The following is a 57,671-nucleotide window of genomic DNA, read 5'->3' on the forward strand; positions in this document are numbered from 1 at the left end:
TTCCGGTCAGTTCTTGTTGAAATTCAATAATTATTCTGCTGCTTCGCCTTCCGCGAATTCATGAATGAGTTCGCGAACATCGTCGCGCATATCATCGCGCGCAAGCGCGAATGACATGGTCGCCTTAAGAAAGCCGATCTTGTTGCCGCAATCAAAGCGACGGCCTTCAAAACGGTATCCATAGAACGGAACGTGACCGATCATGGCTGCCAGCGCGTCGGTAAGCTGGATTTCATTGCCAGCCCCGCGCGGGATGTTTTCGAGAACTTCGAAAATACCCGGATCAAGGATATAGCGCCCGATTGCCGACAAGGTTGACGGCGCATCTTCGGGTTTCGGTTTTTCAACCATGCCGCATGCACTGACCAGACGGCCATTGGTGCCTTCGACTTCCAGAACGCCATAGCGCTGGGTCTCTTCGCGCGGCACGTCCATTACGGCAACCATGTTGCCACCGGTCCGGCCATAACTTTCGACCATCTGTTTCATGCATGGCGTTTTGGCCTGGATAAGGTCATCTGCCAGAAGAACGACAAACGGCTCGTCCCCGACCAGAGACTTGGCACACAGAACCGCATGACCAAGACCAAGCGGATTACCCTGACGGGTATAGGTCACACGACCGTTTTCCGGGATCATGGCAAGTGCTGTTTCCAGCGCGTCGGTTTTTCCGCGTTCGGTCAGGATGGCTTCAAGTTCGGCGGAACGGTCAAAATGGTCTTCAATTGCCGTTTTGCCGCGACCGGTCACAAAGATGAATTCTTCAATGCCTGCGGCGATGGCCTCTTCAACAGCGTATTGGATAAGGGGCTTATCAACAACGGGCAGCATTTCCTTGGGCATGGCCTTGGTTGCTGGCAAAAAACGGGTTCCCATACCTGCAACCGGGAAAACAGCCTTCTTGATCTTTCTCGACATTCACAACTTCCCTTTTCAACCGCTGCACGCCCCTTCGTTCAGAAAGTGCAGGCAAATATGCTTCTGCCACATTTCAAGAACATCTATCAAGCGAGCGCACCAATAATTCACGCTAATCTTTACATAGCCGTAACAAAAGGCTTCGCGCGGTGTTGATTTGTGCAGCCAGATAGTCTGATCCCCCATGATCGGGGTGGACCGCCTTGATCTGGATCTTGTAAGCCCGATTAATTTCCGCGCGGGTGGCATTGGCCCCTACACCAAGGATTCGTCGAGCTTCATCTGCAGTCATGTCCGCCGTGCTGGCACTTTCGTTATTGCCCTGGCTTCTTTTGCCATTGTTGCGGTCGTTTCCCCTGAAATGCGCATCGTGATCGCCATGATCTCTCTGTGGCCATTCCCGCCAACCCGAACAATCGGGCCGACGATCAAAATAGGCTTCCAGAACCGTCCGGCTTTGGTCCGTTGCACGACAACAGTCAACAAAAAGCAACTGCAGGTCGTCAACCCCCAAGCTGTCTAAATCTTTTCCGGCAAAGGATCCGGTCAACACCGTTCCCTTCATTTGTCCGGTTTCAAGATCAAGCAGCATATGCAAAATTTCCGTGCGAATTTCAGATATTCCACCAACACCACCGGTATTGGCAGATCCTCCGCCCATCTGTCCCGGACGCGCCCGGCGCCGGTAATGGGCAAAGGCCCGACGAAACAATGGCCATAAAAAACCGAGTTTCATCATCCGCACCAAAAATGGCATTGTTACGGCCAAAGCTGCTGACATTGCGGCAATTTTACCGGTCAAAAGTAGCCAGATTGCAAGCAAGACCAGAAGCCCTACAATCAGGAACAGACCAATTTTGCGGACATCTTTCGGCTCGGCCTCAGCCAGCCAGCGGATCAGAAACCCGACAGCAACAAAGACCGCAATACCGATTAAAACCCACTGCATCAGGAACGTTTCCGCAATTGATGGCCAAGCATCAGGACATCATCAGACCCGGTTTTCTTCTGATACAAAGACAAACCGTCGTGCCCGCCGACCGCATAGCTTGCCACCGCGCCAAGCAATTTGCGAAGCTTTGCAGCAGAATGCGCATCAAACTGCATGAAGGCGCCACCCGTAATACGGGCAATTTCACCAAAGGCGAAACTGGCATCGCGGTCATTTCCTTCCTGGAACATGAAGGCCTTTACCCCCTTTAACGCCAGACGCCCGGCAATCGGCGCCAAATGGTCCGGGTTTTCTTCGATGCAGTCACCGACATAAATCAGGGCATTTATTTTGTGGGTGTCCGCTTCACGTTCGACATGGGCAAGAACACGCTCGATCTGGGTATGTCCGGCATGGCAGCTGACCTTTGAAATGTAGTTGCGCAGTGTGCCGGCATTGCGACACCACCCGCTTGCCTTGCATTCAGACAGACCGCGAAAGAACACAAGCTGAATATCAAGTGCGCCGATGCCATCCACCGCGTCAAACATTTCGGCCTGAATTTCCGCCGCCCGGTCCCAGCTTGGCTGGCGGCTAGCAGTTGCATCCATGGCAAAGATCAGTCGCCCCTGCGACGGACCCGATGCCGGTGCATGCACAGCAAGATCACGCGCATTCTTAAGGAAGTCATCGACTTCCCTGCTACTTGACGTGTCAGGGATAATATCTTTGCGGCTCACGGTGACCTGCCTGCTTTATATGTCGTTTGGACTGTGTCGGGTCCATCAAGATATAGGCCGCAGGCGGTCAGATCGGCAACTCTTCGCCCTCTGCCGGTTTGAAGCCGATCACTTCGAGCAACGATCGCACTTCCTGACGGGCAGCCATATGGGACATGCTCATCGGGATACCGACACCTTTTTCCCGCAGGTCCAGCAATGTTAGCCCCTTGAGAAACAGCTCGCGGTAAATGACACGTTCCCCGAAGCCCGGCGCCTGACGGAACCGGATGCGGTCGGCAAGCTTTTCGACAATTTCGGCGATATCGCGCTTGTTACGGGCATCAAGATGGGACAACCGGTTGCGCATGACGATCCAGTCAATGGTCCCGCCATCAATCGCCGCCCGGCGTTTGCGCGCATCCCACACCATTTCGGCATAGATGCTGGGCCCCTTGATCGCCAGACTGTCGGGATCAATCCGCGCAAGCATGTCCAGATCGATGAAGCTGTCATTGATCGGTGTAATCAATGTGTCGGCACAGGCATGGGCAAGACGCGACAGATAATTGTCACTGCCCGGGCAATCCATGACCACGAAATTGCAGCTCAGAACCATTTCGCCCAACGCGGTCGTAAAGCGTTCGCGTTCGTCAAGCTTGGCCTCGTTGGCATCAGGAAGTTCGCTGCGATAGATCGGGCGATGATCGGGCACCGGAAGCTTCAGACGCTTTTTCTCATTGAATGCCGTGCGGTTTTCGACATAACGCGTCAGGGTCCCCTGACGGGCATCGATATCAAGCGATCCGACCTTGAACCCCATCTTCATCAGGGAAACAATCAGATGCATCGCCGTGGTCGACTTGCCTGATCCCCCTTTTTCGTTCCCGATCACGATCACATGGGCGCGGTTGGACTGCGGTTGTTTGTCCGTCGCAGTCTGTTGGCCTGCGCTGTCCCCGTTGGCGCTGGTCTCTTGCACCGTCATGAATGTCTGCTCCGTTATTCAGGCTTATTGGTTGTGTCCCCAATGACCAATCACCCCAATGAGCCACTTTATCAGTAAAAATCAAGGTAAAAGAAACTCATCTCGACAATGTCGAACGACTGACCACTAGCCAATCCTTATGCACAAAGGTAAAGATAAGGGTAGCACAGCGCAAAAATGCGCCTGAAAACAAAATGAAAGGACGCGATGTGAGGTATCGGGCGGCGGTGTTTGGCGCCATATTTGCCAGCTTGGCGATTTCTGTGCCGCATGTGGCATCAGCCCAACAGGCCGGTGCATTTGAACAGATTCCCGCCGATCAAAGCCCCGTTAACTTTACAACACAGCTGGATGGCCAGACAGCCTTCCTGCGTCAGTATCGCGACAACAGCACGGTTTTTGTGGGTCGATGGTTCGCACCGCGCACCCCGAAGGAGCCGCAAACAGCCGCAAGCGACCTTTATCTCGAAACCGTTTACACGACATCCGCACCCGGTTTCCGGTTCAGCACCGCCATGGCACCGGACCGTCTGCTTGACATGTTTGACGCTCTAAAGGACCGCACCGCCATCAATGGCAAGGGCTTTGTCCAGGATACGCGCTATGGTCCGGTTGCACTGACGCCATTTGTCCGTCAGGGGTCACAATGCGTGGCCTTTGTCGGTCAGTGGGATCCGCAAACCCAGACACAGCGTGGCAGCCGTATTCTTGGCTATTACTGCACCCCCGGCCTTGTCCAGGCCCAGGCAGGCGTGGTTTCACCGCAAAATGCATTGCCGATGATCGACGCCCAGCAATTCGCCGCCGCGTTGTTTGGCAGACTGATGATCGAACTTCCGGAAAACTCGCCAGCCACTGCCGAAGTGGCCCCGTCCGTTGATGCCGATCAGCCGGCCGGAACCACGACACCGCCACCGACAGATGGCATCCGGATCACAACCAACTGGCAAGGCGTTCGGGGCACAGGCATGCTGCGTTTTGATCAGCCATCCGGCGAAGGCACCATGATCCTTGATGACGACCAGCGCCATTGCGAAGGTATCTGGCGCCACGAAGGCGGCGCATATCAGACCGGAACTTTGCCGTTCGGCAGCTGGTATGTTTACTGCAATGACAGCAGCTTTGCCCGCGGACATTACACCAGTGAAAGTGCGGCGACCGTTACCGGTGACGGACAGGACAACCAGGGACAGGCTGTTTATTTCCGTCAGGCAAACTGACCAGACACACATCATTCAAATTTCCGCCCCAACGAAACGACAGAATATGACCGCAGATATCCAAACAATCGTCATTGGCGCCGGCGTCGTCGGACTGGCTTGTGCCCGTTCTCTTGCCAATACCGGCCGTGAAGTTCTGATCATTGAACAGCATGATGCAATCGGCACGGAAACAAGTGCCCGCAACAGCGAAGTCATTCATGCCGGGATCTATTACCCGAAGGACAGCCTGAAAGCCAAACTGTGCATTTCCGGCAAGGAAATGCTGTATCGCTACTGCGCGGAAAATGGCATCGATCACAAACGCACAGGAAAACTGATCGTTGCCACCGCCAATGACCAGCTTGATGCGCTTGGTGCAATTGAAAAAAAGGCCCGTGAAAATGGCGTGATGGACCTTGTCTGGCTTAGTCAGGAAGAAGCCCTTGAACGTGAACCCGCCCTGAATTGCGTCGGTGCCCTTCACAGCCCGTCCACCGGCATCGTTGATTCGCATCAGCTGATGGTGACGTTGCTGGGCGAAGCGGAAAACAACGGTGCCACGCTAGCCCTCAATACAAAGGTCACATCGGTTGATCACGCAAACGGGCTTTACACGGTGACGACCCGTGATGCCGATGGCGAAGAAATGAGCCTGACCTGCGCCGAACTGGTGGTGGCGGGCGGATTGCACAGCCAGACGGTTGGTCGCAGCTTTGCCGGTTTGCCATCCGACACTGTTCCGCCACAACATTATGCGCGTGGATGCTACTTTACCCTGTCGGGCAAGGCCCCCTTTTCCACCCTGATCTATCCGGCACCTGAACAGGCCGGTCTTGGTATTCATCTGACACTTGATCTGGGTGGACAGGCGCGGTTTGGTCCGGATGTCACCTGGGTTGATCAGCCAAATTACGATGTCCCCGAGGAACGCCGGTCTGCCTTTGCCGAGGCCATCCGCAAATACTATCCTGATCTCAATGAAGATGCCCTTCAGACCGGTTATGCCGGGGTTCGCCCCAAAATTCAGGCCCCCGGCGAAGCCGCCCGCGACTTCATGATCGCCGATGAAAAGGTCCATGGTCTTAATGGACTTGTAATGCTCTATGGTATTGAATCACCCGGACTGACTGCGTCACTTGCGATCGGTGCCCGGGTAACCGACCTGATGACACAAAAAGGCGACCTCCAAGCGGCATCGTGAAGCCATTTTGGGTAACCAGCGACGGGTAAAGAATGGGAAAAGCACGCCAGAAAAATTCGGTTCGCACACAGGACAGGGCATTGCTGCCAGAGGGCCGGCATCCTTCATCCACCATGTCGCGACGCCGTTTTCTTGCAAGAAGCATGTTGGGACTTGGCAGCGCCTTGATCGCGTCAAGCCCGCTTGCCCTTCATGCCCAGCAACTTGAACCATTTACCATCGCGCCGAACAGTCTGAGTTCCGGCCGCGGATCCGGGATTGATACCGGAAAGCCGAAAGTCGAATTCACCGACGAGATGCGTGACTATGTGATTGCCATCAGTCGTTGGGCAAAAAGCTATCGCAGCGACTTTTCGATTGTCGCGATGAACGGGCTTGAGCTGACCGAATATCTGGAAACCACCCTGTTTGCCGCCCGCGGCACCGCAGAACCCGCACGCGATTATTTGCGCGCCCTTGACGGCATCCTGACCGAAGCACCGTTTTTCGGTTATGACAATTACGGCGAACCGACCGAGGACGAGGAAAGCAAATATATCCTCGGCTACCTTGAACGGCTGAAATATGAAGGCCTGAAATATCTGGTCGTTGATTATACCGACAAACTCGGTGATATGCAGACCGCACGCCAACGGCTTTCGGGGCTGGACGCCCTTTATTATGCTGCCCCGCCACCGGGCATGCAGCTTTCAAGTCTTGCGAAGGTCCCAAGTACACCGATCAATTCCAACCCGCATGTGGTCGACAATCTGCGTCAGGCCAAAAACTTTGCCATGGTTCTGGACAGCTCGCCATATGGCACCAAAGACGCCTATATCAATGCGCTGGCCCAGACCAATTACGACACGCTGATCATTGATCCGTTCCATCGGGGAACCATCCCGCTGACCTATGATGACATGAAGCGCCTGCGCTACAAAAAGACCGGCACACCGCGCACTATCATGGCCTATATCAATGTCGCGACGGCGGAAACATATCGCTATTACTGGCAAAGCAACTGGCGCGCCGGTTCTCCGGACTTTGTCGGCGAAGGCAACCTTCTGGCCCGCTGGGGTCAGGAACATCACGTCTATTACTGGAAACGTGAATGGCAAAGCCTGATTTATGGCAGCGAGAACAGTTATCTTGGCGGCATCATGAAGCTGGGCTTTGACGGCGCCCTGCTTGGGGGTCTTGATGAATACGCCTGGTGGCTTGATTACTGATCCCGTTCTACCGAAAAACGACCTTCACGCATAAATGATCGTATCGTCGTGCCTTCGCGACGACTGGCATTTGACGTCCTTGGCGGGCTTGGGCACTGTAGGGCATTGATAAAATATAATCTGCCTTGCAGAAACAGGAGGCCAACTTGTCCGAACCGATCATCCATTACTTTTTCGTCCAGTCGCCCTGGTCGTTTTTCGGTTTTCGCCGCGCCGTCGACATTGCCAAAAAACATGGTGTCGACATCATTCACAAGCCCTGCCGCGCGGCAGATGTCTGGGAACATGGTGGCGGCGTGCCCCTGGCAAAACGCCCGAAACCGCGTCAGGATTACCGCCTGGTAGAACTTAAACGCTGGTCGGAATTTCTTGATCTTCCCATCAATCTGCACCCCAAATTCTTCCCGGTCGACGAAACCTTGGCCGCGCGGACCATCATTGCAGTCCAGGAAGACGGCAAGGATGTCGCAGACCTGACCGAAACCCTGATGGGCGACATCTGGCTTCGTGAACGCGACGTTACCGATCCGGCTGTTATTCGCGATGCGCTTTCGGCAAGCGGGCTGTCACTGGAATATCTTGAGAATGCCGACCTTCCGGAAATTGCCCGGATTTACGATGACAATTGCCAGACCGCGCGCGATCGCAACATCTTTGGTGTTCCGACCTATTTCGTTGGCAATGAAATGTTCTGGGGACAGGACCGGCTTGATTTCGTTGACCGCGCCCTTGGCTAAGTCCCGGGCTTGATCGCCTGCGAAAACATCATCCACAAACGAACGGGGCGGGAAAATTTCCCGCCCCGTTCGTTTGGTTTTTGATCAGATCAGCAACCAGATTTCTTGTCCCCTCAGACAAGGCGTTTGACGTGATCGACAACAAATCCGTCAGACGACGGATAGGTGTTTTCGATCATGGCAAGGGCCTTCATCTCGTCGCAGGCTGCAACTTCACGGGTTTGCACATCCGCCCAGCGGTCGTCAAAGATATCGTGGGAACGGTTTTCCTTGACGCATTCGCGAACGGCCTGGTTGTGCAATTCAACTTCGAAAACGGTCTGGCGATGGTCTGTGAATGCAGACATTTCCGCCGATCTCCTTACTTTTTTGTCCGGCGGCGCCGCCCAGACGCCGTCGTGTCCTGAACCGGGAATCTCAACCACAAGATACCCAACCATCAGCTTACGTTTCGTGCCTTAACGAGCCGTAAATTGTCCGGTTAATTCGTATTTCACGGTTAATTGCTCCGGTTTCAAGTGCGATTTTGTCATAGCTGCATCTCCGTCAAACGCCCGGTCAGCGGTGATCAGCGCGCATAGCACGCAAAAAATCGAGACTGGAAAATTGATTGCCACAAATGCAGCTACAATACCGACCGGATCGCGTTTTTTGTGCGCGATTTCCGATCAAAAAGAATCATATTCCGCCCCCAAATGGGTCACTTCCGCGCGCCGACAACATGCTGCAGCGCACAGGTCGCGAAATAATATTTCAAAGCAAATGCGCAATGATCATAAAATTCCACGCCATCATCACGCCCCAACCGAAACGTTCTTTTTTGGCTGTTCGATGAATTTGAAATTGATCGGATCGGCAATGCATCAAACATAAAAGAATAAGCAGGCATCAGCCTGCACCAGAACAATGATGCTGCCAGGAGGCTGCAATAGGATGAACGTCTTTTCCGATACCGCATTTGATGGCCATGAACAGGTCGTGTTTGCCAGTGACGAAACCACTGGCCTGAAAACCATCATTGCCGTCCACAATACCAATCTTGGTCCGTCGCTTGGCGGTTGCCGCATGTGGCCCTATGCCAGCGAACAGGAAGCCATTCATGATGTGCTTCGCCTGTCGCGCGGCATGACGTACAAGTCAGCCCTTGCCAACCTTCCGCTTGGCGGCGGCAAATCCGTGATCATTGGCGACCCGCGCAGCCAGAAGACACCGGAACTGTTCCGCGCCATGGGCCGCGCTGTTGAACAGGTGGGCGGGCGTTATATCGTCGCCGAAGACGTCGGCACCAGCCCCGAAGACATGGAACAGATCGCAAGCCAGACCAAACATGTCGGCGGCATCAATGACGGCTCCGACCCGGCCCGCACCGGTGATCCATCCCCGTTCACGGCCTATGGCGTGTTCATTGGCTTGAAAGAAGCCGCGCGCTTCAAATTCGGCAGCGATGATCTGACCGGATTGCGGGTTGCCGTTCAGGGCCTTGGCCATGTCGGCTATCACCTGTGTCAGATGCTCCATGATGCGGGGGCCAAGCTGATTGTCGCAGACCTGAACAATAACAGCGTCACCGCCGCGGTTAATGCCTTTGGCGCCACCGCCGTTTCGGTCGACGATATCCTTGCCACCGAGGCCGATATTCTTGCGCCTTGTGCGCTGGGCGGGGTGATCAATGACAAGACCATCGAAAAATTGCGGGTCGGCATCATCGCCGGTGCCGCAAACAATCAGCTCGAACATGACCGCCATGGTGACATGTTGCGCGAAGCCGGCATTCTTTATGCTCCTGATTACGTCATCAATGCCGGCGGTGTGGTAGAAGTCCACTATTGCCGCGAAGGCAAGCCGGTGGCCGAAACCAACAAACATATCGAAGGCATTGCGATCACGGTGCGCGAAATCTTTGAACGCGCCAAACAGCAAAACCTGTCGACCGGCTTTGTCGCCGACCGCCTGGCTGAAGAACGTTTTGGTCTGACCCGCAGGGCGGCCTGATCCAGGTAGAACCGTCTGGATCAAACAGGACAAGCCAAAAAGGCGAAGCTGTATATGCTTCGCCTTTTTAATATAACGATTTGATCAGGCGACCTTACTCCGCCGCGATTGGTGCGACGTTCGCGGTTACGGCTGCTGCATCATCGCAATCACAATTGCCGCATGTTTTTGCCTGCAGCAATTCGGCGCGCATGTGACAGGCGCATTTGCCGCATTGTGGGGCACAGCCATGAAAACGGAAAACTTCTGCCGGACGCGAAGCACCGCCTTCTTCGGCGGCACGGCGGACGTCCTTTTCCCTTAGCGCGTTGCAGATGCAGACATACATAAGTGCGATTGCAATCAGTTATTAATTACGTGCACTCACATCTAAGGTAACTGCGAATAGTTTTCAAACACTTTCGCAAGTTTCAGCGACAAAAAAATTCCCCGCAGGGTTTAATCTCTGCGGGGAATTTTCGAAAAACTGTTTACTTACAGTAAGATCAGGCAACGCTTACGTGGCTGACCACGCGCGATACACCTTTGATCCGGCGCACGATCGAAAGCACCTTATTGAGCTCCTCATCGGTCTGCGCTTCGCCCATGATATAGACGACATTCTGCACGGCCTGCCAACGATAGTTGACGGAACTCACACCTTTTTCGGCCAATAACAATGCCTTAATCTGGCCTTCGATCCAGACGTCGGAAACGGACTGGGTGGCCGAATCCGCCGGCACGGCATTTTTGCCATACTGGTCTTCGGCACGGTGATAGGCATCGATGGTTTCCTGATCGGCAATCACCAGATGATCATAGACCGTCTTGATGCGGTTATCCTGTTTGACCAGCGACATCACATCGTAATATTTGCCCTTTGAATCAACCATGCCGGTGACCATGACATTCTGTTTCCAGATGTCGATATTCACATCCATCAGATAGGTGTGATCCACTTTGGAAAACTCGCCAAGGATGCCTGACTTGATCTGGGTATCAAGCCACTGGTCGTTACCCGTGCGGTCTTCAAGCGGCATTTGAAGCGGTCCACAAGCAGCAAGCGGCGCTGCCAAAACTGCACAGACCGAAAGCGTCTTCATCACACTGCGCCAGCCTCGGTTAACCTTGATCATCAATGTTCTCCTTTTCATGCCTGCCCGGCATGGGTTCAAAAATATCGGGCGATCCGAATGTGTCGCGATCCGTCATCCATTCTGAACAAACGCGACAAATCCTGATCTGTTCCTGTTTTAAAAGCCTGCTGCATCAAATCTGGTTCACCTTGTCCGGCTTCAGTCGGCCGGTTGTCCAGTGGTTCACACCACCGGTCCGGCCTTGTCCCTGCTGGCCTTCGTTTGATTTCAAACAGGGGCCGATATCGCGCAAAGTGGATCAGAATTAACGCAACGTGCTTTTGGCTCTTTCATCTATTGCAGTGAATTTTGACAAAAAAAAGCCCGCCGCAAATGCGCAGGGCCGCATAGTACATAAAATAAAATGAATGAAAGAAAAATGGACCGGAATTTTCATCCCGGTCCATGCATCTGCCACCATCGCAGGTGGATCAGTTTTCATCCATCGACATCAGCGACGCATTGCCACCAGCCGCCGTGGTATTGATGGTGATGGTCTTTTCCGTGGCAAAGCGATGCAGGAAGGCTTCATCAGGAAGCGCACCGTCATCTTCGGCACCGCTATCGGAAATCAGCGACAGGATCGCGCCATCGCGCTTTGCCAGAAGCTGTTTGAAGGCCGTAACCCGATCCAGCGGCGCGACACAGGACACACCGGCAATCGCCCCGTCATACATCGCGCCAAGGCCGGTATTGGTACCAACCGATTTGACCAGATTGTCAGGCAATCCGGCATCGATCACCAGAGCCGGAATATCGCCAAGCCACTTCTGATCACCGGCCAGAATAACCGCGTTACCAGCGGCGAGTGCGGCACCAAGATGGCGGATCACGCGGACGGGTTCGGCATTTTTGTCGACCTGCACCAGATAGACACCGCGACCAAGGCAATAAAGGTCGTTGGTTTCACCGGTCGGGCCGGGCATCCGTTTGGGTGCGACGAAACCGTTTTCGGAAACCGCTGCGAAATTGGCGATGTGATGCGCACCGGCGACAAGTTCGGCCTTGCCCGAAGCCGTCAGCTTTGCCGCAAGCTTTTCAAGAATGCGTACCCGTTCGTTGCCATCAACAGCCTGCCAGGTTTCCTGCGCACCCAGTATGGCGGCATATTCGTCAGACGGAATGACATCTTTGACGATAATCGGTGAACGGTCATCAAAACCGGCTTCCTGATCGGCATTCCCGGTGACGGCAATCGGCTTGGCAAAGCGTTCGACATAGTGCGGACCACCGGCCTTGGGCCCGGTTCCGGATTTGCCCTGCCCGCCGAACGGCTGAACACCGACCACCGCACCGATCATGTTGCGGTTCACATAGCAGTTGCCAACCCGCAATTTCTGCGAAATCTGACGCACGGTGCCATCAATACGGGAATGAATTCCCATGGTCAGGCCATAGCCCGATGCATTGATCTGATCGAGAACCTTGTCAAGATCACGCGCCTTGTATCGGATCACATGCACGACCGGACCAAAGACTTCGCGTTCAAGAACATCAAGCGACGGAATTTCAAAGCAATGCGGGGCAAAGAATGTGCCACCCTTGCATTCCGGCAGAACATCACAGGCATGAAGCAGCTTGGCTTCCTTTTTCATGCGTTCGGCATGCGCTTCAAGGGTCTTGCGGGATTTTTCGTCAATCACCGGACCGACATCGATATCAAGGAATTTCGGATCGCCGACCCGCAATTCCTTCATCGCGCCAACCAGCATGTGGCACAGCTTGTCTGCGATATCTTCCTGAACAAACAGGACACGCAGGGCCGAGCAACGCTGCCCTGCCGACTGGAAGCCGGAAATGATCGCGTCCTGCACCACCTGTTCGGGCAAGGCGGTCGAATCAACGATCATGGCATTCTGACCACCGGTTTCCGCAATCAGCGGCAATGGAACGCCCGGACGTTTGGCAAGCGCCTGGTTGATCACCTGTGCGGTTTCGGTCGACCCGGTAAAGGCCACACCGGCGATCCGCGGATCATTGATCAGTTGGTTACCAATAACGCGTCCCGGACCGGGAAGCAGATTGAACGCTGCACCGGGAATTCCGGCTTCAAGAATCAGCTCGGCGGCGCGGGCCGCAACCAGTGATGTCTGTTCGGCCGGCTTGGCAATAACGGCATTCCCCGCGGCAAGGGCCGCAGTCACCTGCCCAAGGAAGATCGCAAGCGGGAAGTTCCACGGGCTGATACAGACGAACACGCCGCGTCCTTCAAGAACCGTTCCCTCGCGGAAGGTTTCCTCGGCCCGGTTTGCGTAATAGCGGCAGAAATCAACCGCTTCGCGCACTTCGGCAACGCCATCGGAATAAAGCTTGCCTGCTTCGCGCTGACACAGGGCGATGAACTCGTCCATATTGTCTTCAAGCAGATCCCCCAGACGACGCAGCGCATTCGCCCGCTCAGATGCCGGTGTCTTGTTCCAGATTTCATAGCCCTTGACCGCCGCCGCAACGGCGGCATCAACATCGGCTTCTGTGGCCTGAACAAGGTCACCGACCTTTTCGCCAAGTTTCGCCGGATTGACGACATCAATCGGCGTACCCGCAACCAGCTTGCCATCAATCAACGGCGCAGCCGACCAGGTCTTGCGCTGGAATTCTGCAAGCTTGGCATTCAGCGGAAGCAGCTTGTTGGTATCGGTCAGATCAATACCGCGCGAATTGACGCGGCCCGCCCCATATAGATCAACCGGTGCGGGGATCTTCGGATGGGTCTTGCGCGGAAGTGCCGCCATCTTTTCGATCGGATCGGCGATCATTTCCTCGATCGGAAGCTGCTCGTCCTGGATACGGTTCACGAAGCTTGTATTTGCACCGTTTTCAAGCAGACGACGCACCAGATAGGCCAGAAGGTCTTCATGGGTGCCGACCGGGGCATAAACGCGGCACGGGACGTTTTCGCCGTCCTTGTCGACGATCTGCTCATAAAGGGCTTCGCCCATGCCATGCAGGCGCTGGAATTCAAAGGTGCGGTCATTGCCCGCCATTTCAAGGATCGAGGCAACGGTATGGGCATTGTGGCTTGCGAACTGGCAATAGAATGCATCACGACGCGACAGCATCAGCTTTGCACAGGCCAGATAGGAAACGTCGGTTGATGCCTTGCGCGTGAAGCAGGGATAACCTTCAAACCCGTTTTCCTGACTGAATTTGACTTCGGTATCCCAATAGGCGCCCTTCACCAGGCGCACCATCATTTTGCGGCCCACCTTGACCGACAGATCAGCAAGCCATTCCAGAACGTAATAGGCCCGTTTCTGATAGGCCTGCACGGCAAGACCATATCCTTCCCAGCCATCAAGTTCCGGGTCGGCAAACACCGCCCCGATCACATCAAGCGACAGGTCAAGACGGTTGGCTTCCTCGGCATCGACGGTAAAGCCGATGTCATATTTCTTGGCCAGCAACGCCAGTTGTTTCAGGCGCGGCGTCAATTCATTCATGACGCGGTCATAATTGGCAAAATCATAGCGCGGGTGGATCGCCGAGAGCTTTACCGAAATACCCGGGCTGTCGATCGGACCGCGACCATTGGCAACCCGACCGATATCATTGATCGCGTCTTCATATGCCTTGTAGTACCGATCGGCGTCTTCCATGGTGCGGGCCGCTTCGCCCAGCATATCATAGGAATAGCGATAACCCTTTTCCTCGTTCGCCTTGGCACGTTCGGCGGCCTCATCAATGGTGCGGCCCATCACGAACTGGCGGCCCATGATGCGCATGGCCTGATTGAAGGCCTTGCGAATGACCGGCTCGCCCGATCGTGCGATCATGCGTTTAAGCAAACGGCCCGGATCGGCCTTTTCCGCCTTGCCAAATTTGATGACCTTCCCGGTCAGCATCAGCCCCCAGGTCGACGCATTGACAAAGAAACTGTCGGAATGACCCAGATGGCTTTGCCAGTCCGCATCAAACAGTTTGTCCTGAATAAGTTTATCGGCGGTAACGGCATCTGGCACGCGCAGCAATGCTTCGGCCAGACACATCAGAATGACGCCTTCCTTGCTCGACAATTCATATTCATGGAGCAACGCATCAATGCCGCTTTTGCCATTGTCGGCCTTGCGAACATTGGCGACCAGCTGATAGGCGCGTGACTGAACGCGTGCGGTCTGTTCGGGGGACAGGCGCGCCTTTTCGATCAGGCGTTCGACGGCAGCTTCTTCGTCCGCGCGATACGCATCACGGATCTGCTGGCGGATATCGTTGGGTTGGGGCAATTCAGCGCGGAACATGTTGTTCGACCTCTCCCTGGTATTATTGACTTTGACGGGTCGCAAAACAGCACAAAGCACTGCTTTTTGAGCCTGATGGCACCTCTATGGCCTCAGACATTAGTATTTCACCCTAAAAATGTGCTGCCATTTTTCCGTAAAATACGATATATCATCCAAACAATTCGCCTTTGTGCAGTCACAAACACTGGTAAGACATTCGATATGCAGAAGAACCAAAAGAGTCTCGACAAGATCGACAAGCAGATCCTGCGTGAACTTCAAAATGACGGACGCATGTCCAATGTCGAGCTGTCCCGTCGCGTCAATCTTAGCCCGACGCCGTGCCTTGAACGCGTGCGCCGCCTTGAACAGCACGGGTTTATCACCGGCTATATGGCAACGCTTGACCCGCGCAAGCTGAACCAGTCGCTGGTTGTGTTTGTCGAAATCACCCTGGACCGCACAACCCCGGATGTTTTTGATGTCTTTGCCGCAGCCATCCGCAAGCTGCCGGAAATCGAGGAATGCCACATGGTGGCGGGCGGATTTGATTATCTTGCCAAACTTCGGGTTGAAGACATGTATGCCTATCGCGAGTTCCTTGAACGGCTGTCCTCGGTTCAGGGCGTCAGCCAGACTCATACATATGTCGTGATGGAAGAAGTAAAAGTCCGCCCGGGCATCACGATCCCCTGATCTGCTGTTTTTTGGTTGCTTTGCAATAGCTTAATGCCGCACTATCGAACAAAGACAAACAGGATGAAAACCTGTTTGGGTTGGTTATTGCCCAAAACAAAGCAAACAGATCAGGTGCAGGAATATGTCCGAAGTCAGCTTCTATTTCGATTTCTCCTCACCCTATGGTTACCTCGCTGCCGAGCGGATGGAAGAATTCGAATCGCGGGTTGGCGTTACGGTCATCTGGCGCCCCTTCATGATCGGTGCTGCGTTTAAGCAAACCGGGCAAAGTCCGCTTCTGAGCCAGCCGATTCGTGGCAAATATTTCCGCCATGACATGGAACGCTGTGCACGCCTGCAAGGCACACCGTTCAACATTCCGCAAAACTTCCCCTATTCCGCGCTCGTACCGACGCGTGCGTTTTATTGGCTTGAATCACGCTCACCATCACTGGCGCGCCGCTTTGCCAAAGATATCTATCGCGGCTATTTCGCCGACGGGCTTGATATGGCCAATCCGGAAAATGTTTTTGCCGCTGCCACCCGCCATTCAATCAATCCCGGTGAAATGCGCCAGGCCGTCGAATCGCCGCGCTGGAAACAGCGCACCCGCGAAATAACCGACGAAGCCATCGCCATGGGGGCGTTCGGATCCCCGTTCTTCTTCTATGAGGACGAGCCGTTTTTCGGAAATGATCGCCTCGATCAGCTTGAACAGTGGATTTCACTGCGCCGAAGCACGAGCGACAGTTAATCCAGCCCACCCGAATTTCCCGATTTAAAATTGGCCCCGTCACCACTGGATTTTGCAAAATCCGGGGCAACATTGATATGGCGGATCAAACTTCATCATTGCAGCGCAATGTAATGACAAACCAAAAACCCGCGGAAAACTGCGGATAACCGATGTGCGCATTGTATATATACAATTCCGGTACTAAAATACCGATTTAATATTGACGCTTACGTAAACTTACCCCATAACAACCTCATGAACGCCAACCCATCGGGCGACGGATTGCCCATAACAAACGGTGCAGACGGACAATGACGGTACTGAAATCTGCGGTGAATTCCCGCTCGGAAGAATTCCGCAACAATGCCGAACACATGGAAAAACTGGTGGCTGACCTGCGTGAACAGATCGCCGCAGTCAAACTTGGCGGCGGGGAACGCGCGCGCGAACGTCACACCAGCCGCGGAAAGCTTTTGCCGCGTGAACGCATTCGCCAGCTTCTTGATATCGGATCGCCATTTCTTGAACTTTCCCAACTTGCCGCACATGGCATGTATGGGGACGAGGATGTGCCGGCTGCCGGCATCATTACCGGCATTGGCCGGGTGTCGGGTGTTGAATGCGTCATTGTCGCCAACGATGCGACGGTCAAGGGGGGCTCCTATTACCCGATGACCGTCAAAAAGCACCTTCGCGCCCAGGAAATTGCACTCGAAAACAATCTGCCCTGCATATATCTGGTCGATAGCGGCGGTGCCAACCTGCCCCGTCAGGATGATGTATTCCCGGATCGCGATCATTTCGGGCGCATCTTCTTTAATCAGGCTACCATGTCCTCCAAGGGCATCCCGCAGATCGCCGTGGTCATGGGGTCCTGCACGGCGGGCGGTGCCTATGTCCCGGCCATGTCCGATGAAAGCATCATCGTTCGCAAACAGGGTACGATTTTCCTGGGTGGTCCGCCGTTGGTGAAGGCCGCGACCGGCGAAGTCGTTTCTGCCGAAGACCTTGGCGGTGCGGACGTTCATTGCAAAACATCGGGTGTTACCGACCATTATGCACAGGATGACAATCACGCGCTGTCGATTGCCCGCGACATTGTCAAAAACCTGAACTGGACAACGAACCCCGGCCTGACTTTGACCGAACCCCGCGCCCCGGCCTACGACCCGCGCGAAATTTATGGCGTGGTGCCGACCGACACCAAGAAACCCTATGACGTGCGCGAAATCATCGCGCGCATCGTGGACGGTTCGGAATTTGATGAATTCAAGGCCCAGTACGGCACGACCCTTGTGACCGGCTTTGCCCGTATCTTTGGCTATCCGGTCGGGATCATTGCCAATAACGGCATCCTGTTTTCCGAAAGCGCCCTTAAAGGGGCGCATTTCATCGAACTGTGTGCCCAGCGCGGCATTCCGCTGGTGTTCCTGCAAAACATCACCGGCTTTATGATCGGCCGCAAATATGAAAGCGGCGGCATTGCCAAGGATGGGGCAAAGCTTGTGACCGCCGTTGCCACCGCCAATGTGCCGAAATTCACCGTCCTGATCGGCGGATCGTTCGGGGCTGGCAACTATGGCATGTGCGGGCGCGCCTATAGCCCGCGTTTCCTGTGGATGTGGCCAAATGCCCGCATCTCGGTGATGGGCGGCGAACAGGCGGCAAATGTTCTGACCCAAATTCGTGCCGATGCAGCCGAAAAGCGCGGTGAGACCTGGCCCGAAGCAGAACAGGAAGCCTTCAAGGCCCCGATCCGCGACCAATACGAAGAACAGGGCCACCCCTATTACGCGTCGGCGCGTCTGTGGGATGATGGCGTGATTGATCCGGCTGACACCCGCATGGTTCTTGGCCTTGGCCTGTCGACAGCCCTTAACAAACCGGTCGAAGAAACCCGGTTTGGCGTCTTTAGGATGTGAGGCCGTCATGACCAATGTAAACAGCAATAACATGACTGATGCCGCCATCTGCGAAATTGCGCCAAACGGTGTCGCAACCATTACACTGAACCGCCCGGACATTCACAATGCATTTGATGATGCTCTGATCGCGGACCTGACCGGCAAAATCGAAACCCTTGATGCCGATCCACTTGTCCGCGTCATCATTCTGACCGGGGCTGGCAAAAGCTTTTCGGCCGGGGCGGACCTGAACTGGATGAAGCGCATGGCGGGATATAGCCACGGCGAAAACCTTGCCGATTCACGGGCACTTGCCAAACTGATGAAGGTTTTGAACTTTGCGTCAAAACCAACCATCGCGCTGGTCAACGGGGCTGCCTTTGGCGGCGGGGTTGGCCTGGCTGCGTGCTGCGACATCGTGATTGCATCTGATCGGGCAAGTTTCTGCCTGTCCGAGGTCAAGCTTGGCCTGATCCCGGCGGTGATTTCACCCTATGTGGTCGAGGCCATCGGGGTTAATCAGGCCCGCCGCTATTTCCTGAGTGCCGAACGGTTCAACGCCGAAACAGCCAAACAGATCGGACTGGTGCATGAAATCGTTGCGAGTGATGAACTGGCTGCGCGCGGCGATGAAATGGCAAATATTCTGCTGGCCAATGGCCCGGCTGCCATGCATGCCGCCAAGGACCTGATCTATGCGGTTGCCAACAAGCCGATTTCCGACGCCGTCATTGACGATACCGCGCACCGCATCGCCGATCAGCGTGCCAGCGATGAAGGCCGCGAAGGTGTTGGTGCCTTTCTGGAAAAACGTCCCGCGAACTGGAGCAAGAAATAATGCCGCGTAAATTACTGATCGCCAACCGCGGTGAAATTGCCTGCCGCGTGATCAAGACCGCCCGTCGCATGGGTATTGCAACCGTTGCCGTTTATTCCGATGCGGACGCCAACGCGTTGCATGTCAAACATGCTGACGAGGCCTATCACATCGGCGCCCCCGCCCCAAAGGACAGCTATCTGCGCACCGACCGTCTGCTTGAAGTCATCGCACAATCAGGTGCCGATGCGGTTCATCCGGGCTATGGGTTCCTGTCGGAAAATGCCGGTTTTGCCGACGCGCTTGAAAAAGCCGGTTGCGTCTTTGTCGGACCACCGGCAAGTGCCATCCGTGCAATGGGCTCCAAATCCGAAGCCAAGAAAATCATGGATAAGGCGGGTGTGCCGCTTGTCCCCGGTTATCACGGCGAAGATCAGGACCCCGACCTTTTGGCCGCCGAGGCCGACAAAATCGGCTATCCGGTTCTGATCAAGGCATCGGCTGGTGGTGGCGGCAAGGGCATGCGCGCCGTTGAAAAGGCATCCGACTTCAAGGACGCCCTGATCAGCTGCAAACGCGAAGCCGCCAGCAGCTTTGGCGATGACCATTGCCTGATTGAAAAGCTGATTGTCAAACCGCGCCATGTCGAAATTCAGGTCTTTGCCGACAGCCACGGCAGCGCGGTTTACCTGTTTGAACGTGACTGTTCGCTTCAGCGTCGCCACCAGAAAGTGATCGAAGAAGCGCCTGCCCCGGGCATGAGCCAGGAACTCCGCGCCCAGATGGGTCAGGCCGCCGTTGATGCCGCCAAGGCCATTGGTTATCAGGGGGCCGGTACGGTTGAATTCCTTCTTGATGCATCGGGCAGTTTCTATTTCATGGAAATGAACACCCGCCTTCAGGTCGAACATCCGGTGACCGAAAAAATCACCGGCGAAGATCTTGTGGAATGGCAGCTTCGCGTTGCTGATGGTGAAAAATTGCCCAAGGCGCAGGAAGAACTGTCGATCAACGGCCATTCGTTCGAAGTTCGCATCTATGCCGAAGACCCGCAGAACGATTTCCTTCCGGCCACCGGCAAGCTTGTGCATATGCGCATGCCGCGTGAAACCGACCATGTCCGCGTCGATACCGGCGTGTATGAAGGTGGCGAAGTTTCGATCCATTATGACCCGATGATCGCCAAGCTGATCACTTGGGATGTTGATCGCAAATCGGCGCTGCGCCGTATGGCATCGGCCCTTGATGATGTTCAGATCGTCGGGGTCACCACCAATACCGGTTTCCTTGGCAATATTGCCCGTCATCCGGCCTTTGAACGTGGCGAAGTCGAAACCGGCTTTATCCCGCATTATCAGGATGACCTGATCCCGGCACCGGCAACACCCGATAACGAGGCCCTGGCATTTGCCGCCCTTGATATCCTGCTGACCCGCGATGCGGAGGCCGCGGCACATGCAGCCCAAAGCAACGATCCCTATTCGCCCTGGAACAGCACGGCCGGTTTCCGTCTGAATGACGATAACCACCATGACCTGATCCTGCGTCACGAAGGATCGGACATCGCGGTCAAAGTCCATTACCGTGACAGCGGCTATGTCATCGATATGCCCGATGGTAGCGCTATCATCGCGTCTGCCGATTATGATGAAAACGGCGCGATTGTTGCCAAACTTGATAATGTCCGCAAACGGGCCACGGTCCTGCGCGATGGCAATCGTATGACAATATTCCGCACCGGTCGCGTTGATCGTCTTGATATCTTTGATCCGCTGGCAGCAGCCGGTGGCAACGAAGGTGCCGGTGGCGGCCTGACCGCCCCGATGCCCGGTAAAATCATCGCCGTGATGGCAGAACCCGGCCAGACCGTAACCGCCGGGGACAAGCTTGTCGTCATGGAAGCGATGAAAATGGAACACACCATTTCCGCCCCCGTTTCGGGCACGGTCAAGGAAGTGTTCTTTGCCGTCGGCGATCAGGTTGATGATGGTGCCGAACTGATCGCGATTGAGGAGGCCCAGTAATGGCCGCGATTTCCGATCTGCCAAACCGGGTTAAAATCGTTGAAGTCGGTCCGCGCGACGGGCTTCAGAACGAAAAGACCATGGTTGCGACCGCCACCAAGGTGGAATTGATCAACCGGCTGAATGATGCCGGACTATCGGTGATCGAAGCCACCGCCTTTGTCAGCCCGAAATGGGTACCGCAAATGGCCGATGCGTCCGAAGTCATGGCACAGATCACCCGCAAGCATGGCGTGACCTATCCGGTGCTGGCCCCGAACCTTAAGGGGCTGGAAGCCGCCATCGCCAGCGGCGCAACCGAGGTGGCGGTATTTGGCGCGGCATCGGAAAGTTTCTCGCAAAAGAACATCAATTGTTCGATTGCCGAAAGCCTTGATCGTTTTCGCCCGGTAACGGATGCCGCCCGCGCGGCCGGTCTTGCTGTCCGCGGCTATGTATCCTGCGTTTTGGGCTGCCCGTATGAGGGCGATATTGCCCCTGTAAAAGTCGCCGAGGTTTCCAAGGCCCTTTATGACATGGGCTGTTATGAAATCAGTCTGGGCGACACCATTGGAACGGGCACCCCGACCAAGGCACAGGCGATGATTGATGCAGTTGCCAAACATGTGCCGGTCGAAAAACTGGCCGCACATTTCCATGACACCTATGGTCAGGCACTTGCCAATTTGCTGGCGGTTCTTCAGATGGGCGTTGCCACCATCGACAGTTCGGTTGCGGGTCTAGGCGGCTGCCCCTATGCCAAGGGGGCCAGTGGCAATGTCGCGACTGAGGACGTTATCTATATGCTGAACGGCCTTGGGATCGAGACCGGTATCGATCTTGAAAAGCTTGCCGAGACAGGAAGCTGGATTTGTGATCAGATAGGAAGATCAAGTGCTTCGAAGGTCAATTTGGCCTTTGCGGCAAAGCGGCAAACTTCCGGGGAATAATGAATGGGCCCGTCAAATTACAGCTTCCGACGGGCCACCCCAAATGATCTGCCAATGATTAGACGCTGGTTGCATGTCCCCGAAGTCATCCGCTGGTGGGGCGATCCGGTCGAACAGATTGAACTGATTTCTGAAGATGTCGAACTGGCCGAAATGGCAACGCTGATTGTGTCATACCGCAATCGGCCCTTTGCCTTTGCCCAGCATTACGATGCCCATCAATGGCCACAGGCGCATTTTGATCCCCTGCCCGCCCAGACACGCTGTCTTGATGCGTTTATCGGTGTGCCTGACATGATGGGATCCGGGCATGGCCAGATGTTTTTGAAAACACTGGCCCGCATGCTGTTTGAACGCGGTGCACCAATGATCGGCATTGACCCCGATCCCGAAAACGAACGCGCCATCCGGTGTTATGAAGCCATCGGTTTCAAGGCCGGGCGGGAATATGAAACGGCGAAGGGCCCCTGTCTTTTGATGACCCTTGCGCCGTCTGATCTTGCCTAGGCTGCCCGTACAGAATTCAAGAACTGCTCGACCTTGCTGCGCAGGTTTTCAGATTCCTTGGACAATTCTGCTGCGGCACTGAGAACCTGCTCGGCCGCAGTACCGGTTGAATCGGCTGCTTCATTCACGCTGACAATATTGGTGGTGACTTCGGATGTCCCAACCGATGCTTCCTGGACGTTTCGGGTGATCTCAAGGGTCGCAGCCCCCTGTTGTTCGACCGCACTTGCAATTGCTGCTGAAATTTCGCTGATCTCGGCAATCGTCGTCGAAATCGAGGCAATCGCATTCACCGCACCATTGGTTTCATTCTGAATGCCGGTGATCTGGGCTGTGATATCCTCGGTCGCGCGCGATGTTGCGGTCGCAAGGTTTTTGACCTCTGCGGCGACAACGGCAAAACCCTTGCCCGCATCGCCGGCACGGGCGGCCTCGATCGTGGCGTTCAGCGCCAGAAGATTGGTCTGTTCCGCGATGTCGCTGATCAGACCGACCACATCGCCGATCTTCTGGGCGGCTTCGGCAAGGCCGCGGACCTGTGCGTTGGTTTTTTCCGCATCCTCGACCGCGCGATGGGCCACCGCCGTGGACTGATTGACCTGCTGATTGATTTCAGCAATCGACGCGCTGAGTTCTTCGGTGGCACTGGCCACGGTCTGAACATTGGTTGATGCCTGTTCGGCAGCCGCGGCAACAATGCCCGACTGACGACTGGTTTCTTCGGCCGTGCTGCTCATGCCGGTTGCGGTTGCCTGCATTTCGGTTGCGGCTGACGCCAGCGTTTTCAGAACCACCGAGATATCCGCATCAAAGCCGGTGGTCAGTTCACTGATTTTCCGGGCGCGCTGTTCGCGGACCTTGACGGCCTCGGCCTCCTGGGCGGCCAGTTCATCAGCCCGGATCATGTTCTGTTTAAAGACCAGAACCGCCTTGGACATATTACCGATTTCGTCGCTGCGATCCTGACCGGGAATTTCAACCTGCTTGTTGCCACCGGCAAGATCATTCATCGCATCGGTGATCTTGCGGATCGGACCGGAGATGCCCGCACCGATGAACCATGCCGCCGCAATCCCGAGTATGATGGCAAATCCCGAAAGGACTTCGCTGATGATGACCGACTGTTCGGCGGCCGCTGTTGCACGCGGTCCGATTTCATCCTGTTCGGCTTTGACATCAAGTTTCAGTTCTTCAAGTTCCTTGGCGACAATCGGACCAATACGGTCAAGGGTATTGGTCACGATATCTGCGCGCGCCGGATCGCCAGTTGGCAATGCCACCAGCCTGTCAAACGCTTCGGAATAGATTTTAAGGTTCTCGCCCGCCAGACGCGCATCTTCCTTGCGGTCATCTTCTGTCAAAAGCGCCGCCAGCTCATCATTGAGTGCGGAAGTCGCGGCAAGGCGGTCCTTGACCCGCTGGGCGGACTGGGCATTTCCGGTCAGCAAGTAATCTTTTACAGCAACCCGTGCTTCGAGAAGGTTGGCCTGCACACGACCGGCCTGGTTGGATTGCAATGCGACCTGTCGATAGCGCACAAAGTCATCCCCCACACTGCCAATCGACAGCACCCCGATCATGGAGACGCCCGCCAAAAGGACAAGGATGGCCCCAAAGCCACCAAACACCTTTGCCGATATTTTCAGATTGTTAAATGCCGCGATCATGAAGCGCTCCTATCGCCAAGTCGCCCGACATAGACTGGGCTTATTTAAATATAAGAAAAGCAAAGGCTTGCGTCGGATTTTGTGTGAACAATGTCACATATTACAGGTTGTATCTGCATGGCAAGCTGCAATCGGCCAAATGATCCGCCTACCTAACCACCAGACATAAAAGAACAAAAAGAAAGGGCACCCGATCGGGTGCCCTTGCGCCAGAGCCACACAGCCCTGTCTGTTCGGTATGATTATCAGGCCACAGGGCCCGAAATCATGATGCTTTCTGATCCAGCGCAGCGCGACGGCGTTCGCGCAGGGACTGGGCCGTGACACGGCCATCACCGGTCGGCTGATAATAGACCGTCATTTCCTTCAATGCGGCGCGGACCTTGGTCAAGGCGGTTTCGCCATCAACATTGAGTTCATAGGAATCAAAGCCGCAACGGTGCATATAAAGGATCTGGTCACGCAGGACGTCGCCAATGGCGCGCAATTCGCCCTTGAACCCCATCCGTTCGCGCAGAACGCGGCCGTATGAATAGCCGCGACCGTCGGTATAGGCCGGGAAATTGACCGTAATGATCGACAAACGGTCAAGGTCATCCGCCAGATCTTCTGGCGCGTCACCGGGATTGAGCTGTACGCCCAAACCACCATTGCGCCCCAGAAGGCTGTCGCGTTCTTCCTTGAACCGTGCCAGCGGCACGATCAGGTTTTCATCGCTGGATGGCAGATCGCCTTCGGCATCAACGGTGATCCATTCCTGTTCGATCACGCTGTCATTCTTAACGATCGCCATAAAGCACCTCCTTGAACGGGTCCATGCCGACACGACGATAGGTGTCGATGAAACGTTCGCCGCTTTCGCGGATTTCGATATATTTGGTCACCAGACTTTCGATGGCATCGACAACCTCGGCCTCGGAGAAACCGGCACCGGCGATCTTGCCGATCGATGCATCCTGGCTGGCATCGCCGCCCAGGGTGATCTGATAGAATTCCTTGCCGCGTTTATCGAGACCAAGAATACCGATATGGCCGACATGGTGATGCCCGCAGGCATTGATGCAGCCGGAAATCTTGATCTTGAGTTCGCCAATGTCATGCTGGCGTTCCAGATCACCGAAACGTTCTGAAATGCGCTGCGACAGCGGGATCGAACGTGCGGTTGCCAGGGCGCAATAATCAAGCCCCGGGCAGGAGATGATATCGGTGACATACCCAAGGTTTGCCGTCCCCAGACCCGCCGCATCAAGGGCGGTCCAAAGAGCAAACAGATCGGCCTTTTTCACATGCGGCAGAACAAGGTTCTGTTCATGGGTCACACGGACATCGCCAAAGCTGTATTTTTCCGAAAGATCGGCAACCAGTTCCATCTGGCTATCGGTTGCATCGCCCGGAATGCCGCCAATCGGTTTGAGCGAAACGTTGGCAATGGCATAGCCCGGCTGTTTGTGCGCAACCACGTTCGAACGCACCCAGTTGAAGAAGCCGCGATTTTCCGCCTTGTGGCGTTCAAAATCGGCATCGTCGTCTGACAGGTCTTCGAATGCAGGCGGTGCGAATTGCGCAATGTAATGTGCAATTTCTTCATCGCCGACACGCAGGGAACCATCCTTGATCTGTTCCCATTCTTCTTCGACAAGACGGCGGACTTCCTCGACACCCAGTTCATGCACCAGGATCTTGATACGGGCCTTGTACTTGTTATCGCGACGGCCAAAACGGTTATAAACACGCAGGATGGCCTCAAGATACGAAAACAGGTCATTCTTGCCGATGAAGTCACGGACGGTTTTGCCAACAAATGGCGTACGGCCAAGACCACCGCCGACGATGACTTCAAAGCCGGTTTCGCCTGCGTCGTTCTGATGCATGCGAAGACCGATATCATGCACCTTGACCGCAGCACGGTCATTGGGCGAACCGGTCACGGCGATTTTGAACTTGCGCGGCAAGTAGGTGAATTCCGGGTGGAATGTCGACCACTGGCGGATCAGTTCGCAATAGGGACGCGGATCTTCGATTTCATCGGCCGCGGCACCGGCATACTGGTCGGTCGTGGTATTACGAATGCAGTTGCCAGACGTCTGGATGGCATGCATCTCGACATTGGCAAGATCAAGCAATGCGTCCGGAATTTCATCAAGCTTCGGCCAGTTATACTGGATATTCTGGCGCGTGGTGAAATGGCCATAGCCCTTGTCATATTTGCGGGCAATCATGCCAAGCTGACGCAGCTGATCAGCGCGCAGCGTGCCATAGGGAATGGCAACGCGCAGCATATAGGCGTGCAGCTGAAGATACACACCGTTCATCAAACGCAGCGGACGGAACTGTTCTTCGGTAATGTCACCGGCCAGACGGCGTTTTACCTGTTCACGGAACTGCTCGGTGCGTTCCTGAACAAGCTGGCGGTCAAAATCGTCGTAACGATACATCGGGTCTCTCCTTATACCGCCTGATAGCCAAGGTCTTCACGGACACTCGGGCCTTTTGTGCGCAGAACTTCGCGGTATTTTGTCGGAACCAGTCCACCGTCCTGCTGTTCGACATCAATCAGATACGGCCCGACGATAACCACGTCGAGTTCGGGGGCGCTTGCTTCGGCAAGCATCGCCTCGGCGGCATCTTTTCCGTCGGCAACGCGGGCGTCATTGATGTTTTCGCTCCAACCGCCTTGTGCGGTCAAAAACACCACCAACCCATCACCAAGACGGTTTGCCGTGACAACTTGCAGGGACATTCGGTTCTCTCAGCCTGTAAATCTCTCGGGTTTGGTCCATTGATCGGACCTTTTCTGCACAAGAATTTGTCTGATTAACCAAAATTGGTCAAGTTTTTTTGTGAAATAGACTTAAATACACTAATTTATGTGTTTTATTAATCCGTCCTTGACCCCTGATCGTAGGGGTTCTAGGTCAGAACGCGGAACATACCCTTGCGACAAAACGCCCCAAAAGAAGATCACGAAATGCCACTGCATATCATCAAACTCAGCGTCGGCACGGAAACCCCGGAAGGACTGCGGGAATGGCAGACATGGTTTCAGGAAAACTATGGCCGGATTTTCCACACCACGCGCATGACGCCCAAACGCCGCGACGAGATTCTGGATGGTGGTTCGATCTATTGGGTGATCAAAGGGGCCATTCGCTGTCGCCAGCGCGTCATTGATCTTGAAGAATTCGTCAATGAAGAAGGCACCAAATATTGCCGTATCGTCCTTGATCCCGAACTGATCGAAACCCGCCCCTATCCGCATCGTGCCTTTCAAGGATGGCGTTACCTGACCGAAGACAAATGCCCGCCCGATGACAAACAGGGCGGCGATACTCAAACGCTGCCCGATGACATGGCCGATGAGTTACGCGATCTTGGCTTGATCTGATCCAGGAACCGGTCGGGGCAGCTGCCCCGACGGCCGGATCAATCGGGTGCCATCGCACCATCTTCGTCAATTTCACGCAACGTCTGGGCAACCTCGCCCTTTAGCCAGTTCACAAACGCCTGCACCCGCGGCCGTCTGAGATGTTCTTCCGGGTAAACCAGGTAATAGGCCCCGTTTGACGCCACGGTTTGCGGAAAGGGCCGCACCAGGTTCCCGGCCTTGAGATCAAGGGCGGCAAGACTGGTGCGCGCCATGCCAAGCCCCTGCCCCATCAGGGCCGCCTGAATGACCATATCACCGGAATTGAATCGCAAACCGCGACTGACATCGACGCCGCTGACACCGACACCATCAAGCCAGAATTCCCAGTCCGCTGCATGGGGATGATCCATGATCGCAGTTGCATCATGAAGCAACTGGTGACCGGCAATATCCCTGGGCGTGTTCAGGGCCGGGCTGTTTGCCAGATATGCCGGACTGCACACCGGAAATGATTCGTCACGCATCAGCATTTCGCAATTCAGGTTGGGATATTTACCACTGCCAAACCGCACGGCAAGATCGATCCCCTCGGTGCGCAGATCAACCATGCGGTCATCGGCATGAATGCGCACATCAATGTCGGGATAGGCTTCCCGAAAATATCCCAGACGCGGCACCAGCCATTTAACCGCAAAGCTTTGCAGAACACTGACGGTGACAACACCGGCCTCCTCGACCAGCATCAGACGTTCTATTTCATCCGATATGCGTGAAAAACCCGCAGTGGTCGCATGGGCAAGCTGGGCCCCCTCCTCGGTCAGGTAAATCTGGCGCGGCAGACGATGAAACAGCTTGAACCCAAGGTATTCTTCGAGCTGACGCACCTGCTGACTGATCGCCCCCTGGGTAACGAAAAGTTCCTCGGCTGCCTTGGTGAAACTCAGATGTCGGGCGGCGGCATCAAAGGCGCGCAAGGATTGCAGGGGTGGCAGCCGCATCGAGCTTCTCCGGTTATGGATTAGATCAACTAATCCAATTGATCAGAAATAGTCGTTTGTCGATCGCTAATCATAGCCGCAATATGGGTTTCACAGCAAACATTGCATTAGCAATATTAACCCATGGAGAAGATCATGGCTTACACGGCTTGCCCTGCTCCGACATCCCAGGAGCCACAACAAACCGCCCGGCACACGCTTTCGACCATCACCATCACGCGGCGTTTGCACCACATCCCGGGCCTGATCAACATATTGGCAGATCGTTATGCGCGTTTCGTCGCCATTCGTCGTCAACGCCGGACACTTTTGTCCCTGACGGATGCGCAACTCCTTGATATCGGCCTGACACGTGCCGATGCCGAAGAAGAATACCGGCGCTCTTTCAATCTGCTTTGATCACATCTGATCATTAAGGAACCTGTTTTGGTGCCGCCCCCACGGCTTTTACATCCCAAACAGGCTCCCCCTTCGCGTCACCTGCACAACTTGCAATCCGCCTGCCCGACCGACCCCCTATCGGTCGGGCATTTTCATCATCGGGTCGAATTGATCCAGTTCATTGCAAATGATTGATTAATCTCGCACTGTTTCCAACATACCCTTCATACAGTGTGAAAGTTTGACAATGAATGCGGGCAAAAAATCATCCGGAAAGAAAAAGAACGGCACGTCTGAACTGCTGACAAAGGCCACACGCCGCACAGGCAAAAGCCGGTCGGCAGCCAACAGGTCATCGGCGCTGTCACAACTTGATACCGAGACCAAGGACCGGTTCTTGCTGGATTCCGAAAACATGACCATGGACCGTCTGGATGACCGGCCATCGGATCGTAACGGGATCGCCAATGCCATCGCCGATGATTTACCGCCTGACATCAATCCCGATCCCGCGGCACGGGCAAAAAAGATGCGCGGGAAGCAATATCTTGAACTGATCGCGCCGCTTCATATCGAACTTTTGAAATTGCAAAACTGGATCAAGGCCGAAAATCTGAAATCGCTGATCATTTTTGAAGGCCGCGATGCTGCGGGCAAAGGTGGCACCATCAAACGGTTTACCGAACATCTTAATCCGCGTGGCGCACGGATTGTTGCCTTGGGCAAACCCAATGATCGCGAACTGACCCAGTGGTATTTCCAGCGTTACATCGAACATCTGCCAAGCGGCGGTGAAATCGCGCTGTTTGACCGGTCCTGGTATAACCGCGCCATGGTCGAACGGGTCATGGGCTTTTGCAGCATGTTCGAAGTCAGCGAATTTCTGCAATCGGTTCCCGAACTCGAAAGAATGCTGATCCGGTCAAACATCCACATGACCAAGTTCTATTTCTCGGTCAGCAAAAAGGAACAGGCAAGACGCTTTCAACAGCGCAAGAATGATCCGCTCAAACAATGGAAACTCAGCCCGGTCGATCTGGCATCCCAAAACCTTTGGGACTCCTATACCGAGGCCAAACGTGACATGTTTTTCCATACATCAACCACCGACAGCCCATGGGTCATTGTTAAGTCCGATGACAAGAAACGTGCGCGGATCAATGCCATGCGTTTTTATCTGTCGCAGTTTGATTATCCCGGGAAACGGCCGGAAATTCTGATTTATGACCGCCGCATCATCCACAGCGTCGCCGAAGAACTCGACGAAGATTAACCCCGTAAAATGACGCTGGTCTTCCAGATCGTGAAAACATTGTCGTGGTGACATTTGCCTTCATTGACATTGCTTGCCCCGCAACCTTTACTGGTGTCCATCTGTATCTGGGAGGCAAACAATGGCCAAATGTGCATTTATCGGTCTCGGTGTCATGGGATACCCGATGGCCGGTCACCTGCAAAAAGCAGGTCACGACGTAACTGTTTATAACCGTACGGCTGCCAAGGCCGAAAAATGGGTTTCCGAATATGGCGGATCTTCTGCCCCGACCCCGGCCGAAGCGGCCAAGGGGGCGGAATTCGTATTTTCGTGCGTTGGCAATGATGATGATCTTCGCAGTGTCATGCTTGGCGATGGCGGCATGTTTGCCGGCATGGATAAGGGTGCGGTCCTGATCGACAACACCACCGCATCGGCAGATGTCGCACGCGAACTTTATGCTGCGGCCAAGGCACAAGGCATTTCCTTTATTGATGCGCCGGTATCTGGCGGTCAGGCCGGGGCCGAAAACGGCGTTCTTACCGTCATGTGTGGCGGCGATAAGGTTGCATTTGATCGCGCAGCGCCGGTGATTGATGCCTTTGCACGCTCTTGCCAGCTGATGGGCGAAAGCGGTGCCGGTCAGCTGACCAAAATGGTCAACCAGATTTGCATCGCCGGTCTGGTCCAGGGTCTTTCCGAAGGTGTCAATTTCGGCGTCAAGGCCGGCCTTGATATGGAAAAGGTTCTTGATGTCATTTCCAAGGGTGCGGCTGGCAGCTGGCAGATGGAAAACCGTGGCAGCACGATGGTTCAGAACAAGTTTGATTTCGGCTTTGCCGTTGACTGGATGCGCAAGGATCTTGGCATTTGCCTTGAAGAATCCAAACGCAATGGCGCCCGCCTGCCGGTCACCGCACTTGTCGATCAGTTCTATGCCCAGGTGCAGGAACGCGGCGGCAATCGCTGGGATACTTCAAGCCTGATTGATCTGCTTGCCCGCGGGTAACAGCATCCGACCAAACAAGAAAAAAGCGCGACCGGCACCGGTCGCGCTTTTTGTTTTCTATACGGTATCTGGTCCTACAGACCGGCACGCAACAGCGGTTCAACCTGATTGCGATATGCGGCAAGCGGACCATCATTGAAATACCCGACAGCACATTCCAGAACAGAATCCCGATAAGGATTGTCAGCGTCTTCTGTCTGGTCTTCGAGATTGTCCCGGCTGCTTTTGCCAAGGCGGGTTATTGCGATATCCTGTTCACAGCTTTTGGCATCAAGTTTTGCCAGTGACTGACGCGGATCACGTCGGCGGGCGGGCAAGGCATTGGCCAGATCGATTTCGCGTTCGAATTCTTCGGCATCGGCACGATTGACTTCGATGTCCGGGATAACGCCATTGCCCTGAACAATATGGTTTTCCGGCGTGGTGTAATAGCCGGTGGTGATTTTAAGTCCACCGCCCGACGTCAACGGCATGATCCGCTGCATCGACCCCTTTCCGAATGAACGTTCCCCGATAATCACACCGCGCCCGTTTTCCCGAAGGGCAGCTGCCATCAGCTCCGCACCGGAAGCTGACCCGCGATCCAGCAAAATGGCCATCGGGACCTTGTCAAAGAAGTCCGCCCGGTCTGCTTCATAGCTGCGCAATTTGCGCTCTCCACGGCCTTCGGTGGCAACGATCAGCCCATCGGTCAGGAATTGATCGGCAATGTCCGCCGCACTATCAAGCAACCCGCCCGGGTTTCGTCGCAAATCAACAATTATGCCGCGCGGCTTGGCGATCTTGTCTTCCAGCTCAGACAGGTATTCCTGTGTCTGGTCCAGGGTGGTCGCATCAAAACGCGATACACGAATGTAACCGATATCCTGGTCAATGATCGCGGCGCTGACCGACGGGACTTCGATCCGCGCACGTTTGACAGTTACATCAAAACTGTCTTCGACGCGCATGATGGTCAGAGTCACCGGATCACCAACCCGTCCGCGCATTCTGCGGACCGCCTCGGAAATTGGTTCGCCTTTCATCTGATACCCGTCAATATGAGTGATGCGGTCATCGGGGCGCAAACCGGCACGTGCGGCCGGCGTGTCATCGATCGGGGAAACAATCCGGATACGCTTGTCATCATCAAGGGCGATCACAATGCCGACACCGGCAAAACTTCCTTCGGTGCTTTCCTGAAGACGACGGAACATGTCATCTGTCATATAGGCGCTGTGCGGATCCAGGTTGTGCAAACTGTCATCAAGAACCGCCCCGACAATGCCGGTCGGCGATTTGTCTTCGGTGTCGATTTCATCAAGCATCGCAATGCTGTTTTCGACAAAGGCAGCACGGTCGATTTTCTCGACATAGGTTTCGGAAAGAACCTGAAGTGCTTCGACATACAGTTTGTCGGCATGGGCAAATTGTTCGTCAGTCGCACCAACAGTCACGCTGTCGCGATAAGCATCAAGGAATCTGCGTTCTTCGTCACTTGGCCAGGCGGGCCCGGCACAGGCGACCAACCTTGTTCCGGCAAACGAAATCAGCACCGCAAACAAAATTGGCAATAATCCTTTACGCAGCAAAAGCCCACTCCTGTCCTGTTAACTTGTCTTCCGGATACAATTCACATGCATGTCTGGCGACTATAGGTATTCCATATTGCCAATATTGCAATGCGAATGCGTCTCGACTGGGGCAAGTCTAGCCTGCCTTTATACGCTTGGCGACCCCTCGAGACCGAATTACCCGAGGATTCAGCTCACATCGCGATCAATATGGGGTGAATTGTCATATCGGAAGCATTTTGTCCATTTGCCAGTGGCAAACGCATTTCGCCCTTAAACCAATGTCGAAGTCAGAAAACAGATAGCCGTGCTGAAACAGACTCGATCTTGGTGCGATGCACCGTTATGCTGTTCCAAACAATCAAAGTCGGCAAAAAGTCGACTGTTCCGAGCGGGCGGCTCACATTTCAGGGAGACGTCTTTTTTCATGAGCGATTTTACGCCACCGGTTTCCGATTTCCGGTTTCTCATCCACGATGTCATCGGTCTTGAAACCGTTGCCGGGTTAACGGCCTTTTCCGAAACAAGTGCCGATCTTGTTGACGCCATTCTCGAAGAAGCTGCCAAATTTGCGGCATCAGTACTCGCGCCGTTAAATCGCACCGGCGATCAGGAAGGTGCCAAGCTTCTTGCCAATGGCAAAGTCCAAACCGCTTCTGGCTGGACGGATGCCTATACCCAGTTCTGTGAAGGCGGATGGCAAGGCATATCTGCCCCGGAATCAGAAGGTGGCATGGGGCTTCCGATCCTGCTCGGCGCGGCTGTCGCGGAGATGTGGCAGGCATCAAATATGGCATTTGCGCTTTGCCCGATGCTGACGGCCGGTGCGATCGAGGCACTTATTGCGCACGGATCGGATGCCCAGCGATCGCTTTACCTGTCACGCATGATCAGCGGCGAATGGACCGGGACGATGAACCTGACCGAACCGCAGGCGGGTTCCGATCTTTCGAAAGTCCGCAGTATCGCCGTTCCCAAAGACGACGGCAGTTATGCCATCAGCGGACAAAAGATTTTCATTACCTATGGCGATCACGAGATGACGGAAAATATCGTTCATCTTGTTCTGGCGCGCACACCCGATGCCCCTGCCGGGGTCAAGGGCATCTCGCTTTTCATTGTTCCCAAGTTTCTGGTTAGCGAGACCGGTGAAATCGGCACGCGCAACGATGTTCATTGTGTATCCCTTGAACACAAGCTTGGCATCCATGCCAGCCCGACGGCGGTTCTGTCATTTGGCGATAATGGTGGTGCAACCGGCTATCTTGTTGGCGAAGAAGGCAAGGGTCTTGCCTATATGTTCACCATGATGAACAACGCGCGTCTGGCAGTTGGACAGCAAGGTGTCGCGATCTCGGAACGTGCCTATCAGCAGGCACTTGATTATGCCCTTACCCGCAAACAGGGGCGCGATCCGAAAACCGGCGAAGATGCACCGATTATTGTTCATGGCGATGTCCAGCGCATGCTGATGCGCATGCGATCCTCGACCGAAGCAGCACGTGCATTGTCACTTTATGCCGCTGTCCAGCTTGATCTGGCCCATCACCTTGACGACCCGACAGCCAAAGCTGCCGCGCAGGCGCGGGCAGATCTGCTGATCCCGCTGGTCAAGGCATGGTCGACGGATATTGGGGTCGATAATGCATCGCTCGGGGTTCAGGTTCATGGCGGCATGGGTTTTATCGAGGAAACCGGCGCAGCCCAGCATCTTCGTGATGCCCGCATCGCACCGATCTATGAAGGCACCAACGGCATTCAGGCACTCGATTTCATCGGGCGCAAGGTCTTGCGCGACAACGCGGCTGCACTTGCTGCGCTGATAACCGATATCCGGAAAACCATTTCTGAAACTCGCAATTCCGGCTCCGAAAGCGGCAATGACGTTGGCGATGCGGCAACGGCCCTTGAACATGCAATCAAGGCGCTTGAGCACAGCACCGCAACAATCATTGAACGGTGCCGCACCGATGACCGGATGATGCAGGTTCTGGCAACCCCTTATTTGCGACAGGCGGCACTTTGTGTATCGGGCTGGCTGATCCTCAGATCCATGACGGCCGCGGCCAAAGCAGATATTTCTTCCGATTTTGGCGCACGCAAGATCGCTACATGCCGGTTCTTCTTTGAACAGTTGCTTCCTGAAGCAGCATTTATGGCAACCCAGATTGAAAATAGCCGCCGGGCAGAATTGCACGAAACCCAGCCACTATTTTGACAAACTCTTTGCCGAGATTGTGCTGCGCCATCGTTGCCATAAGACGACGATGGCGCAGACATTTCTAATACACGCCCTGCCCCACAGCTTTGATGCTTCTGCAAACGCCAACATTCGGAAATTCCGTACGGTTTGTCCCAATTTGGCGATAATTTCCTGTTTCGGTTTTTGATTGCTTCTCTATAATCCGCCCGATGAATCGCTTAACCCGATATATGCTTAAACAGCAGCTGATTATGATGGTGTTTGTGACACTGGGGCTTCTCTGTGTCATTTGGCTGTCGCAAAGCCTGCGTTTTGTCGAAATGATTGTGAACCGGGGTCTGTCGATCTCGGTGTTTTTGCAGCTGACATCTTTGCTGCTGCCGAGCTTTTTGACGATCATCATTCCGATTTCGTTGTTTTTCGTTATTGTCTTTACCTACAACAAACTTATCCAGGATCGCGAACTGATCATTATGCGATCAGCCGGCCTTAACCAATGGGCGCTGGCAAAGCCGGCGCTGATTGTTGCGCTGCTGTCGACGGGTGTTTGTTATTTCCTGACATTGTTTTACCTTCCCTACAGCTATCAGCAGTTCAAGGAACTGCAATTCTCGATCCGCAATGACTTTTCGTCGGTGTTGTTGCAGGAGGGGAGCTTTACCGATCTTGATGGTCTGACCGTTTATGTGCGCGAAGTTGGTCGCGACAACGAGTTGCTTGGTATTCTGGTCCACGATTCCCGCGACCCCGACCAGCAGACAACTATGATGGCAAAGCACGGTGCGCTGTTGCGAACCGATGAAGGGCCGCGCATTGTGCTGCTTGATGGTAACCGGCAGGAAGTCAACGCCGAAGACGGTACGATGTCGATCCTGTATTTTGACCGCTATGCCGTTGATATCGCGCATAGTGCAGAAGACCCGACATTGCGTTATCGCGAGGCCCGTGAACGCGGTGTATTCAATCTTCTTACCGGAACACCACCAGACATTGCATCAAACGATATCGGGGCCTTCCGGGCCGAAGGGCATGACAGATTGATTTCGCCTCTTAACGCGATTGCATTTGCAAGCATTGCGCTTGCGGTTCTGGTATCAAGCAGTTTCTCGCGGCGGGGCCAGACCGGGCGTCTGTTGATTGCGATTGGCGTCATGGTTCTTTGTCAGGCACTTGGCATTGCGATGAAAAACCTTGCGGCCAAGAATTCCGCCTTGATCCCGCTGATGTATGCCAACGCGTTTCTGCCGATTATTTTGGGCTTGTACTGGACATTCCGCGGGCCTCAGATCCGTGCCAAACGCGCGATCGCTGAAGAGGCAGAGGCATGAGACTGTCACCGACCCTCACATGGTATTTCGGAAAGCATGTTCTGTTTTCTATTCTGGCCGTTCTGGCTCTTTTGATCGGTCTGATCCTGATTGGTGATACGATCGAACTTCTCAGACGGGCTGGAAGCAAACCGGACGCCACTGTCGGAATTGTTGTTCAGATGGCGACCAGCAGAATTCCCTTCATGACAGAAAAGGTTCTGCCATTTGCGGTTTTGTTCGGGTCGATGTTCTCGTTCTGGAAGCTCACGGGGAATCAGGAACTGGTCGTCACTCGCGCTGCCGGTGTTTCTGCATGGCAATTTTTGCTGCCCCCCATTCTTTGCGCATTGATCCTCGGCTCTATTCAGGTCGCGGCCCTCAATCCGTTATCTTCAATCCTGTTGCAGCGCTATGAAATGCTCGAAGCGCGCTATTTGCAGAACAATGTCAGCGTGATGAATTTGTCTTCAAGCGGGCTTTGGTTGCGCCAGGGCACACAGGATGGTCAGGCTGTCATTTATGCACGCGCGGTGCGCAGCCAGCAGGATGACCAAATTGACCTTCGCAACGTAACAATCTTCCGCTTTCAGAATTCCGATGATTTCACCACCCGGATCGACGCTGCGCGTGCCGTTCTTGAACCGGGCACCTGGCATTTTTATGATGCCTGGACCTTTACACCCGGTCAGGCCAGCCAGTTTACTGAAAGCATGAAGCTTCCGACCAACCTGACGGCGCGCAAAATCCAGGACAGCTTTGCTTCACCTGAAACCATGTCGTTCTGGGATCTCAAGCCATTCATCAATTTGCTGGAACGTGCCGGTTTCAACGCCACACGCCACCGCATTCACTTCCATAGCCTGCTGTCGCGCCCGCTTTTGCTGTGTGCGATGGTTCTCATTGCTGCGGCGTTCTGTCTTAAATTTTCTCGACGCAGACGGGCATCCCTTGTTATCGGTGGTGGGGTGACAACCGGATTCATCTTGTATTTCTGTACCGACGTCATTTCAGCTTTGGGCGTTTCTGGCGGAATTCCACCAATTTTGTCAGCCTGGGCACCCGCCGGTATTTCTTTGTTACTCGGGGTTTCAACATTGCTACATCTTGAGGATGGCTAGTCAGATGACCATTGCGGGGGGAATGATAAAAAGACTGGCAACCAGTACAATACTGGGATGTGGCATTGTGCTTTTTGGGGGCCAGTTCGGTATTCCGTTGGCACAAGCCCAGGATGTGAATGCACAACAACCGGATCAGGTAGCACCTGCTATCCTGTTTAGCGCCGATGAAGTTGATTATAACCGTGAGCTGCAAACTGTTACTGCGCGCGGTAATGTCGAAATTTCACGCGAAGGACGCATCCTTCTTGCCGATACGGTCAGTTATGATCGCAGTCAGGACGTTCTGACGGCATCTGGCAATGTCAGTATTACAGAGCCAACCGGTGAAGTAACCTTTGCCAGCTATGTGGAGCTCAGTGGCGATTTCAAGAACGGCATTGTCAAAGATATCTATGTTCTTCTTGATGAAAATACCCGCCTGGCTGGTACCGGTGCGCGACGCAGTGCCGGTAATTTTACGGAAATCGCCAAAGCGGTCTATTCCCCGTGCAAGGTTTGCGAGGATGATGACGGCACGGCAGGAACGCCATTATGGCGTATCCGTGCGGCGCGTGTGCTTCACGATGCCGAAAACAAGACCGTTGAATACGAAGATGCCCGACTTGAATTCGCTGGCGTTCCAGTGTTTTACACCCCCTACATGCAACATCCGGACCCTACTGTAAAACGGCAATCGGGACTTCTGGCGCCATCCTTTGGCAGCACAAGCTATGTCGGATCCTATTTCAGTCAGCCCTATTACTGGGCGATTGACAAAAGCAAGGATATGACCTTCACACCGACCTACACACTGGATGAAGGGGCACTGCTCGCAACCGAGTATCGCCAACGCTTTGATGCGGGGGAACTTGAAGCAACCGGAAGCGTTACCCAGGACAGCAATGATGACTGGCAAGGTCACATTGACGCAGAAGGCCGTTTTGACATCGACCCGACCTGGCGTTGGGGCTTTGACGCCGAGCAGGCCAGTGAGAAAACATATCTGTCACGCTACGGGTTTGCCTCGCCTTCGGTGCTGACCTCAAACCTGTTTACGGAGGGTTTCCGGGGCGCGAGCTACACCCGCGTTGACGGATATTATTTCCAGGGCCTTAAATCTGGAGATGACAGGGACACAACACCGATCGTCCTGCCGCATATGCAATTCCACGGGCAAACAGCCCCTGCCAAATATGGAAGCATAACGACCCTTGATGTTGACGGTCTTTCCTTGACGCGTGAGGACGGGGCTGACTCGCACCGGGCTTCAGCAAAGGTCGGTTGGGAACTTCCGCATGTTGGCACATTGGGTGATGTGACAAAGCTCAGCCTGTCTGTGCGCGGCGACAGCTATATGGTCTCTGACGTGGAACGTGACAACAAAGACGACTATAGCGGATACACAGGACGGATGCTTCCATTGGCCGCGATTGACTGGCGCATGCCGTTTGTCAGCGATCAAGGGGCATATCATCAGGTCATCACCCCAGTTGCGATGGCGGCCTGGTCACCGAATGGCGGCAACCCGGAAGAGATTCCCAACGAGGATTCCCAGTCCTTCGAACTTGATGATATCAATCTGTTTGCCCATGACCGGTTTGGTGGCATTGACCGCGCCGAAGACGGCTTTCGCGCCAGTTACGGTCTCGAATGGGGGCTTTATGGGCCGACCGGTGGCTATACAAGTGCAATGTTCGGCCAAAGTTACCGCGCTGCGGAAAATGATACGTTTGCAGAAGGATCGGGACTTGACGAACATATGTCTGACTATGTCGGGCGCTTTACTGTTGCGCCCAGCCAATATCTTGACCTGACCTATCGTTATCGCTTGGATAAGGACGATTTCTCCGCCCGTCGCAATCAGGTTGCATTAACTGCTGGTTCAGTTGATACGCTCCGCGTGAACACCACTTACGTACACTTCACAGATGATGCAGGTAGCGAAGAGTTCAACGAACGCGAAGAGTTATATTTCAGGGCTGAGCGGCAGTTTTCTGAATACTGGTCGGGCATGGCATATGGTCGCTACGACATAGATCAGTCAGACCCCTTGGAATATGGTGTCGGCTTTGTGTATGAAGATGAATGCTTTATCTTTGATGGGCGGATACGTCGCACCTTCTATCAGGACCAGGATCTTGGTGAATCAGACGAATTCCTGTTCCGCCTGGTCTTCAAAACGCTGGGTGAAGTTGCCTCCGCAGCCGGATTGTAAGAAAACATGATTTCAAAAGTTTCGATTTTCAAAATATCAAATATCTGCGCTGTCGTTGGCGCGATTGCCCTGTTGGCAATGGCGGCCCCGTCAAAGGCGCAATCGCCGGTCGGCGTCGCTGCGGTCGTGAATGATGATCCGATTTCAATCATTGATCTGGTTGAACGTATCAAGCTTGTTGCGGTTTCATCCAACATCCGGATGACCCCGGAAAAAAGCAACGAGATCGCGCCGCAAATTCTGCAGCAGTTGATCAACGAAACCTTGCAGTTGCAGGAGGCAGAGCGCCGCGGCATCGAAGTGACCGAGGCTGATATCACCCGTGGCAAAACACTGATCGAGCAAAATGCAGGCCTGCCCGAAGGGACGCTTGATGCATTTCTTGAGCAGCGCGGCATCGCACCGGGCACAATTGAAAACCAGATCCGTCCGCAGGTTGCCTGGCAACGGCTGTTGGGTTCCATGCGCAGTCAGGTAGAGATTTCCGAAGCAGAAATTGACGAAAACCTTCAGCGCATTGTCAACAACCAGGGAAAACCGCGAAATCGCGTTCAGGAAATTTTTCTTCCGGTAGACAATCCGCAAGACAGTACACGCGTTTATCAAACCGCACAGGAAGTTCTGGGCGCGTTGCAGCAAGGAGCTGACTTCAGTGCCCTGGCACGTCAGTTTTCTGCAAGTGCAAGTGCGGCAAATGGTGGTGATCTTGGCTGGTTATATGCCGGCGAACTCGCAGGTGATCTGCAGCAGGCTGTAAACCAGCTTGAACCGGGCAATGTCAGTGCCCCGATCCAGACCATTCGCGGATATTATATCATCAAACTTCTCGACCGGCGTGTCGGCGACGCAGGGGCAATTACCGATGTAAGGCTTGACCTTTATCAGTTATTTGTTCCCCTGTCTCAGTCCATGCCAAAAGAGCAGATTGACGCCAAAGTCGCCGTTCTGCGCAACACGCAGGAAACCGCAAACAGTTGTCAGGCATTGGCAAATGTCGCGGTTGACCTTGGCTCCGAGATGAGCGGCGAAATGAAGGGCATTTCCCCCAACGAACTGTCCGGACCAGTTGCCCAGGCGATCACCAATCTTCAACCTGGTCAGCCATCCAATATTGTTCAGGTCGATGGCGGTGCGCTGCTGGTGATGATTTGCAACAAAACCGAAGAAAGCAATCTGCCCGATCGCAAGGACATCGAAAACCGTCTCATGATGGAACGTCTTGATATCCTGGCACGCCGCAAGCTGCGTGAATTGCGTCGACAGGCCTTTATCGACATCCGTATGTGATCGTGCAAAGGCAGGAACAGAATGAGCAAAATCGCACCGATTGCACTAACCATCGGTGAGCCTGGCGGCATCGGGCCAGAGCTTTGCCTCAAGGCATGGCTGCGTCGCAAAGATGAAAGCCTGTCGCCATTCTGTGTCCTGTCACCGATCACGATTCTTGATCATGCGGTAAAGCAGCTTGGCGAAAATGTTCCGATCAAAGTTGTTTCGGACATCTCGGAAGCAATCACCGTTTTTGACAATGCCCTGCCCGTTCTGGCACTTGATGAATGCGATGCCATGCCGATATCGGGTACTGCATCGGCAAATACCGCAACTGTGGTGATCGAGAGCATCACCCGCGCAGTAAAGCTGTGTGAAGATGGTTCGGCCTGTGGCGTTGTAACCAACCCCATTCAGAAAAGTGCGCTCTATGAAGCCGGGTTCAAACATCCCGGTCATACGGAATTCCTTGCCGAACTGGCAGGACCGGGAACCGTTCCGGTGATGATGCTGGCCAATTCAAAGCTTCGCGTTGTTCCACTGACCATCCATATCGCGCTGAGCGACGTCCCCAAACAGCTGACGTCGGACAGCATCATTGAACAATGCGAGATTACAGCAACGGCCTTGCAACGGGATTTCGGCATTGAAATGCCGCGTCTGGCAATTGCCGGGCTTAACCCGCATGCCGGTGAAAACGGATCAATGGGCAGCGAAGAACAAACAATTATCGAGCCTGCCATCAACGCATTGCGCAAGAAGGGATTGGACGTTATTGGCCCCCTGCCCGCAGATACCATGTTCCATAATGAAGCCCGCGAGAATTATGACGTTGCGTTATGCCCCTACCATGATCAGGCCCTGATCCCGGTCAAGACACTTGATTTTCATGGTGGCGTAAATGTCACGCTGGGATTGCCATTTATCAGAACATCGCCAGACCACGGCACGGCGTTGAACATCGCCGGGAAAGGCATCGCCCGCCCCGATAGCCTGATAGCAGCCCTTAAATTGGCTGCGGACATGGCACATGAACGCCTGACAGGAGCCTGACCCACGTGTCAGAAGATAACGATACTACTGGAAAACTGGCCAATGACGGCCTGCCGCCGCTTCGTGAAGTCATTGCAACGCATGGCTTGTCGGCACAAAAGAAATTCGGGCAGAACTTCCTGTTTGACCTAAACCTGACCGGGCGTATTGCCCGTGCAGCGGCCCCGCTTGAGGACGCAACCGTCATTGAAATTGGTCCGGGACCAGGTGGCCTGACACGTGCGTTGCTGTTCCATGGTGCAAAAAATCTGACCGTAATTGAACGCGATCCGCGTTGCCAACCGGTTCTGGAGCAAATCAGCAACCACTATCCCGGCGCCCTGCACGTCATTGACGGTGATGCACTGGACGTTGACGTCACCAAGCTTGGCCCGGCCCCGCGCAAGATTGTCGCCAACCTGCCATACAATGTCGGCACACAGCTTTTGCTGGGCTGGCTGATGCAGATCGACCAGTTCGCCAGCCTGACCCTGATGTTCCAGAAGGAAGTCGCCGAACGCGTTGTCGCGGGCCCCAAAAGCAAGGCCTATGGCCGGTTGTCGGTCCTGTGCCAATATCTGTGTGACTGTGACATCCTGTTTGATGTTCATCGCAGTGCATTCACACCACCGCCCAAGGTTACATCCGCGGTCGTGCAACTGCGCCCGAAAGCCGACCGGGGGGCAGATATCAACCTTGCAAGTCTTGCCAAAATCACCCAGGCGGCATTTGGTCAGCGCCGTAAAATGCTGCGCGCCAGCCTGAAAACCCTGAATATCAATGTTGGTGAATTGCTCGACAAGGCTGGAATCACGGAAACTGCCCGGGCGGAGGAACTCAGCGTCGCGGACTTTGTCCGCCTGACACAGGTCCATGATGAAATGGCCGCTTCGTAAAGCGGCCATTTTTCATTTGCGCTATCAGTTGATCAATCGGTCAGAAGCTTTTTGACAAAGCTTGGCAAGCCGGTTTGACGGCCGCGTTTGATCCGCTCGGCACCGATAATATGCTGCACATCGGCAAGACAACGTTCCAGATCATCATTGATCAGGACATAGTCGAATTCTTCCCAATGACTGATTTCTGCGCCGGCCTTGGCCATGCGCTTCATGATGACATCGTCGGCATCCTGTCCGCGATCACGCAAACGGCGTTCAAGCTCGGCCGAAGACGGCGGAAGGATAAAGACCGAAACCACGTCCGCACCGCCCTTGTCACGCAGCTGGCGCGCACCTTGCCAGTCGATATCAAACAGCACGTCATGCCCGTCAGAAAGAGCCTTTTCGACCGGGGCCTTCGGAGTACCATAATAATTGCCGAACACTTCAGCCCATTCCAGCAATTCATCGTCAGCAATCATATGTTTGAAGGCATCAACCGACTTGAAGAAATAATGCTTTCCTTCTTCTTCGCCCGGACGGGCGTCGCGCGTGGTTGCAGATACCGAAAGCGATATCCGGTCATCTTTTTCAAGCAGCTGACGGGTAATGGTTGTCTTGCCCGCACCGGACGGGGCACAGAAAACCAGCATCACACCACGACGGTTATGTGGATCGGTCATTTTGAATTCCTTCCCTGCCCGCTTATTCGACGTTCTGGACCTGCTCGCGGAGCTGATCAATGATCACTTTCAGCTCCATGCCGCAATTGGTCAGTTCGATATCATTGGCTTTTGAGCAAAGCGTATTGGCTTCGCGGTTGAATTCCTGACACAGGAAGTCAAGCTTGCGCCCGATAGAACCGCCTTTGGTCAGCATGTCACGTGCTGCCGAAATATGTGCTTTCAGACGATCGATCTCTTCGCGGATATCGGCCTTGGTTGCAAGCAGGGCTGCTTCCTGGTGCAGGCGTTCTGGTTCGAACTTGCCGGCATCGAGCAATTCTTCAACCTGGCGCTTGAGACGTTCACGAATGGCGTCCCCCCGTGCAGCTGCACAGCTTTCCGCCCGCGTCACTGTGGCTTCGATATTATCGACATGTCCGCGCAGCATGGCATCAAGCTTTTCGCCTTCTTCCGCACGATGGGCTGCCATCTGATCAATTGCATCGGCAAGGCTTGAAAGCACAGCATCGTCGCGCGCGTCGCGGGTTGCCTCGTCTTCCTGTGGTTCGATTGCCTCAAGAACGCCACGCACATTCATCAGATCGGCGATGGTTCCGGCCGACAGGCTGCTGGTATTGTCGAACTCTTCGGCGATGGCAATCAATTCGGCAAGAAGTTCACGATTTACGGCATAGGACCCGCTATCCGATGCCCGAACGACATTAAGGGTCACACCAATATTACCGCGCTTGAAACGTTTGGACACCGCATCGCGCACCTTGGCTTCAAGCCGTTCAAACCCGCCATTCAAACGGACACGCACATCAAGGCCCTTGCCATTGACGCTGCGCAATTCCCAGGTCCAGCCGAAACCTTCCGCTGCACCGTCGGTGCGGGCAAAGCCGGTCATGCTTGATACGGTCATATTCCCATCCAGTATGATTTCATGTTTGCGCGTTTATAACGTTTGCCCTTTACCGCGCCAAGGGCCAAGGTTTCAAGGCACGTTGATAACTGCAATATGGGATCAAAATGCCCGTATTTCATAATGCTGCCCTATTGCTGCATCATGGTCCGCAAAATTCGACAAACTGTATTTCAGAACCGCATACGAGCAACCATGTCCTTTCAGTATCACGCCATTCTGATTACCGGTGCCAGTTCCGGCATTGGTGCCGCACTTGCCAGACAATTTGCCCGCACCGGCGTAACCCTGTTTATCAGCGGTCGGGATGAAACGCGCTTGCGGCTTGTTGAAAACGAATGTCGCGCAGCCGGGGCCAATGTTTATGCCGATGTTCTTGATGTCACCAATCGCGAAACCATGACTGCTTATGTCACGCATTGTGATGAGCTGGCCCCGCTCAGCCTTGTCATCGCCAATGCCGGAATTTCAGCAGGGACCGGCGGTCTTGGCGAAAGCCCCGAACAGGTCAGAGACATCTTTGCCACCAATGTTGCCGGGGTTCTCAATACCATTGATCCGGCGATTGACGTCATGCGCGTTCGCGGACGTGGCCAAATCGCACTGGTCGCGTCCCAGGCGTCCTGGCGCGGGTTGCCATCAGCCCCGGCCTATTGCGCCAGCAAAGCCGCAATTCGTGTCTATGGCGAAGGATTGCGCGGGGCACTTGCGCCAACCGGCATCAAGGTAAATGTCATTTGTCCGGGCTTTGTCAAAAGCCGCATCACCGATGCCAATGACTTTCCCATGCCGTTCTTCATGCAGGCCGACAAAGCCGCACGAAAGATCGCGCGCGGGCTTGAACGAAACCGCGGGATGATTGCCTTCCCCTGGCAAATGAACATCATTATCGGCCTTCTGAAAATGACGCCGCAATGGCTGATGGATCTGGTGGCCAACCGTGTGCCGCGCAAGGCATCTACACCAGATCAGAACGCAACCGGCGAATAACATCTGCCGCACCGAAACACAAAAGGCTGCCAATGATTTGGCAGCCTTTTCACTTATCCGTTACGTTTGATTTCTAGCGCAGGCACCCAGCCCTATTGGGCATCGCGGATACGCCGCCATTTCGCGACATTGCGATTATGTTCCTTAAGCGTATGGGCAAACGCATGTCCCCCGGTGCCATCGGCAACAAAGTAAAGTTCTTTTGTCTCTGCCGGGTGCAGGACCGCATAAAACGCTTCGCGTCCGGGATTGGTGATCGGTGATGGCGGCAGTCCCCCGGTAACATAGGTGTTATAGGGGCTTTCAAACCGAAGATCCTGACGCGTCAGGGCACGTTCCAGACGTTTGTCGGGGCTGATGGCATAGGCAACCGTCGGATCGGACTGCAACCGCATATTAATGCGCAACCGATTGACAAACACCCCCGCAACCCGGGCGCGTTCGGCGGCTACCCCGGTTTCCCGTTCAACAATGGATGCAAGAACCAGTGCCTCTTCGACCGTATCAAACGGCAAGTCGGGGTCACGCCCCGGCCAAAGCTGTTCGACCATTTCGTCATGAGCTGCGCGCATGCGATCAAGGATGCTCTGTTTGGTATCCCCGTACGAGAACTGATAGGTCTCGGGCAGAAGGGTACCGTCGCTGGGTATGTCGGTGATTTCGCCGGTCAGGCCATCCACCAGATTGATACGTTCAACAATCTCGCCGGACCGAAGGCCTTCGGGAATGGTTACAAACCGTTTGACGGTTTCACCCGAAGCAAGGATTTCGGCCGCCTGACGTGGACTGACCCGTTCGGGGAAATGATATTCGCCAGCACGTAATGACCGGTCCAGCCCGCTGACGCGCACCCCCGCCAGAAAGATCAGCGGTTCATCAACAATATGTTCACGACGGAAAATTTCGGCGATACCGCGCACACCGGTCCCCTGCGGGATAATGATGTCGCGGCCTTGTGCCAGTTTGCTTGGCGATGTGTATTGCACATAAACATACACCGCCGCCCCACCAATGGTGAGCGCGGCGGTGATGATAAGCAAGCCAAGTAAAAGCAGAAAACGCTTCAAGGGAAAACTCCCGAGGCTCGGCTATTTAAACGCCTTGAAAACCAGCGAGGCATTGGTGCCACCAAAGCCGAACGAGTTCGACAGGGCAACATTGACCTTGCGCTGTTTGGCTTCAAGCGGAACCAGATCGATCCCCTTGCAGGCTTCGGACGGATTACGCAGGTTCAGGGTCGGCGGAACGACGCCTTCATGGATCGCAAGGATCGAGAACACTGCTTCAATCGCACCCGCAGCCCCCAGAAGGTGGCCGGTTGCCGATTTGGTCGAAGACATGGACAGCTTGGTTGCGTGATCACCAAACAGGCGCTTGACCGCACCCAGTTCGATTTCATCACCCAGCGGAGTCGACGTACCATGTGCGTTGACATAGTCGACGTCTTCCGGGTTCACACCAGCGTTGCGAAGCGCATTACGCATGGAGCGGAAACCACCATTTCCGTCTTCTGCCGGTGCGGTGATGTGATATGCATCGCCGGACATGCCATAGCCGCCAACTTCTGCATAAATCTTCGCACCACGTGCTTTGGCATGTTCGTATTCTTCAAGAACGACACAGCCTGCACCTTCGCCCATGACAAAACCGTCACGGCCTTCATCCCACGGACGGGATGCTTCGGTCGGGGTGTCGTTGTAACCGGTCGAAAGTGCACGAGCTGCAGCAAAACCAGCCATGCCAAGACGGCAAACAGCAGCTTCTGCACCACCGGCCACCATGACGTCGGCATCGCCAAGCATGATCATGCGCGATGCATCGCCAATGGCGTGCGCACCGGTCGAACATGCGGTTACGACAGCATGGTTCGGGCCTTTAAGACCGTGTTTGATCGAAACCTGACCAGAAACCAGGTTGATCAGGCAGGACGGAATGAAGAACGGACTGACACGGCGGGTCTTGCCGTTATTCACAAGATCCGAAGCATCCGCAATTTTCGGCAGACCACCGATACCCGAACCAATCAGAACGCCGGTGGCTTCCTGATCTTCGTCGGTTTCCGGTTTCCAGCCCGAGTCAGCGAGTGCCTGATCTGCTGCGGCAATACCATAGACGATGAAATCGTCCATTTTCTTCATGTCTTTGATCGAGACATGATCTTCCGCGTTGAACAGTCCTTCACCCTCACCGCGCGGCACGAGGCCTGCGATTTTGGCAGGGATATCGGACACATCGAAAGTATCGATGCCCTTGATGCCGGATTGGCTGTTCAGCAGTTTCTGCCAAGTGATCTGAGCACCGCTAGCAAGCGGCGTTACAGCACCAAGTCCGGTAACAACTACGCGTCTCATCCCGCATTACGCCTTTATTTTATGAATCCAGCAAAGACGAAAAGGGCGCCTGAGGATGCCCTCCGGCGCCCATGTCTCACGGCAAGATTAGCCGTTCGCCTTTTCGATGAAGTCGATCGCGTCTTTGACGGTCAGAATCTTTTCAGCCGCGTCGTCCGGAATCTCGCAACCGAATTCTTCTTCAAACGCCATAACCAGCTCGACGGTGTCCAGGCTATCTGCGCCAAGATCGTCGATGAAGCTTGCGTTTTCAGTGACCTTGTCTTCTTCAACACCGAGGTGCTCGACAACGATCTTCTTCACGCGATCTGCGACATCACTCATAGCTCAAATCCTTCAATAGGTTTTCTGTCAGTTAGTGTTCACGTGGTGCCCGTTTACTCCCCCTATTGAAGGACCTCCCGGGAACCGGAAACCGACAACATACAATTGCCGATTTCAATATTTGGTATAGCGGCCCCTTTTAAACAGAAAAGAAGGCAACCCGCAACGGGTTAAATCATCGCCATTCCGCCGTTCACATGCAAGGTCTGTCCCGTGACATAAGCTGCTTCGTCACTTGCGAGATACAGAACCGCTGCTGCGATCTCTTTGCTGTCGCCCATGCGACCTGCCGGAATGCCACCCAAAAGCTTCTCTTTCTGGGCGTCTCCGAGTTCTTCGGTCATTGCCGTGGTAATGAAACCAGGCGCAACACAGTTCACCGTGATCCCGCGCGCGGCAACTTCCTGTGCCAGCGACTTCGACCAGCCGATCATGCCGGCCTTGGCAGCGGCATAGTTGGTCTGCCCCGGGTTACCGGTAACACCAACAATCGAGGTGATGTTGATGATACGACCGTGACGGCGTTTCATCATGCCGCGCAGCGAATTGCGCGCAAGCTTGAAAGCAGACGTCAGGTTGACATCAAGAACCGCCTGCCAGTCTTCGTCCTTCAGACGCATGGCAAGCTGGTCGCGCGTGATGCCCGCATTGTTGACCAGAATATCAAGCTGACCACCAAGGGCCTCCTCGGCATTCTTGATCAGACCATCAACAGATGCGGAATCCGAAAGGTTCGCCGGAACCACAACAGCTTTGTCGCCGATCTCGGATGCGACGGCTTCGAGGCGTTCCTGACGGGTGCCCGACAAGGCAACTTTTGCACCGGCAGCTGCCAGAACCTTGGCGATTTCACCACCGATACCGCCGGTCGCACCGGTTACCAGTGCTGTTTTGCCTGCAAGATCAAACATTAACTTTCTTTCCCTTTTGGGTTCGTCTTTTCCCGGAACGCGATCAAAGCGCGCCGAGGAATGCTTCGATATCTGCCGGACCATTGACGGCGGTGCCGCTCAGATCACGATCAATACGACGGACCATGCCAGTCAGAACCTTGCCTGCGCCGATCTCGACCAGCTCGGTAATGCCCTGTTCTTTCATGTAAAGAACCGACTCACGCCAACGCACTGTGCCGCAAACCTGCTCCACAAGGAGTTTACGAATGGTTTCCGGATTGTCAGTTTTTTCTGCTGTGACGTTTGCAACAACCGGTTTTGCCGGTGCATTCATCGCCACAGTTCCAAGCGCCTCGGCCATACGATCCGCGGCGGGCTGCATCAGCGGGCAATGGAACGGTGCGGAAACCGGCAACAGGACGGCGCGTTTCGCACCCTTTTCCTTGGCGATTTCAATAGCACGTTCAACCGCGGCCTTGTGGCCCGACACAACGACCTGACCATTTGCATTGTCGTTTGCCGCCGTGCAGACATCACCCTGTGCGGCTTCTTCGGCAACGGCAACAGCATCGGCATAATCAAGGCCCAGAAGGGCCGCCATCGCACCAACACCGACCGGCACGGCAGCCTGCATGGCCTGGCCACGGATTTTCAGAAGACGGGCCGCATCCGCAATGGCAAAGGTGCCAGCAGCAGCAAGGGCGGAATATTCACCAAGCGAATGACCGGCAACCAGATCGCACTTGTCGGTCAGCGTAAAACCGCCTTCCTTTTCAAGAACACGGGTAACGGCAAGGCTGACAGCCATCAGGGCCGGCTGCGCGTTCTCCGTCAGGGTCAGTTCGTTTTCCGGTCCTTCGAACATCAATGCGCTGAGCTTCTGTGAAAGCGCGTCATCAACTTCCTGGAAAACTTCGCGGGCAACCGGGAATGCATCTGCCAGTTCCTTGCCCATACCTACCGCTTGCGACCCCTGACCGGGGAAAACGAGTGCGCGTGTCATTATCTCAAATATACCTTTGTAAGCTTATGCGAAGGCTGCGCCGTATGTCGGCCCCTCAAAATCGAGCCACCCTTGATAGCGTGCCCGCCTCCACTGTCAAGAACAGATACGGTTTTTTACTCATCGCGTGCGAACCTCGCCAACAAGGTGGCACGGAAATTCATGATTTCAAGTCAAAAGGCAGCAACCATGTATGACATGTTTGCTGCCTTTCTTGAAGGATTGCCTATCATGCATTGCACAATCGCAACTGCGACCGCCAGGGCCTAGCCGATATAGTGCTGCATGCTCGACACCACGCTATCGGCGATGTGGGATTTCGTGATCACGCCGCAAACATCATCCTGGCGGGGGACGCCACGACATGGTTTGACCACAACTGCGGCCCGGGCCTTGCGGCGTTCCATGCGCTTGATGACGTCATACATGTTCATGTCATCGACCACGACAACAAAGTCCTCACCGATCAGCTCCTTGAGCGCCTTGTTACCCTTGTCACCGGCCACCGAAAACAGCGCGGTCACATCGGGAATCACACCGGCGATCCGGTCCCCTTCGATGACAATCATCGGGTTGGGTTCCGGCGACGGACCGACCTTGTCGATAACTTCCGAAACCCGAAGTGCGGCATCGGCATAAAGCTGTTTGGTGGTCATGACCTCGCGCACCGGATGGACCATGAACATGTTGCTGTGGCGTTCCTTGGGAATATGACGTCCGCGCAGCACCAATTTTGACGTATAGATCGTCTCGCTGATGATCATGCGACGGAAACCAAGCGCGATCGCCACCGCCACAATCAGCGGCACTATTATATTATAGTCACGCGTCATCTCGAAAATCATGATGATCGCCGTCATCGCCGCACCGGTCCCCGCGGCAACAACACCGCCCATGCCAACCAGAGCAAACTCGACCGGGGTAATCCCCGCATCGGGGAAAATCATGTTACCGACAACACCGCACGCCGCACCAAGGGTCGCGCCAACAAACAGGGACGGCGAAAACACCCCGCCCGATGCACCGGAACCGATACTGACCGATGTCGCGTACAGCTTGGCAAAGAACAGAACCACCAGCAGCGGCAAGGATGTCATTGTCCCGCGCAGGATATGCTGGATCGTGCCATAGCCGACACCGTCGATATAATAGTTGCCGCCCGTCAGCAGCAGCACATACATCAGAATGCCGACCGACAGCATCCCGACAGCATGACGGGTATAGTCATTGCCCGGCATCTTTTTAAAGAACGCCCCGGTAATCAGCATCGAACGGATCAGCATCCAGGCGGCAATGCCGCACAAGACACCAAGAATGACATAGACAACAAGTGCCTGGAGATCGATTGCCGAAACTTGCGGAACGGCGGCAAGCGGCACTTCAAAGGCCGGCGCCAACCCGAACGATATCCGCCCGATATAGGTCGCAGCCCCGGTTGCAATCACCACCGGAAGGAAGGTTCGCGTCGAGACTTCGGGCATCATCAGTTCAATCGCAAACAGCACCGCCCCAAGTGGCGTGTTGAAGGTTGCAGCAATCCCGGCCCCGGCCCCGGCGGCAAGAAGGGTGATGCGCTGCCCGGTCTGAAGCTTGAACATCTGCGCGATACTTGATCCAAGCGCCGAGCCGACCTGAATGATCGGACCTTCGCGCCCGACAGACGCCCCGGTCCCGATAGACAACGAAGATGCAACCGACTTGACCAACGCCACCGTCGGGCGAATACGGCCCTGTTCGAAATAAATGGCGTTCATCACCTCGGGCACACCGTGGCCTTTGGCCTCGGGCGCGAAGTTGTTCACAAGAAACACAACCAGCATACCGCCAAGAACCGGCACCAGAATGACCAACGGGCCCCAGTTGCTCGGCTCGGTCAGAAGGTTCGCGTCGTAATCGATCGAAAAGACACCGAAAAAGGCGATGTTATGGATCAGTGCTACCAGTGCGCGAAAGGCAACGGCACCATATCCGGTGACAATTCCGACGCACAGCGCCAGCAAACATAAATTGAGCAACGATGCACGGCGTGAAGACGCCGCATCAATAGAAGGTTCTACCATCACTAACCACAAGTCTTGAGACAAGGTTCACGAACCGGCATTCAAGGAGTGCATCACGCGCCCCGAACAGACCGACCATCCCTGTGGTTGAACAGAAATGACCAACAGGTCGCGCGGGTTACCGGCCCGACATATGCCAAAAGGCCTACTCTCTTGAACTTTTTGTTTCAAGTGTGAACCAGTTCACGCATATCGGCCCTCAGGAAAGCGCAACACTGGCGCAACACCCCCGAACGGGTCCGGGCCAAGACAAATCAACGCGCCGCACCGATTTCGGCACCCATACGCCCGACTGTGGAAAACTTGCATTTGGCGTTGCACTAATGGGCGAAAAGTGTATATTCCGCCGTCTCACGGCTCCTTGCCGGGATTGCCCGGCTATGCCTGCATGACATGAGGTCATGTCAGGAAGAGATAAGCCACAAGGAGTGATTAGGAGTATTATGAGCAAGTACGAAAGCGTGTTTATCGCACGTCAGGACTTCTCGACTGCACAGGTCGAAAGCCTGAACGAAAAGCTGACCCAGACCATCGAAGGTCTCGGTGGCAAGATCGCTAAAACCGAATATTGGGGTCTGCGTTCCCTGGCATACCGTGTCAAAAAGAACCGCAAAGGCCACTATACTCTCTTCCAGATCGAAGCTGAAAAAGATGTGATCGCGGAATATGAGCGTCAGATGCGCCTGAACGAAGACGTTCTGCGTCAGATGACTGTCAAGGTTGACGAGTTCGAAGAAGAACAGTCTGCCATTCTGCGTAACCGCGACGAGCGCGGCGGTCGTGGCGGTAATCGCCGTGGCGGTCCCCGTCAGCACGGCTAACAGATAGCGAGGAGATATAATCATGGCTGGACGTCGTCTGTTTTTCCGTCGTCGCAAAACCTGCCCGTTCTCGGGTGATGATGCGCCGAAGATCGACTACAAAGATGTCAAACTGCTGCAGCGTTTCGTTTCCGAACGCGGCAAAATCGTTCCGAGCCGTATCACTGCGGTTTCGGCCAAGAAGCAGCGCGAACTGGCAAAAGCCATCAAACGTGCACGCTTCCTGGCGCTGCTGCCTTACGCAGACCAGGTCTGAGGCAGTCGGCAAGAGACCCTTTTGCGGTCTCGGCCGGGAGTAAATGATGCAACGTGATACCCTCATAGCAATTGGTTCAGGACTTGGCAGTGCCGTTCTGTTCCTGTTGGTCCTATCAGGAAATCCGCTTGCTCTTTTGCTCTCATATTTCGGGCATTTGCCTTTGTTCCTGACGGGACTTTGGCAGGGACCCAAACGCCTGCTGGTTGCGGCAATTGCCGCATGCAGTGCCCTTGTTCTTTTTGGGGGACTGCTGCCTTTCACGGTCTTTGTGATCGTGTTTGCCGGACCGGCGATGTTGTTGACCCGCATGGCGCTGGTCATCCGGAAAGATGAAAATGGCAATCTTGCCTTTCTGCCGTCCGGAATTGTCGTCAGTGCCATGGCCGTCATGGTCGCAACGGTAATGATCTTCATTACCGGGACCCTGTCGGCGGAAGGTCTGGACATTCAGGATCTTATCGCAAGGTTCCTGAGCCAGATGTACTCGGAAATGGGTGTCCCTATGACATCCGATGTTCAGGGTCTGATTGGCATGTTCCAGGTTTACTTCCCGGCGATTGCTGCGGTGAGCTGGCTTTTGATGCTGTTCGCCAATGCTGCAATCGCACAGGCAATTCTGGTGCGCGCAGGCAAAAACCTGCGTCCGACACCGAAAATGGCGTCTTTCGCCTTGCCTGGCTGGTCACTGTTTGCGTTCGCCCTGGCCGGGTTTACGGTCGGCTTTGCCGATGGATCCCTGGCCTATGTGGCGCGAAACGTCGCGGTGGTGCTGGCAGTGCCGTTCCTGTTTCAGGGATTGGCGCTGGTGCATGGGCAGGCAGCCCGATGGCCGCAAAAACGTATGATACTGACGGTGTTTTACATCGTCGCGGTTCTGTCCAGCTGGTCGTTTATTGCGATCACCGGACTTGGAATTGTTGAGCATTTAATCAGGCTGCGGGGGAAAGAACCGATGACCCGTAGCAATGAGGAGGATCGGTGATGGAAGTTATTCTGCTCCAGCGGGTAGAAAAACTCGGTCAGATGGGTGACGTAGTCTCCGTCAAGCCGGGCCACGCCCGCAACCGCTTGCTGCCGCAGGGCATGGCCCTTCGTGCAACCAAAGCAAACCTTTCTGTGTTCGAAGCACAGAAAGCACAGCTCGAAGCTGACAACCTGGAACGCCGCAAAGAAGCCGAAGCGGTTGCCGAGAAGATGGGTGAACTTGCTGTTACCCTCGTTCGTCAGGCATCCGACGTCGGTCAGCTTTACGGTTCGGTTACCGCACGCGACATCGCGACCGCAGTTACCGAAGCTGGTTTCACTGTTGCCCGTACCCAGGTCGTTCTTGATCAGCCGATCAAGACCCTTGGTCTGCACCAGGTCAAAATCAACCTGCACCCGGAAGTTGCTATCGAAGTAACCGCCAACGTTGCACGTTCCGAAGAAGATGCAGAAGAGCAGCTCCGTAAAGGCGCCGCTGTTCTTGGCACCATCGAGGAAGCAGAAGCAGAAGAAGCTCTGGAAGCTGCAGAAGAACTCTTCGAAGAAGAAGTTCCGGCTGAGCTTGCTGACGAAGCTGCTGAAGGCGAAGAAGAAACCAACGCTTAATTGCGGGTTTTCTTCCAAGACCATTCGGAAAACGGCATGTCCGCAAGGGCGTGCCGTTTTCTTTTGGTCCCCTTATGCCCCGACAGCGCCCGGACCGGATTTTTGAGTGCACTTTCAAAAACCTGTCGGATGTGCGACCTCTGCGCTTGCGGAATACCGGCTATGAGTTATACCGATTAACTCTTTGCGACCAACCGGATGACTGATACCTTTTCCGCCCATGACAGATCCCAATCTTGATGCCCTTTTTGCTCCTCTGGATATGAACCACGGCGACGACGCCGATATGGTGCTCGAACGTATGGCTCCCCATAACTTCGAGGCAGAGGCCGCCCTTCTTGGCGCAATCCTGAACAACAACGCCGCCTATGAGCGCGTGTCGGATATCCTGCGCCCGGAACATTTCGCAGACGGGCGCCATGGCCGCATTTTCGAGGCCTGTGGCAAACTGATCGAACGTGGTCAGCTTGCCAACCCGGTTACGCTCAAGGCCTATTTCAAACAGGACGAGGAACTGGCAGAAATCGGCGGCGCGCAATATCTGGCCGAACTGTCAAACAACCTTGTTTCCGTGATCAATGCCGGGGATTACGGCAAACTGATCTATGACCTGTATCTGCGCCGCGAGCTGATCGAGCTTGGCGAAGATGTGGTCAACGAGGCCTATAAATACGAACTCGATACCGACGCCACCACCCAGATCGAAAAAGCCGAACAGAAACTGTTCTCGCTGGCGACTGCTGGGGCCGCAGAATCGGGCTTTGTTGCCTTTGGCCCGGCCCTTGCCAAGGCCTATGAGAATATCGATCACGCCTATAAGAACGCCGGGCGCGTTGTTGGCGTGACCACGGGCTTGCGTGACATTGACCGCAAGCTTGGCGGTTTGCACCCGTCCGACTTGCTGATCCTTGCCGGTCGTCCGTCGATGGGTAAAACCGCCCTTGCCATGAACGTGGCCTTCAACGCGGCGATTGCATCCCATCAGAACCGGCTGGCGGGCGAAGACACCCGCGATGAAACCCGTACTGGTGCGGTTGCCGTATTCTCCCTTGAGATGGCGGCAGAACAGCTGGCCGGTCGTCTGCTGTCGCAGGCAGCCGAGGTCTCGGGCGATAACATGCGCCGTGGTGACCTTAACGAACAGGATTTCGAACGGTTGCTTCTGGCGACCCAGGAACTCAACACCGTTCCGCTTTATATCGACGATACGCCGGCCCTGCCGGTATCGACACTTAGAACCCGTTGCCGCCGCCTGAAGCGTCAGCACGGCCTTGCCATGATCGTCGTCGATTACCTTCAGCTTCTGGCACCGCCGACCAACTTCCGCGGCGATGGCCGTGTGCAGGAGGTCTCGGAAATTACCCGTATGCTCAAGGCCATTGCCAAGGAGCTTGAAGTTCCGGTCCTGGCGCTGTCACAGCTTTCGCGTGCGGTTGAGCAGCGTGACGACAAACGCCCGCAGCTTTCTGACTTGCGTGAATCCGGCTCGATCGAGCAGGACGCCGACGTCGTGATGTTCATTTACCGCGAACAATATTATCTCGAACGTGCCGAACCGGCCCAGCGCCCGGAAGAAGCCACCGACAAGTTCGGTGAACGCTATGCGCAGTGGCAGGAACGTTTGAACCATGTTTACAACACCGCAGAGGTAATCGTTGCCAAGCAGCGTCACGGCCCGGTGGGCAACGTGCGCCTGTTCTTTGACGGGAACTACACCAAGTTTGGCGATCTTGATCACACTGAAGAAGAATATGAATAGGGTTTGGGCCAGCGCCCATCCGTAAACGGATTCCACGGGGTATTACGAATGACCGTTCTTCCCGCCGTCGGCCGTGCTGCCGAGTGCGCGGAACTGCAGATCAATTTGAAAGCAGTTGCCGACAACTATCAACGTCTGACCAAACGCTATACCGGGCGCACCTGTGGTGCCGTGGTAAAGGCGGATGCCTATGGTCTTGGCGCCAACACCATCGTTCCGGTCCTGAAAAAGCAGGGATGCCGATTGTTCTTCGTGGCACAGGCCAACGAAGCAGCCGAACTGTTCCCGGTTCTGCGCGGCGGCGGACGGATTGCCGTTCTGAACGGTGTGTTGCCCGGTGACGAAGAATTCTTCATCGAAAATGACGTGATCCCGGTGCTCAATGATCTCGAACAGATCGAACGCTGGTCCAATCTGTGCCGTGAATATGAACGCCCGGCCCCGGCATTCATCCATCTTGATACCGGCATGAGCCGCCTTGGCCTGACGCCGCTTGATGTCAGCCATCTGGTCGATCGTTATTCATCGCTTCTGTACGGGTTTGAAAAAGCCGGTTACATGACCCATCCGGTCGCCGCCGACGAGGCCGGAAACCCGATCACCAAGGAACAATATGACCTGTTCATGAAATGGTATCGTCGCCTGCCCCCGGCACCGCGCGGTTTCTGCAATTCATCGGCGATCTTCCGTGACAACGAATATCACCTTGAATTCTGCCGTCCGGGCTTTGCACTTTGGGGCGGCAATCCGACGCCGGAAACCACCAACCCGATGCGCTCAGTGGTCACCCTTAAGGCCAAGGTCTTGCAGGTGCGTGACATTGATGAACCGCAAACCGTCGGTTACGGCGCATCCTGGCAGGCAAAACGCAAAACCAAAATCGCCACCATTGCCGTCGGCTATGCCGATGGCTGGCTGCGGTCGCTTTCGAATTCCGGCAAACTTCTGATCAAGGGGCATGCCGTTCCCTA

52 protein-coding genes (1 of these 52 cut by a window edge) are annotated in these 57,671 nt (G+C 54.8%); 30 read left to right on the forward strand and 22 right to left on the reverse strand.

Annotated elements, in window-relative coordinates; all coding sequences use genetic code 11:
• Nucleotides 1-30 precede the first annotated feature (30 nt).
• The 4 genes from galU to AUQ42_RS08115 all read right to left on the reverse strand — a co-directional run bounded on the left by galU (nucleotide 31) and on the right by AUQ42_RS08115 (nucleotide 3,556).
• Nucleotides 31-918 carry a UTP--glucose-1-phosphate uridylyltransferase GalU gene (gene galU / locus AUQ42_RS08100; protein WP_068518570.1) on the reverse strand — a complete coding sequence of 296 codons (888 nt, stop codon included), beginning with the start codon at nucleotides 916-918 and terminating at the stop codon, nucleotides 31-33.
• A 112-nt stretch (nucleotides 919-1,030) separates the two neighbouring features.
• Entirely contained in the window at nucleotides 1,031-1,867 is an 837-nt protein-coding gene (locus tag AUQ42_RS08105; RefSeq protein WP_068518571.1) for a molecular chaperone DnaJ, read from the reverse strand.
• The gene (locus AUQ42_RS08110) at nucleotides 1,867-2,589 is read right to left on the reverse strand and encodes a hypothetical protein (RefSeq protein WP_068518572.1); all 723 of its coding nucleotides are present in this window, start codon (nucleotides 2,587-2,589) and stop codon (nucleotides 1,867-1,869) included. Before AUQ42_RS08110 ends, AUQ42_RS08105 begins: the two co-directional genes overlap by 1 nt.
• Before the next feature lie 67 nt (nucleotides 2,590-2,656).
• Nucleotides 2,657-3,556, reverse strand: a complete 900-nt coding sequence (locus AUQ42_RS08115; RefSeq protein WP_068518573.1) for a division plane positioning ATPase MipZ — start codon at nucleotides 3,554-3,556, stop codon at nucleotides 2,657-2,659.
• A 194-nt stretch (nucleotides 3,557-3,750) separates the two neighbouring features.
• On the opposite strand from AUQ42_RS08115, the gene AUQ42_RS08120 reads away from it, so the two are divergent.
• The 4 genes from AUQ42_RS08120 (at nucleotide 3,751) to AUQ42_RS08135 (ending at nucleotide 7,904) form a co-directional block, all read left to right on the forward strand.
• On the forward strand, nucleotides 3,751-4,776 hold the full coding sequence (locus tag AUQ42_RS08120) for a hypothetical protein (protein ID WP_231856711.1): 1,026 nt from the start codon (nucleotides 3,751-3,753) through the stop codon (nucleotides 4,774-4,776).
• Between the two features lie 46 nt (nucleotides 4,777-4,822).
• Nucleotides 4,823-5,959, forward strand: coding sequence for an NAD(P)/FAD-dependent oxidoreductase (locus AUQ42_RS08125; RefSeq protein WP_068518574.1), 1,137 nt, complete (start codon nucleotides 4,823-4,825; stop codon nucleotides 5,957-5,959).
• A gap of 113 nt (nucleotides 5,960-6,072) precedes the next feature.
• Entirely contained in the window at nucleotides 6,073-7,167 is a 1,095-nt protein-coding gene (locus tag AUQ42_RS08130) for a hypothetical protein (RefSeq protein ID WP_231856712.1), read from the forward strand.
• Between the two features lie 146 nt (nucleotides 7,168-7,313).
• A complete protein-coding gene (locus AUQ42_RS08135; RefSeq protein WP_068518735.1) occupies nucleotides 7,314-7,904 on the forward strand; it encodes a 2-hydroxychromene-2-carboxylate isomerase in 591 nt (196 codons plus the stop codon).
• A gap of 113 nt (nucleotides 7,905-8,017) precedes the next feature.
• On the opposite strand, the gene AUQ42_RS08140 is transcribed toward AUQ42_RS08135, so the two are convergent.
• Nucleotides 8,018-8,251 carry a hypothetical protein gene (locus tag AUQ42_RS08140; RefSeq protein WP_068518736.1) on the reverse strand — a complete coding sequence of 78 codons (234 nt, stop codon included), beginning with the start codon at nucleotides 8,249-8,251 and terminating at the stop codon, nucleotides 8,018-8,020.
• A 586-nt stretch (nucleotides 8,252-8,837) separates the two neighbouring features.
• On the opposite strand from AUQ42_RS08140, the gene AUQ42_RS08145 reads away from it, so the two are divergent.
• The gene (locus AUQ42_RS08145; protein ID WP_068518576.1) at nucleotides 8,838-9,896 is read left to right on the forward strand and encodes a Glu/Leu/Phe/Val dehydrogenase dimerization domain-containing protein; all 1,059 of its coding nucleotides are present in this window, start codon (nucleotides 8,838-8,840) and stop codon (nucleotides 9,894-9,896) included.
• Nucleotides 9,897-9,990: 94 nt separating this feature from the next.
• On the opposite strand, the gene AUQ42_RS08150 is transcribed toward AUQ42_RS08145, so the two are convergent.
• The 3 genes from AUQ42_RS08150 to putA all read right to left on the reverse strand — a co-directional run bounded on the left by AUQ42_RS08150 (nucleotide 9,991) and on the right by putA (nucleotide 15,246).
• On the reverse strand, nucleotides 9,991-10,224 hold the full coding sequence (locus AUQ42_RS08150) for a bacterioferritin-associated ferredoxin (protein ID WP_068518577.1): 234 nt from the start codon (nucleotides 10,222-10,224) through the stop codon (nucleotides 9,991-9,993).
• 157 nt (nucleotides 10,225-10,381) lie between these two features.
• Nucleotides 10,382-11,011, reverse strand: a complete 630-nt coding sequence (locus AUQ42_RS08155) for a BON domain-containing protein (protein WP_068518578.1) — start codon at nucleotides 11,009-11,011, stop codon at nucleotides 10,382-10,384.
• Between the two features lie 431 nt (nucleotides 11,012-11,442).
• Nucleotides 11,443-15,246, reverse strand: a complete 3,804-nt coding sequence (gene putA, locus AUQ42_RS08165) for a bifunctional proline dehydrogenase/L-glutamate gamma-semialdehyde dehydrogenase PutA (RefSeq protein WP_068518580.1) — start codon at nucleotides 15,244-15,246, stop codon at nucleotides 11,443-11,445.
• A 204-nt stretch (nucleotides 15,247-15,450) separates the two neighbouring features.
• Here putA and AUQ42_RS08170 point away from each other — a divergent pair, with 204 nt between their 5' ends.
• From AUQ42_RS08170 to AUQ42_RS08200, 7 genes are all read left to right on the forward strand, one after another.
• Nucleotides 15,451-15,924, forward strand: coding sequence for an Lrp/AsnC ligand binding domain-containing protein (locus AUQ42_RS08170; protein ID WP_068518581.1), 474 nt, complete (start codon nucleotides 15,451-15,453; stop codon nucleotides 15,922-15,924).
• 124 nt (nucleotides 15,925-16,048) lie between these two features.
• The gene (locus tag AUQ42_RS08175; protein ID WP_068518582.1) at nucleotides 16,049-16,660 is read left to right on the forward strand and encodes a 2-hydroxychromene-2-carboxylate isomerase; all 612 of its coding nucleotides are present in this window, start codon (nucleotides 16,049-16,051) and stop codon (nucleotides 16,658-16,660) included.
• 293 nt (nucleotides 16,661-16,953) lie between these two features.
• Nucleotides 16,954-18,564, forward strand: coding sequence for a carboxyl transferase domain-containing protein (locus tag AUQ42_RS08180; protein ID WP_068518583.1), 1,611 nt, complete (start codon nucleotides 16,954-16,956; stop codon nucleotides 18,562-18,564).
• Nucleotides 18,565-18,571: 7 nt separating this feature from the next.
• Entirely contained in the window at nucleotides 18,572-19,384 is an 813-nt protein-coding gene (locus AUQ42_RS08185; RefSeq protein ID WP_068518584.1) for an enoyl-CoA hydratase/isomerase family protein, read from the forward strand.
• The gene (locus AUQ42_RS08190; protein ID WP_068518585.1) at nucleotides 19,384-21,387 is read left to right on the forward strand and encodes an acetyl/propionyl/methylcrotonyl-CoA carboxylase subunit alpha; all 2,004 of its coding nucleotides are present in this window, start codon (nucleotides 19,384-19,386) and stop codon (nucleotides 21,385-21,387) included. The genes AUQ42_RS08185 and AUQ42_RS08190 overlap by 1 nt, the downstream gene beginning before the upstream one ends.
• Complete coding sequence (locus tag AUQ42_RS08195; RefSeq protein WP_068518586.1) at nucleotides 21,387-22,316, forward strand: hydroxymethylglutaryl-CoA lyase; 930 nt, start codon at nucleotides 21,387-21,389, stop codon at nucleotides 22,314-22,316. Before AUQ42_RS08190 ends, AUQ42_RS08195 begins: the two co-directional genes overlap by 1 nt.
• A gap of 3 nt (nucleotides 22,317-22,319) precedes the next feature.
• Complete coding sequence (locus AUQ42_RS08200) at nucleotides 22,320-22,823, forward strand: GNAT family N-acetyltransferase (protein WP_068518587.1); 504 nt, start codon at nucleotides 22,320-22,322, stop codon at nucleotides 22,821-22,823.
• Here AUQ42_RS08200 and AUQ42_RS08205 read toward each other — a convergent pair.
• From AUQ42_RS08205 to AUQ42_RS08220, 4 genes are all read right to left on the reverse strand, one after another.
• Nucleotides 22,820-24,490, reverse strand: a complete 1,671-nt coding sequence (locus AUQ42_RS08205; protein WP_068518588.1) for a methyl-accepting chemotaxis protein — start codon at nucleotides 24,488-24,490, stop codon at nucleotides 22,820-22,822. The two genes, AUQ42_RS08200 and AUQ42_RS08205, sit on opposite strands and share 4 nt — an antisense overlap.
• A gap of 265 nt (nucleotides 24,491-24,755) precedes the next feature.
• Nucleotides 24,756-25,283 carry a DUF934 domain-containing protein gene (locus AUQ42_RS08210; RefSeq protein ID WP_068518589.1) on the reverse strand — a complete coding sequence of 176 codons (528 nt, stop codon included), beginning with the start codon at nucleotides 25,281-25,283 and terminating at the stop codon, nucleotides 24,756-24,758.
• On the reverse strand, nucleotides 25,270-26,925 hold the full coding sequence (locus tag AUQ42_RS08215) for a nitrite/sulfite reductase (RefSeq protein ID WP_068518590.1): 1,656 nt from the start codon (nucleotides 26,923-26,925) through the stop codon (nucleotides 25,270-25,272). The genes AUQ42_RS08210 and AUQ42_RS08215 overlap by 14 nt, the downstream gene beginning before the upstream one ends.
• A gap of 11 nt (nucleotides 26,926-26,936) precedes the next feature.
• Complete coding sequence (locus AUQ42_RS08220) at nucleotides 26,937-27,230, reverse strand: DUF2849 domain-containing protein (protein ID WP_068518591.1); 294 nt, start codon at nucleotides 27,228-27,230, stop codon at nucleotides 26,937-26,939.
• 228 nt (nucleotides 27,231-27,458) lie between these two features.
• Between AUQ42_RS08220 and AUQ42_RS08225 the strand changes: the two genes are divergently transcribed.
• Nucleotides 27,459-27,875 (forward strand): DUF1489 family protein, encoded by a 417-nt coding sequence (locus AUQ42_RS08225; RefSeq protein ID WP_068518592.1) that lies wholly within the window; start codon nucleotides 27,459-27,461, stop codon nucleotides 27,873-27,875.
• A 38-nt stretch (nucleotides 27,876-27,913) separates the two neighbouring features.
• Here the strand turns inward: AUQ42_RS08225 and gcvA are convergent, their stop codons facing one another.
• Nucleotides 27,914-28,855, reverse strand: a complete 942-nt coding sequence (gene gcvA / locus AUQ42_RS08230; RefSeq protein WP_068518593.1) for a transcriptional regulator GcvA — start codon at nucleotides 28,853-28,855, stop codon at nucleotides 27,914-27,916.
• 135 nt (nucleotides 28,856-28,990) lie between these two features.
• Between gcvA and AUQ42_RS08235 the strand changes: the two genes are divergently transcribed.
• The 3 genes from AUQ42_RS08235 (at nucleotide 28,991) to AUQ42_RS08245 (ending at nucleotide 31,500) form a co-directional block, all read left to right on the forward strand.
• Complete coding sequence (locus AUQ42_RS08235) at nucleotides 28,991-29,254, forward strand: DUF1127 domain-containing protein (RefSeq protein ID WP_156480854.1); 264 nt, start codon at nucleotides 28,991-28,993, stop codon at nucleotides 29,252-29,254.
• Between the two features lie 229 nt (nucleotides 29,255-29,483).
• Nucleotides 29,484-30,509 (forward strand): polyphosphate kinase 2, encoded by a 1,026-nt coding sequence (gene ppk2 / locus AUQ42_RS08240; protein ID WP_068518595.1) that lies wholly within the window; start codon nucleotides 29,484-29,486, stop codon nucleotides 30,507-30,509.
• A 121-nt stretch (nucleotides 30,510-30,630) separates the two neighbouring features.
• Nucleotides 30,631-31,500: an NAD(P)-dependent oxidoreductase gene (locus AUQ42_RS08245; RefSeq protein WP_068518596.1), complete on the forward strand. Its 870-nt coding sequence runs from the start codon at nucleotides 30,631-30,633 to the stop codon at nucleotides 31,498-31,500.
• Between the two features lie 74 nt (nucleotides 31,501-31,574).
• On the opposite strand, the gene AUQ42_RS08250 is transcribed toward AUQ42_RS08245, so the two are convergent.
• Entirely contained in the window at nucleotides 31,575-33,071 is a 1,497-nt protein-coding gene (locus tag AUQ42_RS08250; RefSeq protein ID WP_231856714.1) for a S41 family peptidase, read from the reverse strand.
• 409 nt (nucleotides 33,072-33,480) lie between these two features.
• Here AUQ42_RS08250 and AUQ42_RS08255 point away from each other — a divergent pair, with 409 nt between their 5' ends.
• From AUQ42_RS08255 to rsmA, 7 genes are all read left to right on the forward strand, one after another.
• Nucleotides 33,481-35,271, forward strand: coding sequence for an acyl-CoA dehydrogenase (locus AUQ42_RS08255; RefSeq protein ID WP_068518597.1), 1,791 nt, complete (start codon nucleotides 33,481-33,483; stop codon nucleotides 35,269-35,271).
• 194 nt (nucleotides 35,272-35,465) lie between these two features.
• Nucleotides 35,466-36,584 carry an LPS export ABC transporter permease LptF gene (lptF, locus tag AUQ42_RS08260; RefSeq protein WP_228196595.1) on the forward strand — a complete coding sequence of 373 codons (1,119 nt, stop codon included), beginning with the start codon at nucleotides 35,466-35,468 and terminating at the stop codon, nucleotides 36,582-36,584.
• The gene (gene lptG / locus AUQ42_RS08265; RefSeq protein ID WP_068518599.1) at nucleotides 36,581-37,684 is read left to right on the forward strand and encodes an LPS export ABC transporter permease LptG; all 1,104 of its coding nucleotides are present in this window, start codon (nucleotides 36,581-36,583) and stop codon (nucleotides 37,682-37,684) included. Before lptF ends, lptG begins: the two co-directional genes overlap by 4 nt.
• 67 nt (nucleotides 37,685-37,751) lie before the next feature.
• Nucleotides 37,752-39,881, forward strand: a complete 2,130-nt coding sequence (locus AUQ42_RS08270; protein WP_231856715.1) for an LPS-assembly protein LptD — start codon at nucleotides 37,752-37,754, stop codon at nucleotides 39,879-39,881.
• Between the two features lie 6 nt (nucleotides 39,882-39,887).
• Nucleotides 39,888-41,168, forward strand: a complete 1,281-nt coding sequence (locus tag AUQ42_RS08275; RefSeq protein WP_068518601.1) for a peptidylprolyl isomerase — start codon at nucleotides 39,888-39,890, stop codon at nucleotides 41,166-41,168.
• Nucleotides 41,169-41,189: 21 nt separating this feature from the next.
• The gene (gene pdxA / locus AUQ42_RS08280) at nucleotides 41,190-42,203 is read left to right on the forward strand and encodes a 4-hydroxythreonine-4-phosphate dehydrogenase PdxA (protein WP_068518602.1); all 1,014 of its coding nucleotides are present in this window, start codon (nucleotides 41,190-41,192) and stop codon (nucleotides 42,201-42,203) included.
• A 5-nt stretch (nucleotides 42,204-42,208) separates the two neighbouring features.
• Nucleotides 42,209-43,078, forward strand: coding sequence for a 16S rRNA (adenine(1518)-N(6)/adenine(1519)-N(6))-dimethyltransferase RsmA (gene rsmA / locus AUQ42_RS08285; RefSeq protein ID WP_101247705.1), 870 nt, complete (start codon nucleotides 42,209-42,211; stop codon nucleotides 43,076-43,078).
• Nucleotides 43,079-43,110: 32 nt separating this feature from the next.
• Here the strand turns inward: rsmA and gmk are convergent, their stop codons facing one another.
• Nucleotides 43,111-43,743, reverse strand: a complete 633-nt coding sequence (gmk, locus tag AUQ42_RS08290; RefSeq protein WP_068518603.1) for a guanylate kinase — start codon at nucleotides 43,741-43,743, stop codon at nucleotides 43,111-43,113.
• Between the two features lie 22 nt (nucleotides 43,744-43,765).
• The gene (locus AUQ42_RS08295) at nucleotides 43,766-44,650 is read right to left on the reverse strand and encodes a YicC/YloC family endoribonuclease (protein WP_068518604.1); all 885 of its coding nucleotides are present in this window, start codon (nucleotides 44,648-44,650) and stop codon (nucleotides 43,766-43,768) included.
• Nucleotides 44,651-44,845: 195 nt separating this feature from the next.
• On the opposite strand from AUQ42_RS08295, the gene AUQ42_RS08300 reads away from it, so the two are divergent.
• Entirely contained in the window at nucleotides 44,846-45,640 is a 795-nt protein-coding gene (locus tag AUQ42_RS08300; protein WP_068518605.1) for an SDR family NAD(P)-dependent oxidoreductase, read from the forward strand.
• Nucleotides 45,641-45,732: 92 nt separating this feature from the next.
• Here AUQ42_RS08300 and mltG read toward each other — a convergent pair whose 3' ends face one another.
• From mltG to AUQ42_RS08330, 6 genes are all read right to left on the reverse strand, one after another.
• The gene (gene mltG, locus AUQ42_RS08305) at nucleotides 45,733-46,707 is read right to left on the reverse strand and encodes an endolytic transglycosylase MltG (protein WP_068518606.1); all 975 of its coding nucleotides are present in this window, start codon (nucleotides 46,705-46,707) and stop codon (nucleotides 45,733-45,735) included.
• 21 nt (nucleotides 46,708-46,728) lie between these two features.
• Entirely contained in the window at nucleotides 46,729-47,991 is a 1,263-nt protein-coding gene (fabF, locus tag AUQ42_RS08310) for a beta-ketoacyl-ACP synthase II (RefSeq protein WP_068518607.1), read from the reverse strand.
• A gap of 87 nt (nucleotides 47,992-48,078) precedes the next feature.
• Nucleotides 48,079-48,315 (reverse strand): acyl carrier protein, encoded by a 237-nt coding sequence (locus AUQ42_RS08315; protein ID WP_007090351.1) that lies wholly within the window; start codon nucleotides 48,313-48,315, stop codon nucleotides 48,079-48,081.
• Between the two features lie 170 nt (nucleotides 48,316-48,485).
• Nucleotides 48,486-49,226, reverse strand: a complete 741-nt coding sequence (gene fabG / locus AUQ42_RS08320) for a 3-oxoacyl-[acyl-carrier-protein] reductase (protein ID WP_068518608.1) — start codon at nucleotides 49,224-49,226, stop codon at nucleotides 48,486-48,488.
• Nucleotides 49,227-49,269: 43 nt separating this feature from the next.
• A complete protein-coding gene (gene fabD / locus AUQ42_RS08325) occupies nucleotides 49,270-50,211 on the reverse strand; it encodes an ACP S-malonyltransferase (RefSeq protein ID WP_068518609.1) in 942 nt (313 codons plus the stop codon).
• Between the two features lie 266 nt (nucleotides 50,212-50,477).
• Entirely contained in the window at nucleotides 50,478-52,271 is a 1,794-nt protein-coding gene (locus tag AUQ42_RS08330; protein ID WP_068518610.1) for a chloride channel protein, read from the reverse strand.
• 443 nt (nucleotides 52,272-52,714) lie between these two features.
• Here AUQ42_RS08330 and rpsF point away from each other — a divergent pair, with 443 nt between their 5' ends.
• From rpsF to alr, 6 genes are all read left to right on the forward strand, one after another.
• Nucleotides 52,715-53,092 (forward strand): 30S ribosomal protein S6, encoded by a 378-nt coding sequence (rpsF, locus tag AUQ42_RS08335; protein ID WP_068518611.1) that lies wholly within the window; start codon nucleotides 52,715-52,717, stop codon nucleotides 53,090-53,092.
• A 16-nt stretch (nucleotides 53,093-53,108) separates the two neighbouring features.
• Nucleotides 53,109-53,348, forward strand: coding sequence for a 30S ribosomal protein S18 (gene rpsR / locus AUQ42_RS08340; protein WP_197460813.1), 240 nt, complete (start codon nucleotides 53,109-53,111; stop codon nucleotides 53,346-53,348).
• 46 nt (nucleotides 53,349-53,394) lie between these two features.
• Nucleotides 53,395-54,333, forward strand: a complete 939-nt coding sequence (locus AUQ42_RS08345) for a DUF2232 domain-containing protein (RefSeq protein ID WP_068518739.1) — start codon at nucleotides 53,395-53,397, stop codon at nucleotides 54,331-54,333.
• Nucleotides 54,333-54,941 carry a 50S ribosomal protein L9 gene (gene rplI, locus AUQ42_RS08350; protein WP_068518612.1) on the forward strand — a complete coding sequence of 203 codons (609 nt, stop codon included), beginning with the start codon at nucleotides 54,333-54,335 and terminating at the stop codon, nucleotides 54,939-54,941. The genes AUQ42_RS08345 and rplI overlap by 1 nt, the downstream gene beginning before the upstream one ends.
• Nucleotides 54,942-55,161: 220 nt before the next feature.
• On the forward strand, nucleotides 55,162-56,700 hold the full coding sequence (locus AUQ42_RS08355) for a replicative DNA helicase (protein ID WP_068518613.1): 1,539 nt from the start codon (nucleotides 55,162-55,164) through the stop codon (nucleotides 56,698-56,700).
• Between the two features lie 48 nt (nucleotides 56,701-56,748).
• On the forward strand, nucleotides 56,749-57,671 hold the 5' portion of the coding sequence (alr, locus tag AUQ42_RS08360; protein WP_068518614.1) for an alanine racemase. 199 nt of this gene lie beyond the right edge of the window; 923 of the gene's 1,122 nt are visible here — the first part of the coding sequence; the start codon lies at nucleotides 56,749-56,751; its stop codon lies beyond the right edge, outside the window.

The organism is Thalassospira sp. MCCC 1A02491 (assembly GCF_001613785.1).
In the GTDB taxonomy this organism is placed as follows: Bacteria; Pseudomonadota; Alphaproteobacteria; order Rhodospirillales; family Thalassospiraceae; genus Thalassospira; species Thalassospira povalilytica.

Excerpts from the sequence above, each read along its gene's own strand:
- AUQ42_RS08215 (WP_068518590.1), bottom strand. The coding sequence starts at position 26,925 with ATGTATCGTTACGACGATTTTGACCGCCAGCTTGTTCAGGAACGCACC.
- AUQ42_RS08210 (WP_068518589.1), bottom strand. The coding sequence starts at position 25,283 with ATGGCGATCGTTAAGAATGACAGCGTGATCGAACAGGAATGGATCACC.
- AUQ42_RS08315 (WP_007090351.1), bottom strand. The coding sequence starts at position 48,315 with ATGAGTGATGTCGCAGATCGCGTGAAGAAGATCGTTGTCGAGCACCTC.
- AUQ42_RS08355 (WP_068518613.1), top strand. The coding sequence starts at position 55,162 with ATGACAGATCCCAATCTTGATGCCCTTTTTGCTCCTCTGGATATGAAC.
- AUQ42_RS08235 (WP_156480854.1), top strand. The coding sequence starts at position 28,991 with ATGGCTTACACGGCTTGCCCTGCTCCGACATCCCAGGAGCCACAACAA.
- AUQ42_RS08200 (WP_068518587.1), top strand. The coding sequence starts at position 22,320 with ATGGGCCCGTCAAATTACAGCTTCCGACGGGCCACCCCAAATGATCTG.
- AUQ42_RS08125 (WP_068518574.1), top strand. The coding sequence starts at position 4,823 with ATGACCGCAGATATCCAAACAATCGTCATTGGCGCCGGCGTCGTCGGA.
- AUQ42_RS08130 (WP_231856712.1), top strand. The coding sequence starts at position 6,073 with ATGTCGCGACGCCGTTTTCTTGCAAGAAGCATGTTGGGACTTGGCAGC.
- AUQ42_RS08295 (WP_068518604.1), bottom strand. The coding sequence starts at position 44,650 with ATGACCGTATCAAGCATGACCGGCTTTGCCCGCACCGACGGTGCAGCG.
- AUQ42_RS08245 (WP_068518596.1), top strand. The coding sequence starts at position 30,631 with ATGGCCAAATGTGCATTTATCGGTCTCGGTGTCATGGGATACCCGATG.
- AUQ42_RS08225 (WP_068518592.1), top strand. The coding sequence starts at position 27,459 with ATGCCACTGCATATCATCAAACTCAGCGTCGGCACGGAAACCCCGGAA.
- AUQ42_RS08195 (WP_068518586.1), top strand. The coding sequence starts at position 21,387 with ATGGCCGCGATTTCCGATCTGCCAAACCGGGTTAAAATCGTTGAAGTC.
- ppk2 (WP_068518595.1), top strand. The coding sequence starts at position 29,484 with ATGAATGCGGGCAAAAAATCATCCGGAAAGAAAAAGAACGGCACGTCT.
- pdxA (WP_068518602.1), top strand. The coding sequence starts at position 41,190 with ATGAGCAAAATCGCACCGATTGCACTAACCATCGGTGAGCCTGGCGGC.
- AUQ42_RS08275 (WP_068518601.1), top strand. The coding sequence starts at position 39,888 with ATGATTTCAAAAGTTTCGATTTTCAAAATATCAAATATCTGCGCTGTC.
- lptG (WP_068518599.1), top strand. The coding sequence starts at position 36,581 with ATGAGACTGTCACCGACCCTCACATGGTATTTCGGAAAGCATGTTCTG.
- AUQ42_RS08105 (WP_068518571.1), bottom strand. The coding sequence starts at position 1,867 with ATGCAGTGGGTTTTAATCGGTATTGCGGTCTTTGTTGCTGTCGGGTTT.
- AUQ42_RS08150 (WP_068518577.1), bottom strand. The coding sequence starts at position 10,224 with ATGTATGTCTGCATCTGCAACGCGCTAAGGGAAAAGGACGTCCGCCGT.
- AUQ42_RS08180 (WP_068518583.1), top strand. The coding sequence starts at position 16,954 with ATGACGGTACTGAAATCTGCGGTGAATTCCCGCTCGGAAGAATTCCGC.
- AUQ42_RS08185 (WP_068518584.1), top strand. The coding sequence starts at position 18,572 with ATGACCAATGTAAACAGCAATAACATGACTGATGCCGCCATCTGCGAA.
- AUQ42_RS08205 (WP_068518588.1), bottom strand. The coding sequence starts at position 24,490 with ATGATCGCGGCATTTAACAATCTGAAAATATCGGCAAAGGTGTTTGGT.
- gmk (WP_068518603.1), bottom strand. The coding sequence starts at position 43,743 with ATGACCGATCCACATAACCGTCGTGGTGTGATGCTGGTTTTCTGTGCC.
- AUQ42_RS08140 (WP_068518736.1), bottom strand. The coding sequence starts at position 8,251 with ATGTCTGCATTCACAGACCATCGCCAGACCGTTTTCGAAGTTGAATTG.
- AUQ42_RS08190 (WP_068518585.1), top strand. The coding sequence starts at position 19,384 with ATGCCGCGTAAATTACTGATCGCCAACCGCGGTGAAATTGCCTGCCGC.
- fabD (WP_068518609.1), bottom strand. The coding sequence starts at position 50,211 with ATGACACGCGCACTCGTTTTCCCCGGTCAGGGGTCGCAAGCGGTAGGT.
- AUQ42_RS08120 (WP_231856711.1), top strand. The coding sequence starts at position 3,751 with ATGAAAGGACGCGATGTGAGGTATCGGGCGGCGGTGTTTGGCGCCATA.
- galU (WP_068518570.1), bottom strand. The coding sequence starts at position 918 with ATGTCGAGAAAGATCAAGAAGGCTGTTTTCCCGGTTGCAGGTATGGGA.
- fabF (WP_068518607.1), bottom strand. The coding sequence starts at position 47,991 with ATGAGACGCGTAGTTGTTACCGGACTTGGTGCTGTAACGCCGCTTGCT.
- rplI (WP_068518612.1), top strand. The coding sequence starts at position 54,333 with ATGGAAGTTATTCTGCTCCAGCGGGTAGAAAAACTCGGTCAGATGGGT.
- AUQ42_RS08145 (WP_068518576.1), top strand. The coding sequence starts at position 8,838 with ATGAACGTCTTTTCCGATACCGCATTTGATGGCCATGAACAGGTCGTG.
- lptF (WP_228196595.1), top strand. The coding sequence starts at position 35,466 with ATGAATCGCTTAACCCGATATATGCTTAAACAGCAGCTGATTATGATG.
- AUQ42_RS08300 (WP_068518605.1), top strand. The coding sequence starts at position 44,846 with ATGTCCTTTCAGTATCACGCCATTCTGATTACCGGTGCCAGTTCCGGC.
- AUQ42_RS08155 (WP_068518578.1), bottom strand. The coding sequence starts at position 11,011 with ATGATCAAGGTTAACCGAGGCTGGCGCAGTGTGATGAAGACGCTTTCG.
- AUQ42_RS08345 (WP_068518739.1), top strand. The coding sequence starts at position 53,395 with ATGCAACGTGATACCCTCATAGCAATTGGTTCAGGACTTGGCAGTGCC.
- AUQ42_RS08330 (WP_068518610.1), bottom strand. The coding sequence starts at position 52,271 with ATGGTAGAACCTTCTATTGATGCGGCGTCTTCACGCCGTGCATCGTTG.
- putA (WP_068518580.1), bottom strand. The coding sequence starts at position 15,246 with ATGTTCCGCGCTGAATTGCCCCAACCCAACGATATCCGCCAGCAGATC.
- AUQ42_RS08170 (WP_068518581.1), top strand. The coding sequence starts at position 15,451 with ATGCAGAAGAACCAAAAGAGTCTCGACAAGATCGACAAGCAGATCCTG.
- AUQ42_RS08115 (WP_068518573.1), bottom strand. The coding sequence starts at position 3,556 with ATGACGGTGCAAGAGACCAGCGCCAACGGGGACAGCGCAGGCCAACAG.
- AUQ42_RS08220 (WP_068518591.1), bottom strand. The coding sequence starts at position 27,230 with ATGTCCCTGCAAGTTGTCACGGCAAACCGTCTTGGTGATGGGTTGGTG.
- AUQ42_RS08175 (WP_068518582.1), top strand. The coding sequence starts at position 16,049 with ATGTCCGAAGTCAGCTTCTATTTCGATTTCTCCTCACCCTATGGTTAC.
- fabG (WP_068518608.1), bottom strand. The coding sequence starts at position 49,226 with ATGTTTGATCTTGCAGGCAAAACAGCACTGGTAACCGGTGCGACCGGC.
- gcvA (WP_068518593.1), bottom strand. The coding sequence starts at position 28,855 with ATGCGGCTGCCACCCCTGCAATCCTTGCGCGCCTTTGATGCCGCCGCC.
- rpsF (WP_068518611.1), top strand. The coding sequence starts at position 52,715 with ATGAGCAAGTACGAAAGCGTGTTTATCGCACGTCAGGACTTCTCGACT.
- AUQ42_RS08255 (WP_068518597.1), top strand. The coding sequence starts at position 33,481 with ATGAGCGATTTTACGCCACCGGTTTCCGATTTCCGGTTTCTCATCCAC.